We start from the raw sequence: 56936 nt of genomic DNA, 5'->3' as shown, positions 1-56936 counted from the left end.
GTCTTTATACTGCATAGCGCGGTGAATCTGCCCAGAGAGATCGTTCGCCGTCGCACGATGTTTCAGATTGCATGGCACCTCTTGCACGGTAAAACCAGCAGTCAAAAGGTCAATCGTCATGCCAACTTCCACACCCCAGCCGGTTGCTAGTGGCTGAACGGCATCAAACGCGACACGAGTGATGCAGCGCTGGCCAGATAGCGGCTGTTGTGGCGACCATCCAGTAAGTTTTTCAATCGCCTTGCGCCCAAGACTCGTCACAAATCCATGGCCTCCCGCGCCTGCCTGCGGTGGCAAATATGCAATTGTACAATCCACGTTTCCAGCAAGAATAGGATCAATCAACGGCGCACACTCAGCGGCGGAGTCACCCAAATCGGCATCTAAAAACAGTAGCGCGCGCGGAGGAGCACCTTTAGCATCGCGCATTCCTGCCACCGATGCGCCAGTTCCCATTGCCGAAGCCTTACCGCGGTTGTGAGAATGACGAACCACCGTGGCACCGGCAGCACGCGCAACCTTTTGCGTATCGTCCTCGGAACCGTCGTCGACGACGATCACCAAATCAACTCGTGGAAGCGCCCAAGCAGCGCGAATAGTTGCACCTATTCTTTCGGACTCGTCTTTTGCAGGGATGACGACGGCGATGCGCTGGTTTTCTTGTACGTTCACAGAATAAATTATACGGATTTTGTAAAGAGTTTCCCCAAAATGTGCAAGGTTTCGCAATTGGAGAATGGAAACTCACATATTATCGCTACGAGCAATTGCCCAATAACAATGGCAGGCGACGCGACTAACGTGTACCTGCCATTGTTATTGTTTATCTATGTGATCGATTAACGAAGAGTTACTTGACGAGAAACGATACCGGCCTTAGCCCGGCGCTCTTCCGGCGTCAACGCTGCACTCGACTCAATCTCAGCAGTCAAGACCTTGTCAAACTCAGCCATTGGCTGTGAGAGTTCGCTTGCTTCAGTACCTGGCTCAAGCTCAAACACTGGAATCAACAATCCTTGCGCACGGAACGCCCCAACAAAACGTGCGCCGTCAAAAGTGAGTTCACGTCGAGTTTGTAGACGTGCCAGAGCATTCAGGATCGAATCTTCATCCTCTTTACGCACCCAACGCACAAATTCGCGCTGCATACGAGTCCAGTATGCGCCGTCTACGCCATCTACCAGCACTGTTGGAATGATCTGTTCCTTAGTTTGGCTGATCGCCTCGGCCACATCTGGCTTTGAGGCCTCATCTTCACCAATCCAGAAACCAAAATCTTCCTCGAGCTGAAGCTTGGATTCGAAGCTCAGATCCAAAATATCTTGCAGACGCGAACCCGGCTCAGGCTGCTCGGTCTGGTTGAAAGTCTCGCCGTTCTCCAGCTCAAGACCCCACAAAATCCGATCAGCGATATCGGTCGATGCGTCACCAGAGCTCATAACCGTCTGCGCCGCAACCAACAGTTTTCCGTCCGAGCGGCGAATAGCTCCAACCATCTGTGGAAGCATGGTCACCAGCAAAATTTCTTCTGCACCATGCTCTTCGGTCGTGCGCACAGGCAATGTAGCTGCCGGAATAATCTCACTCATTGCAACAAGCTCAGCTTCGAACGGCAGCCCCTCAAACGGCCGATCAACAAACTGCACGCGAGCGCGCTTTGGCTTGTTTTCCTTAATACGACGGCTCTTCTTACCCATATCTACTCCATAAATAGTTAAATTAAAAACGATTAGTCCATTGCGCACCTAGTCGGCGACGCTGCTGATCCACAGTGCTGCGAGTGCGCGCCCTGCCAAACTTCCGTTACCAGTCCGCTATCAGTCCACCACGCCGTAAAGACGATCGCCGGCGTCTCCCAATCCTGGCACAATGAAGCCCTTTTCGTTGAGATGATCATCTACTGCAGCAACGATGATCTTCACATCTCCCCGATCCCCGATATGCTCTTCGAGCGTCTTAAGACCCTCAGGAGCAGCAAGAATACAGATTGCCGTCACGTCTTTCGCGCCACGTTCAATGAGATAATCGATAGCTGCAATGAGCGTATGACCAGTGGCAAGCATCGGATCGAGCACGAAACACTGACGATCGGTGAGGTCATCAGGCAAACGGTTGGCATATGTGATCGCTTCGAGAGTCTCTTCGTCACGCTTTAATCCGAGGAAGCCGACTTCCGCCGTCGGCATCAGACGCGTCATACCCTCAAGCATGCCGAGACCTGCGCGCAGAATCGGAACCACGATCGGGCGTGGTTTCGAGAGCTTAGCGGCCGTCATCGGCGCTACCGGGGTGTTGATAGCTTTGGGCGTGATCGATACGTTGCGCGTGGATTCGTATGCGAGCAGCATAATCAGCTCTTCAACGAGCTGGCGAAACACTGGCGACGGCGTATTTTCGTCACGAAGCACAGTCAGTTTATGGGTTACGAGAGGATGGTCAATCACCTGAAGTTTCATACCTTAAATGTACCGTGTTCTAGGCCGCTAAGGGTAATACCATAGAGATATGTTTGAAAATGAATCCAAGCTCATGGCATACGCTATGACACTCGCCGAACGCGCCGCGCAGCTTGGCGACGTGCCGGTGGGCGCCGTCGTCGTCGATACCAATGGAACGATCGTCGGTGAGGGATTCAATACGCGTGAGGCCGACGCCGATCCGGTAGGTCACGCTGAAGTCAATGCGTTACGAGCTGCGGCGACGTCGCTCGGAACGTGGAATTTGAGTGGCTGTACGCTTGTGGTCACCTTGGAGCCGTGTACGATGTGTGCCGGTGCGATCGTCAATTCGCGCATTTCACGTGTGGTTTTTGGCGCTTGGGACGCGAAGGCTGGCGCGGCAGGTAGCGTGCGTGATGTGTTGCGGGATGCCCGCTTGCCACACAGGGCTGAAGTGATTGGTGGAGTATGTGAGACGCAGACCAGCGACCAGCTAAAAGAATGGTTCAAACAGGAGTTGCGTGTGAAGTCAATAGCATCTGAGGCGCCAGAGTTGTAGATTATGGGAAATTACCGATAGGATTACAAGCCGAGGTGACGTGTCCGAGCGGCCGAAGGTGCAGCACTCGAAATGCTGTGTAGTTAATAGCTACCGTGGGTTCAAATCCCACCGTCACCGCCATTTTCCCTCAGAATACTTAGGTGTTCTGAGGGAATTTTTGTATTTCTGTAAGCCCTACACTCATGGACTAGGGGCAGGCTGTCGAGTAAGGACTCGGGGTTAGATGCAGAAAGTTCTGACTCGAGCGAGTTCGGCATTATTCTCTTTAATGGTTACTCAGCTTGTGCTGCCAAGATTCTGTATTTCATTGACGCACACTATTGCGGTTATCGATGTGGGCGACCATACTTAGTGAGCCTGACATGTAAATGAAGTACCGATAGGCATTAGCCCTTATGTGGAGCTGGCCACCCCTCATCAATGCAGCATCTAGCTCGCCATAAAACATGAGTATACGAACAAGTTCATTATAACAGTTTCTTGACATCTACGATGAGTTCTAATAACTCTATGTATAGGCGTTTTCAGACGAAAGGTTCATTATGGATAAGATTTCATCACGACCGTATGTTGTAGTGCTCGCCCTTTACGCACTTTTCGAAATCTCAGTATTGGCATATGCAAAATATGGCGTAGGTGCGACTTATGGAAGCAAAGAGTTTATTCATGCAATCTTTGTACCACATGCAATCATGGCAGTTGTTTTAATAGCTTACTGCTACTTCAGCCGTGACAGTTACCAGCTTCCTAATCCATCGCAGCCACTCGGATGGAAACTTATTTTGCTTTCTTTAGTTCCTACAGTGGTTGTTGGCGGATACGTGATTACATCTCAGGCGTCTGCTACCAAGGCGTTCATCGTTCCTTTTATGGCGATGCTTGCCGTGGGCATTTCAGAAGAACTGACTTTTCGTAAGATCGTGATGACGTCGTTACTGAAAGACATTTCGCCTGCTCGCACAATCCTTGTAAGTGCTGTAATATTTTCAGCACTTCACGCGTTTAACCTCATCGCGGGCCAGACACTAAAAAGCACTTTCACCCAACTATTGATGACGTTCCTTGCCGGACTCGTATACGGCGTATTCTATATGTACACGAAGAATATTACGGTGATGATTTTTCTACACTGGTGGTGGGATTACATCCTCATTTCTGGCGCAATCAAACCTGAATCTCCGTGGTCAATGCTGGTATTAGCAATGCCACTCATTGAGCTGATCGCCATGGGCATCATTCTGTACAAATACAAAGAACTTCGAACAACAGGATACTTGGCAAAGTAATCGACATCATAGACCAAAAATTGGGGCAGTTTCGCGCACATCTCACCATATATCGAGATGTGCGCGAAACCGCCCCAAAAATCAACACTGATCAGTGCACAACAATCACCAATCGGCGTGGAAAACCCCGTCTTTATCTACCCGCTTGAAGCCATGTGATCCAAAACAGTCCCGCTGAGCTTGGATAAGAGCCGTCGGCAGCCTATCACTTCGCAAGGCATGCGCACAGGGTACGGGTGAGCTTACTCGCGTTTTTGCTCAGCACATTTGGTTGCAGCATCACATAGTTTTTTGCTGCTGATGCCGATAAGTCCGTCCCCATAAATAGGAAACAAAAATAATCAGAACTGCGATGCGCGTCCACGACGAGTTTTGAATTATCACCAGCACGCTAGTAGACAGAAGATACAAAGCAGCGTAGAGAGTGGAGCGTATCGATTCTTTCCACCGCTTTCTCAATGCCCACAGCCCTATGACGCTGAGCAGGGTTATCTCCGCCAGAACAATCGGATCATGCCATGATTGTCGGTTGATATTATCGGCAATGACGACGATCCACACGACCCAACACGCTTCGGGAATTAACTCTTTAAGCAATCTCATCGGTAGACCCTATCAACAAACCACATATCCAATTCACAACGAATGTTTTATTCTATGTTAAGTGCTAAAATTATCACGTAAAATTGCAGATCGACGAAGAGGTATGACGGCAATTATGGGTTTTATGGATAAAGTAAAACAGGAAATGCAACAAACAGCACAGGGAATGAAGCGTGGTGCTGAACAATCTTGGAATGACGCTAAAGCAACTGCTAAGCATGCCATGACTAGCATCAATGAAGAACGTAAAGAAGTAGCATTTGAAGATACCGAAACAGATATCCCCTTGCGTGTATTCGAATCTCATATTGAAGGTGCGAAAAACGCCAAAGTCCGCGTATTTGAAGACCGTATTGAATGGCGTCGTAATCGCGGAATATCAATGGTAAAACTTGCGGCAGGCTTAACCACTGGAGTTAGCCTTCTCGTCACCGGAATTCGCGGTGGCGATGACGGATATGAAATTGTATGGATGCGCGACATAACCGCCATATCTAGCCATAAAGACGGATTGGTGTATAGGGCAGTCAAAGTGTCGACCTCGGGTGGTGACGTAACGTTCCGGATCTCCCGTTCAGAAGCCGAGGAAGTTCGGGAAATGTTACTGTCCTTGGTGCAGAAAGCTCGTCAACAGCCAGCACCTCAAATTGTTTCTCCGCAGGTTCCACCCACAAATAGCGGCGACGACACACTCGAGAAACTACGAAAGTTAGCTGAACTAAAGGACCTGGGCATACTCACCGACGAAGAGTTTAATGCGAAAAAGGCGACCTTGCTTTCACAAATTTAACTATGCATTAACAGTTATCCCGCAATGCACGCACTAGCGTGTTTTGCAAACTAAGAATTGGGGCGGTTTCGCGCACATCTCACCATATGTGGAGATGTGCGCGAAACCGCCCCAAAATTCAGCACTGATCAGTGCACAACAATCACCAATCGGCGTGGAAAACCCCGTCTTTATCTACCCGCTTGAAGCCATGTGATCCAAAACAGTCCCGCTGAGCTTGGATAAGAGCCGTCGGCAGCCTATCACTTCGCAAGGAGTCGATGTAACTTAGCGTCGCATACAGCGCAGGCGTCGGAACACCAGCCGATGCCGCCAATCCCACAACGATCCGCAAAGAAGCAAGATATTCATCAAGCACCTCACTAAATAGCGGCGAGGCCAACACCAGATCGAGTTCAGGCTCTCGCGAAAACGCATCGCTAATAGTTTCAAGAAGTTCAGCTCGAATAATGCAGCCAGCACGCCAATTGAGCGCCACCTGAGCCTTGTCAATTTCCCAGCTGTACTCCAGCGAACCAGCGTCAATGATCGAGAATCCTTGCGAATAGGAGGCAAGCTTTCCAAGGTAGAGCGCCCTACGCACGTGTTCCGTCATTTCGTCGAGGTCAGCGACGACGCCCTCACCACAGCTCTCATGCCAAGCAGGCATCACATCGGCATCTGTCCCCTGACCGAAAACTCCGCGCCCACGGTACGGAGCGCCCGAGAGAACACGCGCCTGCACGGCCTCAATGAGAATACTTGCCGGAACGCCCAACTCCAGCGCAATCTGCGCAGTCCACAGCCCGGTACCCTTTTGACCAGCAGCATCATCAATCACGTCGATAAGCGGCACACCAGGAGAATCTTCGCGTTTAAGAATATCAGCAGTAATTTCCGTCAAATAGGAACTCAGCTCGCCCTCATTCCACCGCGTAAAAACCTCAGCGATCTGCGCAGGCGAAAGCTGCATTCCCGAACGCATCAGCGCATATGCTTCAGAAATAAGCTGCATATCGGCGTATTCAATACCGTTATGAAGGGTCTTGACGAAATGTCCTGCCCCATTTTCTCCAATATGCGCACAGCAAGGGGCACCGTCTTGGGCTTTTGCAGCAATACTTTCAAACATGCCACCGAGCCGCTCATAAGCCTGCACCGATCCACCCACCATGAGAGCCGGGCCATGCAATGCACCCTGCTGCCCGCCCGACGTACCACAACCGACGAAGTTGATACCACTATGAGCGAAATGTTCTTCTCTCCGGCACGTGTCGCCAAAGTGAGAATTGCCCATATCGACGATAATATCGCCGGAATTGAACTGCCTTGCCAGATTTTCTGACACCGAATCGACCGCCTGACCAGCAGTAACCATCAGCATAGCCACACGCGGAGTCTTCAGCGCTGCGGCAAATTCTTCCACCGCAGCAGTTTCGATAAACTCGCCTTCATCTCCATAATCGGCCAGAAACTGCTTTGTGACCGCAGGGTCGATATTGGTCACCGCAACCACATATCCCCTGCGTGCGAGGTTACGAGCCAGCGCCGCGCCCATCACGCCTAATCCATAGACGCCGATGTCCGCACGCGCCGAAGATGCCACATCAGCTGCCACAGACGACGGCTGCGCAAGTTTTTCTGTAGCCGCGGTCAGTACCGATGGAACTTTCCACAAAAACTCCTCAACCTCGGAGGCAATGGCCTGTGGAGTTGCGGAAATATCACACACTTTCCCCACTTCATCTGCCTCAAGCGGCTCTAAGGTGGCGAACTGAGAAGCGAGCAGACCAACGGGCATAAAGTGATCGGTACGCGCCGCAAGACGCCGTGCCAACAGTTCGCGATCGCCGTCGAGATGCATGAACACAACTCGCGAACCACCGCGTCGAAGCACATCACGATAGGTTTTCTTCAACGCAGAGCAGGTTACGATAGTGCTTTCACCACGTAATTCCTTCTCTTGCATCCACGTGCGCAGAGATTCGAGCCACGGCCAGCGATCTTCATCAGTAAGGGGAATACCTGATGCCATCTTTTTGATATTAGCCTGTGGATGAAAATCGTCCGCTTCGGCAACAGCCCAGCCCAGGCGATCACCGAGAATGCCAGCAACGGTAGTTTTGCCGCATCCACTAACACCCATAATTACCACGTGGATTGGTTCGCGAGTTGTATTCATGTTCATTCTTCAATCATTAGATAGTGTTCATAACGTTGAGGCATATGCGTCAGGCGAATATGTACAGTACGCACACAAGCGCGAATCCAACAATAGATTCGAGCGTCTGCTGAACCGTCCACGTGCGCAGCGTCGTCTTTACGTCCATTCCAAGCAAACGACCCACGAGCCAGAAACCCGAGTCGTTGACGTGCGACGCAAAGACAGAACCTGCCGAAGCAGCGAGCACGATACATGCCACTCCAAGATCGGATAGTCCCGCAGCGGAAACAGCTGGTGCCATGAGCGAAATCGAGGTGATCAGAGCAACCGTCGCTGAACCTTGTGCCAGGCGCAACGCCACTGAAACGAGGTAGGTAGCCAGCAGAAGTGGAATTCCGAGGTTGTTCATCGTATCCGATAATGCACTACCGATGCCAGACGTGCGCAGCACGCCACCAAACATTCCACCTGCGCCGGTCACGAGAATAACCGAACATACCGGACCGAGTGCCGAGTCCATAACCTTTTCCAGACCCGCGCGGTCGGCACCAACATAACGGCCAAGCAGAATGATCGCTACAAAAGTGGAGATCAGCAAGGCGATAGGAGTTTGCCCGATTTGCAGAAGAACTTCAACAAAAGCCGAGGTAGGAGCCTTGGTATTTGTTTCCGCTTTGGTCACAACACCGTCGATCACTCCTGACTGCACCAAAGCATTAACTCCTGTGTTGAGTGAAATAAGTAGTGCAGGAAGCACGAGCGTGAAGATCACAGTTCCCACTGATGGAAGTTTCTTTGGAAGATCAGCTTCATCGATAGTTCCAAACAAGTTCGGGAACTTAAAATTGGTGTGTTTGGCGCAGTAACGACCCCATAGCACACCGGAAACGTAGAACGAAGGAATCGCAATCACAATTCCAAGAACCATAACGAGTCCCATATTGGCCTGGACGATCGTTCCAGCACCAACCGGGCCTGGGTGAGGCGGAAGGAATACGTGCATCACGGAGAATGCTGCTGCAGATGGAATTGCGTACAGCAGGATATTTCCTCCGAGACGGTGCGCCACGGCGAAAATCACCGGCAACATCACGATGAATCCGGCGTCGAAGAAAATCGGGAAGCCCAAGATGAGCGAAGCTACCCCAAGTGCGAGCGGGGCACGGTCTTCACCAAAAATACGAACCATCGAATCGGCCAGCACTTTCGCGCCACCTGATGCTTCAACTAATTTTCCGAGCATCGCGCCTATACCAACGAGAAGCGCCACAGATCCCAAGGTGGACGAAAAACCATCGGTGAGTGTTTTAAGAAGTTGCGAGGCTGGGATGCCTGCCGCAACCGCAGTGAGCAGGCTTACCACGATAAGCGTGAGGAATGCGTGAAGGCGTAGAACAATCACAGAGAGCAAGATCAGTGCAATTGCTGCGACGGCGATTAGTAGCAGCGGTCCTGCGCTCATCGTTTGTTTCCAAGGCTCAGCCGCAAGAAGAATCGGGTTCATACGTATCTCCATAAGTGAGTCGATTTTTAGGCGCCTGTGAATCTTCCTGTCCGTTCAGGAAAGCTTGCCAAACGTAGTAATTGCGTTAAATACCCACACAATAACCTCGCTAAGCAAAGGTACCTAACTAACCACAGCTTTGTGATTAGATAGGACGAATCTACCTGAAAGGTATTACCTTTGGCAAGCAATTAGAATATTTAATTCCGTCTTCTATTCAAAATCCCCACATTTATCGTCAAAAGTACTAGTCAGAGCGTAGCGATGATGTGCTAGTGTTTATGCATTATGGATACATCTCGCTCACGGCACAGAGGCATACTGGAAATTGTTGGCCCCCGTATCGCCAATGGGATTCTCCCAGCCGGATCGGTTATGACTTTAGCTGACTTAGAAGCCGAATTTGAGTGCTCACGCACCGTGGCACGAGATGTACAGCGATCCCTAGAAGAGTGCGGACTCACCGTTGCTCAGCGACGTCGCGGCCTTATCGTCCAGCCGATGCAGTACTGGAACGTTTTCCACCCCGACGTAATTCGATGGCGACTCTCCGGCGAAGGGCGCGAACGCCAGATGGAATCCCTCACCGATTTACGTATGGCAATCGAAACTCGCGCAGTTGCACTCGCCGCAAAGTACGCTTCGCGTGATGAACGCACCGAAATCCTCAAAGCCGGCATGAAAGTGGTGGAACTCGGAGCGCAGAGCTCAGGTCCTGAATTCATGGAATGGGATATTCGTTTTCACCGCTTGATCCTCCAAGCCTGCGGAAATGAAATGTTTGCCGCGCTCTCCACGGTTATCGAATCGGTGCTCACCTGGCGCACTCAGCTCAATCTCATGCCCCCGGTGCCTGAACCACGCGCGCTTCGCAATCATGAGCAAATTGCGCACGCCATCTATAAAGGCGACGCCGAGGCTGCTGTCGAAGCCATGCGCGATTTGGTCGACGAAGTTCAAGAAGCTTTTGCCTCCCATATGCCCAATGTGCTGCGCTCGAGCGATACTCCACAAGGCTCTTAAAATAATTTCCAATCACAGCAGCTAGCCGGTATTCTTAACTACCGATTATTCTTCCTGTGAGGAACTTATGAACATTAATATTAGGTATTTTGCTTCTGCCGCCGCCGCGGCTGGTTTAACTGAAGATTCGTACACTTTGGCTGAAAACTCCACAATCGCTACCCTGATTGACGAAATCACCACCAAGCACGCTTCGTCACCCAACGGCGGCGATCTCGCACGAATCCTCAGTTTTAGTTCTTTTCTTCTCAATGGGCGCCACGCCGATCACAATACGCCTATTCCCGCCGGTGACGTCTCTATCGACGTCCTACCACCTTTCGCCGGAGGCTGATCGTGAAACCTCTGGTTGACATTGGTCCAGAACTAACACCTGCCCAAAAAGAGCGGTTCGCTCGCCATCTCGTACTCACTGAACTGGGCGACGAGGGGCAGCGTCGTCTGAGTAATGCGCGGGTACTGATGGTCGGAGCTGGCGGTTTGGGTTCGCCCGCCCTACTCTACCTGGCCGCAGCAGGTATCGGGACGATCGGTATTGTGGACGACGACGTCGTCTCGCTGTCCAATCTGCAGCGTCAAGTTATCCATTCCAACGCAGCGATCGGCGAGCCGAAAGTGGAAAGTGCCAAGCGGCGCCTGCTCGAACTCGATCCAGACCTCACAATCAACACCTACCAGCTGCGTCTTGATGAATCCAACGTGGACGAAATCTTGGCTGATTACGACATCGTCGTTGAGGGAACCGACAATCAAAAAGTGCGGTTCGTTATTTCAGATGCCGCCGCACGCGCCCAAAAACCAATGGTCTGGGCGTCCGTACAGCGGTGGCAGGCTCAAGTTTCGGTGTTTTGGAGTGGAAAGCGCGCCGTCGAACACGGAATGCCAGGCAGCAACGGCATCACCTTGCGCGACGTATTTCCCCACGAAGCGCCAGCCAATGCCATCCCCAGCGGAGTAGAAATCGGTCTACTTGGCGCACTACCAGGTCAAACAGGTGTGATCGAGGCTGTCGAAGCGATCAAAATCATCACTGGCATTGGCACGCCACTCGTGGGCCGAATCAAATTTATCGACCTCCTCCATGCCACCGACGTCGAAATCCCGATCAGTCCCGCCCAGTAATGCGCACCTGCGTGGCCTTGACCTCCGCAGTCACGCGTTTGCCTTCGTGCAGATCTAGTTCCACAATGGCCGACGCTGTAACCAACGATTTTATGGTGTGCGTGCCGTTGAGGAGCACCGACACAAGCGCCGTCGTGTGTTGCATTTGAATTTGCGAGACGACGCCGTTCCACGAGTTGCGTGGTGAACCTCCTGTTTCGTGCGCATGAAGTGCCACTGCGGCGGGATCAAAAATCGCCGCTGCTAAGCAACCTTGGGTCACCGTCTCATCATGGCGCGAAGCGTGCACCGCAAGCTGGGACGTCACATGCACGGCGTCGTCGGAATACTCTCCTACCAGCATATTTACACCCAAAAAAGAAGCAACAAAATCATTGGGCGGATTATTGATGATGGCATCGATGTTTCCGCAGGCACGGAGCCTACCATCCTCAAGCACTGCAATATCATCAGCAAGCGAAACGACGTCGAGCAATTCATGGGTGATCAAAACCGCGCCAAGGCCTTGGCGCGTGCGCTGGTGGATAACTTTTCTCAAAATTGATTGCGCTTGAAAATCGATTCCGGCAAACGGCTCGTCAAGCACGAGAAAATCAGGTCGAACTGCCAAGGCACGAGCGAGCGCAACCCGCTGTGCTTGACCACCAGAGAGTTCATGCGGCGCAAAATCAGCGAAATTCTCCATTCCCACTGCGACCAACTCGGCACGTGCTAGAGCTTCTGCCTGCTCTCGCGGCACTCCTTGGCAGCGCGGCCCAAAAGCCACATTGCTCAAAACCGACATATGCGGGAAAAGTGCCGGCTTTTGTTGAAGAAAAGCAATTTTTGATGGAACTTGCGAATAGGCCTTGCTACCAAGCTTTTCAGCTGGTAAATCATTCGCTAAAAAGCGAGCCGTGGTCGATTTTCCTGCACCGTTGGAGCCGATCAGCGCTAACACTTTCCGCGTATTCGATGCGAGCTCAATATCAATATTCCAGCCGGGTACGTCGACGCGAATTTTCCAGGGCTGTGCGGGCACTACCTGGTGTTCGGCATTTCTTTGGTGCGCAGATGGTGCGTCGCCAGAGGCTTGTCGTTGCGGCGGCGCAGCATACTCGGTTGACGCAGCAGGTTCAGTTGGCTCAGTACGCGCGGTGGGCGCAGCGGCGTCGTCGTCCAAAACTCGCGCAACTCCACCTGCAGACTTGCGGAAACGGCGCGAACTATAGGATTCAAGAGCATTCGTTGCCAGAGTGAGCAGCAGAGCAATACTGATGAGAACCATCGATAATGCAAGCGCAGTATCGGTATTCACTTCGCGCTGAAGGTAAACTTCCAGCGGCAATGTGCGGGTGATTCCTTGCATCGAACCAGCGAATGTGATCGTTGCGCCAAATTCTCCGAGGCTTCTCGCCGCCGATAAGGCCGCGCCTGCCAGCAAAGATGGCAAGAGCAACGGAAGAGTGATGCGCGAAAATTGCCGCCACCGGCTCGCCCCAAGGTGATGCGCACTGCGCTCATACGTCGATCCCAAAGTTTTAACGGCCGTCTCTACTGTGACGATCAAAAAGGGCATCGAAACAAACGTCTGAGCCAAAACTACTGCACAAGTGGTGTAGGGAATCGAAACACCAAAAGCGGAGAGCGAACCGCCAAGCAATCCGTTACGACCAAAAGCCATAAGGAGGGCAATTCCTGCCACTACCGGCGGCATCACTAAAGGAACGGTCACGAGGGCACGCAAAGCAGCTAGCCACCACGGAAATTTTCCACGTTCGCCGATTCTTCCAAAAATGAGCGCGAGCGGAAACCCGAAACAAACACTCGCTAATGTGGAGGCACCACAGGTGGCAAGCGAGAGGATAATTGCGTCGTGAGCAGCAGCGCTATTGAGCACAGTGAAGAAATTGCTCCACGGAATTCGCACGGCTATTGCGAAGAGTGGCAGGCTGAGGAAGACGACGGCGACGAGCGCCGGCGCCAGTAGCCATCGGGGGATAAAGCGCATTTTACCTCGTAACTAACGTGCCAGATCAAAGCCGTGTTTGCGAAGAATTTCTTGACCTGCTGGGGATTTTACCGCATTGATGAAAGCTTGCGCAGCCGCAGAATCCGAGCCGTTCTTCAAGCTGGCAATCACGTAGGTGGTCGAAACTTCTGCAGCTTGAGGCACGTCCACAATCTTGACTTTATCACCCGCAAGCTGGGCGTCCGTACGATAGACGAACCCGGCGTCGGCCTCTGCGGATTCAACTTTCGTGCGCACGCTCGTCACGTTCTGTTCTTGCGAAACTGGTTCTAACGTGATGCCGAGCCGTTTTTCGAGCTGCTTAGTGGCTTTTCCACACGGCACTTGCTCCGCACATACCACGAGTTTCGTGTTGTGAAGATCGGCTACCGAATCCACTCGCGCCGGATTGCTGGCAGGCACGATCAGGCTCAACGTATTGCTCGCAAATTTCTCGGGAGAATTCACGAAATCGGATACTTTCTTCATATTTCCTTCATCGGCCGAGGCAAATACGTCTACCGGAGCGCCATTTTTGATCTGTTCGGCTAGCGAAGAAGAACCCTCAAAAGAAAAGGTCACTTTCGTATGCGCAGACTCGTTGGCAAGCACTTTCTCAGCAATTTCTGGAAAAGCCGCGCTGAGCGATGCGGCAGCAAAGACCGTGATTTCCGCGCCGTCCCCATTGGCTTCCTCAGCTTTGCCGTTGGTGTGCTGCGTTGAGCAAGCTCCAAATACCACGCTCGCTACCAGGGAGAATCCGATCACAAATGTGCGCGTTCGCTTCGAATGTGGGCGGGAGTGTTGAGTCATGACGTGCATATCTTTCAGTGAGGCTAATCTTTCAGCGCGGTGAGCGGAATTCGCATGTAGCTTCGCCTTGCAAACTCCGGCTATCCTCCAGCTATCTTCCAGCTTATGAGCATAATCGTGAAATGCCAATTAGATTTTTTCGCCACAAAGCAAGATGTGAGTTAGGATATTATCAGCAAATCATATTGAAATAGTAAAGAGGAAGTAATGAGCGCCAAGAATATTACCGCCGCAGTAATCACAATTTCTGACCGTTCTGCTGCTGGCTTGCGTGAAGACGTTTCTGGCCCACTTGCAGTAAAACTCCTGAAAGACGCCGGTGTGGACGTTCTCTACACCGGAGTGACTCGCGACGATGTGCGCTCCATTGCCGAAGAAGTACAAACGGCCGCAATCCACGAGGTCGACCTAGTATTTACAACTGGCGGAACAGGCATTGCGCCGCAAGACTTCACAGCGCGCGCCATGGACACCCTCCTACGCTTCGATATTCCTGGAATTGCCGAAGCTATCCGCTACGAAGGCTGGAAACGTGGCGTATACGGCGCAGCTCTTTCCCGTGGACGAGCAGGAGTGCTGGTCACAGGCCTGCATCGCGTATTAGTAGTGAATGCTCCTGGCTCACCAAATGGCGTTAAAGACGCCCTTAACGTGCTTCTACCAATGCTTGAGCACACCGTTTCTCAGATGCACGGTGACGATCACTGAGCCGGATCACTGCAGACATCGAGCCTGGTCACGGAAACAATCCCTCGCCTGATCGTTGTAACTTTCAAGTCCGTTGACGGATCCGATTATCGCGCCTGCACGAAGGCAATTGCCGATGCCGCTACCAGCGCTTCACACCCATGAGCTGTAGGTTCACCCTGTCCCCTTGCGCCACATGGCTAATATCCGCCTCCACGACCGCGAGCGCATCCGCTTGCGCCAAGGACGCCACCAAATGCGATCCCGATCCGAGCGCGTGGATCGGCGTTATCTCTAGCTCGCCACGAGAAAACGTCAGTTTACCTGGCAGATATTGGCGTCTTCCTGCTGGGGATTTCCACGAGGCACCTGCCAGAGCCGAGATACACCCAGGCTGTGCGGCCATGTCTTTACCCAACAGCACAGCGATCACCGGCGCCACAAAGAGCGTGAACGAAACTGCCACTGACACCGGGTTTCCGGGCAAACACAGCACTCCGACGTCGTGCCCCGAATCGCGCCGATACGTCCCGTGACCTTGTGGCTTACCAGGCTGCATGGCGACTTTTTCGAAACTAAATCCGTGCGCTAAACCAAATTCCTTGACCGGATCAAATGCTCCCATCGAAACGCCGCCAGACGTAACTATCAGATCGGCGTCTTGAGCAGCTACATCGAGCGTCTTTGCAAAGGTATCAGCAGTATCTCCCGAACGATATACGCCCACGACCTGCGCGCCGGCGGCTTGCGCCAAATGTGCGATCAGAGACGCGTTAGAATCCGGAATCTGCCCAAATTCTGGAGTCACCCCCGGATCAACAAGCTCAGAACCAGTGGAAATAACGGCAACTCGCGGCCGGCGCGCCACCTGCACCTGCGTCTGCCCGATCGACACGAGAGTAGAAATCGCCAACGCACTCGGCGTGGTACCGGCCTGCATAACGACGTCGCCAATGCGCACATCTTCGCCAGCACAGCGAATATTTTGCCCGGCAGTAGGCTTAACACTGATCGTCACTTGCACTGGCGCTTTCGAGGCTCCGCGCGGCGCGTCCGTATCTTCAATTTTTACGACGGCGTCCGCCCAGCTAGGCACAGGCGCACCGGTCATAATCCGGGCAGCCACAGAACCGCTACAATCGCTGCTAATATCGTGCGTACCTGCGGCAATATCGCACACAACCGGCAATACATACGGCGGCTCGCCGGAAAAATCAGCTGTGCGCACTGCAAAGCCGTCCATCGCCGAATTATTAAATGGCGGCACGTTGAGCTGAGCCGTAACGTCTTGAGCCAAAGTGCGGTCAAGAGCCTGATCGAAATCGACTACCTCGCAGCTCAGCCTATGTGGCTGGAGATTCTCGATCACGAGCTGGAGATATTCTTCAGGACTGAGCATAGGCGATATACTTCCTAGAATCTGTGGGATACTGCGACTTTGTGGGGCGCGGCGAATCTAATCTTCGTAACCAGGGCGAACCCAATCGCCTGAACGCCCACCTGATTTATGGGTGATCACGCATTCACTGATCACCGCAGAGCGATCCACGCCTTTGACCATATCAATGACCGCGAGCGCAGCAACGGTGGCAGCTGTGAGTGCTTCCATTTCTACACCAGTTCGATCAGCTGTACGCACGCAGGTAGTGATGAGTACGTAATCGTTATGCAAGGTCACATCAACCTCAGCGCCGTGCACTCCAATAGTGTGCGCGAGAGGTAGGAGTTCGGGCACCTTTTTAGCAGCTGAAATACCAGCAATACGGGCGACGGCGAGCACGTCACCTTTCGGCACAGTCCCGTTGCGCAGTGCTTCAAGCACAGTTTCAGAGCACCGCACTTTGGCTTGTGCGCGTGCTGTGCGTACCGTGGGTTGCTTCTCAGTCACATCAACCATCCAGACTTGACCTGCTGAATCGAGGTGCGTGAGTTTAATATCGTTCATAGTTCCTCCTTGATCCATGCTAGTGTGTCTTGAAGATTTTGAAGAACTCTCAACACGGTAGGAGATCATGGTAAGCGCCACTTCGCAGGTTCGCGGCACTGGAATTTCAGAAGTTGCTCTCGACACCGCCGCTATTGCGGCTCTGGTAGATAGCGACGCGGCGGGGGCGTGCGTCGTCTTTGAAGGCAAAGTTCGTAATCACGACGACGGTCGTGGCGTCACCGGCATTGAGTACAGTTGCCATCCAACAGCCGAGCAGGTGATTGCGCAGGTGGCGCACGAGATCGTGGAGCGTCATCCGCAAGTGCATATAGCGCTCTATCATCGCGTAGGCGTGCTCGATATTGGCGATTTGGCAATGGTTGCGGCGGTTTCAAGTGCTCATCGGCAGGAATCTTTCGCAGCAATCGTCGATATTGTAGACACCATCAAAGAAAAGTTGCCCGTGTGGAAGCGCCAAGTCTTCACCGACGGCACCGATGAGTGGGTTGGTTCGGCCTGATTTTTGGTTCGGCTATCTCCTTTGCCACCCTGGCGTTCCTTGGTCTTTCTTGACCGCTGGCCACCTTTGGCTGTCCTTGACTATCCACCGATTTCAGACATATAGCGATCTGGTTGCACAAATGAGGGATCGTCAATACCGTGACCAGGTTTTTTGAGCGCCATTGCGTCGCGCCAAAGCCGGGCGATTTCGTCGTCGGTGGCGCCTGTGCGCAGCGGCGTGCGCAGATCCGTTTCCACGTTCCCAAAGAGACACGTGCGCATCTGACCATCAGCGGTGAGCCGGGTACGATCACACGTGCCACAGAAAGGGTGCGTCACAGACGCAATAATTCCCACCTGGCCTGAGGGGTGATCCGCTCCCGCTGCGACATTCCAAAGTCTGGCAGGTGAATGAGTATCATAATCTGCAGGGCTTAGCGTGAAATTGCGCGAAAATATCTCGAGAATTTCTTCTTCTGGCACCATATTGCTGCGTGACCATGTCTCACGTGGACCGAGCGGCATTTGTTCAATAATGCGCAGTTGCAGTCCTCGGCGCAGGGCAAAGAGAAGGAGGTCGTTAAGACCATCTTCATTCGCTCCACGCAATGCCACTGCATTGAGTTTGACCGGAGTTAGACCAGCTTCAAGAGCTGCATCAATACCGCGAAAAACGTCGGCAAGGCGATCCCTATGAGCAATATGCGCATAGGTTTGCGGCTCCACAGAATCGAGCGAAATATTGACGCGATTTAGTCCCGCAGCAGCTAGGGAGTGTGCGTATTTATCCAAGCTGAGCGCATTCGTCGTTAGTGCTAAATCTGGCGAGGTGCCGCGGTATGTTTCTAGCCTGTGCGCGAACGCAATGATGCTGGTCAAACCTTTGCGCAATAATGGTTCGCCACCAGTAAAGCGTATTTTGGTGATTCCAAGCAGCTCAACGGCGATTTTCAGGAGTCGTTTTACTTCGTCGTCGGTAAGCGTTTCTTCGGTGGGCAGCCACGCTAAACCCTCGGGCGGCATGCAGTATGAGCAGCGCAGATTACAGCGATCCGTGAGAGAAACTCGCAGATCATGTGCAGTTCTCTCCCATGAATCACGCAATTCATAAACGGGCGACGACGCAAATCCGCACACAAGCTTCCTTTCGGTGACGGGTGAAAACCGTGAGTGTCTGGACGTAAGAGTTCCGCGACCATGCATTTGATTCCATAGTAGCGCTCAAGTCAAGCGCTCTTTAGCCTAGCGAGGAAATTAATTGAAACATAATCGATATTTACGGCTTTGATCACGTTTTGATGAAAAAGTATATAAGGAAGATTTGCAGCATATTGTGTATACCCAACATAATTATAACTCATTATCAATTATTAGGTGGCTCTTTTATTAGAAAAGGAAATTGTTTCGTATATAAGTAAATGAGGTTATTTTTGGCAATATACAAGAAATTCCAGAAAATAGATCGGCATAAAAACGGCAAATCTGGACATTAAACCACTCTCTGTGCGCTTGCATACTTATGCAGAGACACATAGTGTTCGATCGTAAGTGTGCATTGTAAATATCGTAATAAATTCTGGGCTTATAACTGAATATGAATTCTTGGTAAATAGTTTGGTATGTTCAATTTGTAAGGTTTGTCGGTTTATACAGAAATGGCATAAATGATGAGAGTGTCTCCACCAAAGGGATCGGGCGTCCTTTACAACGCCATTGCGAATCTATCACCCGCACACCAAGCCATGTTGAAGTATCTTTCAACGTTTCTTGAACCATTATCAATTGCAGAAATAGCCGAACTCCAAGGCCTGCATCAAAACTCTGTACGTGAGAGCATCGACGCCCTCACCGCTGCTGGTCTAGTTGAACGCAGCAAGATCGAAACAAGTGGACGCGGACGTCCAGCCTGGGCTTACTATTCGACCGCACCCGAAAACGAAGTCATCACCGACGCTTATCTCACGAAATTCATCCGTGGAATGTGTGAGATGCTCAAGAATTACGCCGATGACCCTGAGAAAAAAGCTTATGAGATGGGCATCAATTGGGCAGATGAACTGCGCCCACACACCGAAAATTTCTTAGAAGATGTGGGTATCGACTTCGACGAGCTCAAGACTTTCAACGAAGAAAAGCTGCTCAGCATCATTCGCCTCCTCGTCTCTGCAGCTGGGCATGACGCCGTCGTGAAGCAGCATTCATCCTCAACTATTCAGATGCGAGCATGCCCGTTCGTCGATATTGACGGCAGCATTGATCCAATCATGTGCGAGATGCACCGCGGTCAACTTGAGAAACTTGCGCACGTCATTTCAGGTGGACGCAAGCAACTGCAGCTCGCACCGCTAACGCGTCCTGGAATTTGTGAGTTTGAACTAGAAACAAGTACAAATTCTTAATGATTATCAACTTCTAGTTTTATGATGTATCTGGACTGATATTCTTTGAATATACAATGCTAGCGCAGCTAGAAAGGGAACAGATACATCATGACTAGCCCTGTTCAAGCAGTGCATGACCCACATTATGCACAAAATGGCCTAAGTACTAAAGAAGTTAAATCCCGCTTTGCGAACGGGCAGGTAAATAAGCTCCCTCCCCGCAGCGGAAAAACTGTTAAAGACATCGTCCGCGACAACGTCTGCACGCGCATCAACGCGATCCTAAGCGTGCTTTTCGTCATGGTCATTGTCACCGGATCTTGGATTAACAGCGCATTTGGCATGCTCATCGTCGTGAACTCGCTCATTGGAATAGTGCAAGAACTGCGCGCTAAGTCCACGCTAGAGTCACTGAGCTTAATCGGCGAAGAGCACCCAACCGTTGTGCGCGACGGCGAAGAACGCCAAGTGACGCAAGAAGAGCTGGTGCTTGACGACGTCGTCGTAATCAAAGCCGGCAACCAAATCGTGGTTGACGGCGAAGTTTTGGCGGCAGACTACCTCGCCGTGGATGAATCGATGCTCACCGGCGAATCTGACCCGGTGGTCAAAGAGCCGGGCGATCCTATCGTCTCAGGCTCGTTTGTGGTGGTAGGAACTGGAAAGTTCCGAGTATCGAAGGTTGGAGCGCAGTCGTATGCTGCGCAGATTGCCGCGCAGGCGTCGAAGTTCACACTTCACAAATCTCAGCTGCAAGCAGGCATTGACTCGATCCTGAAATACATCACGATGATCCTCGTGCCGGTTGGAATCTTGACGATTATTGCGCAAGTGCGCCAAGATGGCTCAGCTGATTGGCGCGAAGTGATTCTTGCGATTACCGGAGCGCTCGTGCCGATGGTGCCTGAGGGACTGATCCTTATCACGTCCACCGCCTTTGCTTTGGGCGTGATTCGACTGGGTAAACGCAAATGCTTGGTGCAAGAACTGCCGGCCATTGAAGGGCTTGCTCGTGTTGACGTGGTATGCGCCGATAAAACTGGAACTCTTACCGAAAACACACTCGAATTTTCGCAGCTTGTGGCTCTGAACGGTAGCGACACCGAGACTTATCGCGAGGCATTAGCGCAGCTAGTCTGGGCTGATCCAGACCCTAATGCGACCACACAAGCTCTGTGTGACGCTTTCGAAAAACCCGCTAACAGCTGGGAAGTTCGCGAGCGCAAGCCGTTTAGCTCGACCGATAAATGGGCCGGTATTTCTTTCCAGCACGACGACGCCGTGCACGGTTTCGTTTTCGGCGCACCGGACGTGCTCGATCCGGACGCACAAGCGGGAAATCAGGCCGAAGAATACGGAAATCAAGGTTTGCGTGTATTGCTATTTGGCAAGGTAAACAAGCCTTTTGCGGATGTTGACATCGCTCGAGACGTCACCCCACTAGCTTTGGTGCTCTTCGACCAGAAATTGCGCGACGACGTACCTGACACTTTGGCATATTTTGCTGAGCAGGAAGTCAATCTCAAAATCATCTCTGGCGATAATGCCAAATCGGTAGCAGCGGTAACGCGCCGACTTGGAGTTGACGTAGGCGAAACAGTTGATGCGCGCACTCTGACCGATCCGGCGTCGTTTGGGCAAACGATTGAAGACGCGCAGGTATTTGGACGCGTAACTCCCGCACAAAAGAAAGAAATGGTGCACGCACTCCAGGAGCGTGGACACACTGTAGCGATGACGGGCGACGGCGTTAACGACGTCTTGGCCTTGAAAGACGCCGATATTGGCGTCGCCATGGGCACAGGTTCCTCCGCGGCTCGCTCGGTGGCAAAAATCGTACTGCTCGACAATAAGTTTGCTACCTTGCCTTATGTGGTCGGCGAGGGTAGGCGCGTGATCGGAAATATCGAGCGAGTTGCCAACCTTTTCTTAACTAAGACGATCTACTCCGTGTTGATTGCCACCCTGGTGCTGCTGTCGAATATTCCGTTCCCATTCCAGCCGATCCACGTATCGATCACTGGCTGGTTCACAATTGGTATTCCGGCATTCTTCTTGGCACTGCCGCCGAATAACCAGCGAGCGCGTGATGGCTTTGTACGGCGTGTATTAAGTTTCGCTGCTCCGGCGGGCGTGATTGTGGGTCTGTGTGCTTTCACGGCGTATATGGTGGTCTCCGGCGGGCATGTTCCTGCCCGACACGTGCAGGAATCCACAGCTGCCTTAGCTGCCCTTATCGTGCCAGCAACGTGGGTGGTGGCGCTCATTGCTCGCCCGTGGAACTGGTGGAAGATTCTCCTTCTCACCTTGCCACTCGTTGCCTATTCGATCATTTTCACCTGCGAATTTACACAGCGCTTGTTCGTTCTTGACTCTTCTAATGAAACTATGATGCTCACAGGCTTGGGCATCGGATTCATTGGCGCTATCTGCGTGGAAGTGCTGTGGCATCTTGTGGGTAAGAAGAATTACGTACAAGAATAAACATCACCAAACAAATGTGGCGCACGTAACATACACCCTGATTTTGTTGGACTAGAGCCAAAAAATCAGGATGTATGACCAAGAAAAACGGATTCCCAGCATTTTTACAGAAAGACTTGTGGGTAATCCTAGACTAGGTACTCATACTAGATATTGACAGCGAGAGAGTTACGAATCTTGCTCCGAGGGTTTTCTCTCGCTGTTGCGTGTATGAGTGCAAAAGTGAGCACCGGCGATTAGTCCAGCTTTTGGAAGTAGTGCCCCAAACAGTCTGGCAATCGCCGCTCCCGCTAAAGAGGGGCAGCCGATTGCGTGGGTGGCTGCCCCTCTTTCTCATTTGTATTAATTTTTGGCTCGATAGCCGCCCCTTGCGAGAAAATCGAAACTATCGAACAGATGATTTACTAGATTTTTCTAGATTATCGCTTTGAACCCGAACGTACCCCAAGGTAAATCGAGATCGCAATGATTGCGAAGATCGTGGAAACAATCCAGCGAATCCAGTCGATTCCTGGCGTATTGGCCGAGTAATGGAAAAGCTGAAGCACAAGATTAGCCACAGCTACACCTGCTGCACCGAGAAGCATGGTGGCCAGAATTGAAATATTCTGATTGCCCTTCATGAATAGGCGGGCCAAGGCGCCAATAACGAGTCCAAAGATGAGAGTACCAATGATGTTACCTAGCATATTTTCTTCCTTCGTTTTCCGCACATCCCGAAGGGTGTTTGGGGCCAGAGGACTTCTCTGGCACGCTCTCCACACGAACTACCACGTATTTTGCAGCGTCACTGCATGGAGCGCTTTACTAACACCCTAAATCCATCTGGTACTAAAGACCTAAACATTCAGCTGTGAGTGAGAAATGGGAGGTTTGGGCGAATAGCCCAAACCTCCCAGCTAGAGTCCCATATTCAGAGCATCCTTGCTACCCAATTAAGGGCTAAGCAAGTAGATAAGTTTCCAATATTCGACTACAGTGCAGCTTTCAAAGCGGGAATAACCTCATACAAATCACCAATAATGCCGTAGTCCGCTTCTTGGAAAATAGGTGCTTGCGGATCCTCATTTATCGCCACAATAATCTTCGAATCACGGATTCCACCCGCATGATGAATCTGCCCCGAGACGCCAATCGCGAGATAAAGCTCCGGCGCAATAGTTTGACCAGTCAAACCAATATATGAGTCAAACCAACCATGACCCTCCGCAAGCGGACGAGTAGCACCCACCTGCGCACCGACCATTTCCGCAAGCTCATTGACCATCGCCAAGTCTTTTTCCTCAGCGACGCCACGCCCCACACCTATCACACGTTCTGCGCGCGAAAGATCTGCCGACGACGCCACGATCGGTTGCGTTTCCAACACCGAAACTCCCCCACCCGCAACGAGCTCAAGCACCTCGCATGGTGCGCTGCCGCCGTCAGGAATCTCACCAGCCGGAAGAGTCAAAGCCACTGGCCCTCGCACCGAAAGCGTCTCATGAGCCAAACCGGCCACTAACACAGTGGCACAGCGAGAAGCATTATCCCACGCGATTGCCGAAGAAATCCACGTGCCATTCAAAGCCACCGTAGCAGCTGCCGCCAAAGCCCGCTCTGGAGCAAAATCAGGAGCCAAAACAGTCTGCGCCCCCTGCTCAGCGAGCCAAGCACCCACCGCAGGAGCATACATCTCCGCCACCGTATTGGTGGGAACGTGAACGATTTTCGCAACTGGAGCTTGTGCGAGCGCTGCAGCGAGCGCGTCGTCGCCCACAACCAAGAGATTTACATCTGACCCCGCCGCTTCCAGCACTGAAGAAATACTTGCCGAACTACTAGCAATAACCCAAACACTCATGTTTACAACACCCCTTCGCCGCGCAGCGCAGCCACCAACTCGCTGGCAGCATCAGCAGAGTCAAAAATAACGTGCTTACGCTCACGAGTAGCCGGTTTCTCAGTGCCCGTTAGTTCAGCAACACCAGCAGATGCCTCAATTCCAAGCTCTGCCAACTCCAGTTTCTCAACAGGCTTCTTACGAGCAGCCATAATATCTTTCATACCAATCAACGGGATAGACGAAGCATCGGTCGTCACCGAAAGAACTGCTGGACCCTCAAGCTTCAACACTTGGTGTGCACCTTGGAAATGGCGTGTAACTTTCACACCGCCGTCAAGCGCAGAAATCTCACTCACATCAGCAAAAGCGGGAATTCCAAGGTGAGCCGCGAGAAGTGCCGGAACGGCTCGACCGCCCACATCCGCCGAAGAATCACCAGCGATAATCAAATCAACACCACCAATACGGCGCACAACACCAGCCAAAACGCGGGCGTAAGTATCTGCCGACGCCGCCGCCAAAGTCTCGTCCGCAACCACAACGAGCTTATCCAGACCGCGAGCAGCTGCAGCTTGTGTGGCTTTCGGCGTCGCTGCACTCACATCACCTGCGGTAATACCAATAAGCTCAGCGCCAGTAGCATCAGCCAAAATGCGACCAACCCGCATCGCCACCGGATCATATTCCGAAATAGCACGCTTATTTCCCCAGTTCACAACGCCTTCATCGGAGACGGAAGCGTCTTGTGGGTTCGATGCCCATTTATAAGCAACCACAATTTTCATCTATTTGCCCTCTCATTCGCGCTATATCATTGTCTAATACAGTGGCAATAAATGGAATGTACATAAGAAAATGGAGACGAATCACAAACTGCGAAACGTCTCCACCAACCACCTAAAAACTTCTATCAAAGAAATCTTAGCCAGTCCGAGTCGGGGTGGCGGGATTTGAACCCACGGCCTCTTCGTCCCGAACGAAGCGCGCTACCAAGCTGCGCCACACCCCGAAATGAATTACATGCCAAGCCATGCAACTTCTCTATAATATCCGAAAACATCCAGATAGTGGAAATTAGAGACTAATAACATCCATCTGGATAACTTCCGGCGCACAGAAAGTGCGAAACGGCGTGAACGGAGACGTCCCAAGTCCGGCAGAAACCTGCACCAAAGAGCTTTGCGGCTCCTCATCAGAATTCCAACCAATAATTGCACCATCACCCTTTATCGGCGCCGAATCGCCCAATGGCCAACGGAAAAGCCCAGAGGCATAGCGCTTCGGAAGATCACAATTAGTCACCAATGCGTGATGACCCGGCAAACATACCTGCCCACCATGTGTGTGACCTGCAAAAATAAGGTGGCACCCGGCGTCGTGCATCGTATTCAAAATGCGAGTATAGGGCGCGTGCGTCACACCGATACGAATTGAACGCTTGCCACTGCTCACAACAGACGACGACGCTGGGAACGAATCGCGCCCAATATGCGGATCATCCACACCAACCAGGTCAATATCCCAAGACCCAATGCGCATATGAGTGCGCGCATTGTTGAGATCGACCCATCCCAAGTCTTCTAAACGCGCAGTTAATTTGGCAGTAGGCAGCGGAACTGGCCCATTCTTCGACGCCGCATCCTGCGCAGAATCACGCCATAAATATCGCAGCGGATTCTTCAACTGCGGAGCATAATAATCGTTTGAACCGAAAACAAAAACGCCAGGCACACCCTTGAAAATCGACAGCGCCTCAACGAGCGGCTCAATCGCACTACCTTGCGCAATAAGATCGCCAGTAATCACGATAAGATCCGGCGCTTGCACATCCAAGTCACGCAAAAAAGCAACTCGTTTCGCCTGGCGAACCATCAAATGCACATCAGAAATGTGAAGAATACGCAATGTATGAGAAGCCGTGCGCACATCGGAGACGTCAATACCGGCGTCGTCACTGTGATCGAACTGCGCCGAACCGTCCGGAAGTAGCACGCTACGACGTCGCAACCGATAAGCGTGGGCGTTAAGGATCGAACCCACACACACTCCCGCGCCCACAACAAAAGGCGCAGCCCATATGAACGGTTTTAATTTCACGGTTTAGGACCTTGCGAGACGACGATATCAATCGATCCACCTGGGGAAATAGCAGTTCCTGGCGCAGGAGTCATAGCCACGACCGTGTTCTTCGGTTTATCTGACCACGCACCAGAAGCCGTCACATGGAAGCCAGCGCCACGCAAAACTTTGGCAGCCTGGTTCATCTCCTGGCCGACCACATTAGGAACGGCCCCCGGTTGAGTCTGATTCTGCTGATCAGGAGCCTTTTCTTCCGCTTTCTTTTGCGGATCTTCTTCAACACTCGTGGTCACCGGAGCTGATGGAGACTTGAAGGATTCGAAAGGTTTTCCTGCTAAGAACGCATTGTTGAAATCAGCAAATGTGGAAGCAGCAATCGTTCCACCATACAGCACGCTATAGCGGCGGCCATTAACGACGACGTTCAGCATCGGCTCATTTCCAGACATATGCCCGGTCCATACCGCGGTAGCAAGCTGAGGAGTGTAACCGACGAACCAGGCATGGTAAGCGTTATTTGCCGTACCCGTCTTACCTGCTACTTGACGTCCGCCAGCCAAACGAGCACTGGTACCACTTCCATAACGAGCAGAAATAACTTGTTGGAGCACAGCAGTGGTGCGTCGAGCCACTTCAGCCTCGATAGTTTGGCGGCAACTCGGATCCTGTTTAGCGATCGTCTTACCCGAACGATCCTTGATCTCGGTGAAAGAAATCGGCGTGCACATCTTGCCGTCAGCAGCGAGCGTCGCCACTGCATTTGCCATCGAAAGTGGCGTGACCGGATTCGTACCAAGAATCATACTCGGATTAGGTACGAGTGGGAGAGGTTGCCCCTCTTTAGCGCCGAGTTGCGCCAGCTCAGTAGCGTCTTTCGCAGTGGCAAGCGAACCGCGCTCAACGCCCATATCCTTAGCGATCTTCGTGATATCGCACAGGTCAAGCTGGGTGGCCATCGAGGCGAAACCAGCGTTAAGTGAACGAGCGGTAGTTTCAGCAACGCTGCGCATGCCGCCACCCTCACCCTCGTTGTTCTTAGGGCCATACGAGCCAGTCGCACTTGGCATACAGGAAATCTTCCATGCCGACGCCGGATACGTAGTTTCGCTCGTATTCACTTGATCCGATGCGCTCTTTCCAGCATTAAACCACTGAGCAAGAGTGAAAATCTTGAACGTTGACCCAGCCTGGAAGCCGCCACCGCCGCCGCGTAGACGCCCAACATTCAGATTGAGCTTAGTGGCATGTGGCTCTTCTTTAGAAGCATCGCCATAATTGGTGTTTTGTACCATTGCGAGAATTTTTCCCGTACCAGGTTCGATAGCGCTCAAAGAGCCTTGGATCGAGGACGGGTCATTCACCGGCAAGTTCGCTGTGAGCGACTGATAGGCGTTGGCCTGCGCCTTTGGATCAAGCGTAGTTGTAATTTCCAAACCGCCGCGGTACAGCAAGCGCACACGTTCGTCGCGCGACTCGCCAAAGCTTGAAGAATTGAGGACGTCGTTCACCACCGTCTCACAGAAATACGCGGCATTACCTGCAGCAGCACAACCATTCGGCGTCGGCGTTACGTGGAGCATTTTGTCGATCGGGACGGCGATAGCGGCGTCACGCTGCTCTTTCGTAATATAACCCAAACGCGTCATTTGGCTGAGCACAATATCGCGCCGACGCTTGGCTTCCTCGGGGTTTTTGATAGGATTCCAGCGGTTTGGAGCCTGCGTGATACCAGCCAACATTGCAGCCTGCTCCAAGGTCACCTGGCTTGCCGGCACGGAGAAGAAGTAACGAGAAGCGGCCTCAACACCCCACTGTGAAGGGCCAAATTGAGCAATATTGAGGTAGCCAGTGAGGATTTCGTCTTTAGTGCGCAGACGCTCAATGGCAATCGCATAGCGTGCCTCGTTGAGCTTGCGAGTAATCGTGGTGGCCGTGGCCTGGTTGATCTGTTCGGGATCATTAGCGATACGTCCCTCTTCAATCAGCGCGTTCTTCACATACTGCTGAGTGATAGACGATCCGCCGGCAAGGTTTCCACCAGTGAAGTTGTTGAGAGCAGCACCAATAATACCCTGTGCGTCGATACCGTTATGCTGCATGAAACGCTCGTCCTCAATGGAAATGACGGCGTTTTTGATGAGTGGCGAGATGTTCTCCGAGTTCACAACAATACGGTTTTCTGCGTAGAAACGCGCGATTTCGGTGCCGTCTGCAGCACGAATAACCGACTGCTCTGATGGGCGCGTGAAGTCGATCTTGGTGGGGAGATCGTCAAAGAGCGCCAGCCCGGCGTTGGTCGCGGTTCCTGCCGATGCAACCATCGGAATTGCTGTGGCTGCTACGAGCAAACCGCCGGTAATACACAATGCGATAAACGAGCCCACTACAACGAGTAGCTGCACCGCATTCATGCTTTGATCACGAGAACTTCTTGCCATGTATTTCAGAATACTGCCTTTGTGAAGCTTTTTCGCGTGTCCTAGCTCATTATTAGTGAAATGTTCCCAATCTGGCAGAAAAGCTCATACTTCAGGATGACTCTCCGGCAGAGTTTAAGGGTGTGTAATGCAGTTATGTACAAAAACAGAAAAATGCGAATGTGCGTTTTAAAAAATATCTTAGTACACTTAACAGTGACGCCAATCACGCAATCCACGCTAAAGGTTGGTTCGAAAGGAAGAGATCAACAATGACGTTGGTAGATCAAGACCAAACATGGGCAGCTCAAGGGGCTTGCGCTAAAACTGATCCAGACGCTCTTTTCGTGCGCGGATCAGCTCAGCGCCAAGTGCGCCAACTCTGCTTTGACTGCCCAGTTAGAATCGAGTGCCTCGCTGATGCACTCAACTCAAATATGCTTTTTGGCGTATGGGGAGGACTCACCGAACGCGAGCGCCGTGCTATTTTGCGCCACTGCCCTGACGAGCAAAATTGGCTACACCGGATCACAACGTCAAACGATAAGTTAGCCGTCGAATTGCGCACCGGGCATATTCCACGCTTTGCAAACAGCTGAGTTGATAAAACCAAAGCGGTATAAGAGAAGTCACCCAGTTGCCCGATATGCAGTTGCCTAAAATACGCCAAACGCCATAGCCTTAAATTATGACTACTTGGGAATATGTAACTGTGCCACTATTGGTTCACAATACGAAAGCAATCCTTGACAATTGGGGCATGGACGGGTGGGAACTCGTCAGCGTTTTGCCTGGTCCAGACGGAGCAAATCCGGTCGCATATATGAAGAGACCAAAAAATGATTAGCGATAAACTTCAACGCCTGGGAATCACTCTGCCGGAAGTTGTTGCACCTTTAGCTGCTTATACTCCTGCGCAGAAAATTGGAAATACCGTGCGAACCTCGGGCCAACTGCCGATGGTTGCGGGGAAATTGCCTCTGACAGGAAAGGTTGGGGCAGAAGTTTCACCCGAGCAGGCAAAAGACTTAGCGCGAACCGCGATTCTCAATGCTTTAGCAGCAGCGGCCTCGGTAGCTGGCGGGATAGACGGCATCGAGAAAATCGTTCACGTGACCGGTTTCGTGGCATCGGCGCCAGATTTTACCGGGCAACCCGGCGTCGTCAACGGCGCTTCCGAATTGCTCGGCGAGCTTTTTGGTGACGACGGCGTCCACACCCGTTCCGCAGTAGGCGTGAGTGTATTACCACTGGATGCACCAGTGGAGATCGAGCTCACCGTGCTCGTCAAAAACTAAGTAAACACAGTGGTGGGTGGGAACATTCGTTCCCACCCACCACAAAGAAAGTCAGGCTCGAACAGAGTCGAGTTATTGATCAGTGTGCGCGACGCTGAAGTCGGGCAACTTGAATCAGCAAAACTGCACGTCCCTCAAGGCGAATCCAGCCACGTGAGGTGAAGTCAGCAAGCGACTTATTAACAGTTTCGCGCGAAGCGCCCACGAGATGTGCAAGTTCTTCCTGAGTGAGGTCGTGTGCCACGTAGATTCCCTCTGGAGTGCGCTCACCAAAGCGCTCTGCAAGATCGAGGAGCGCCTTAGCAACACGGCCAGGAACATCGGAAAATACCAAGTCTGCCATCTGCTGGTTCGTATTGCGCAGACGCAAAGCGAGCTGGCGCAACATGGAGATTGCAAGCTTTGGATGCTCCTCGATGTACTGACGCATATCTGCATGTGAAAGCACAAGCAAGCGGGTTGGAGCAATAGCGGTAACAGTTGATGAACGTGGTTCGAGATCAAAAAGCGAGAGTTCGCCGATGATTTCGCCTGGCCCGAGCACCGCGATGAGGTTCTCGCGACCGTCATCAGCTGTGTGGGAAAGCTTTACTTTTCCGTCTGCGACCAAGTAAAGCCGGTCTCCGGAGTCGCCTTCTTGGAAAAGCGATTCTCCACGCTTCAGGGAGGTCTCTGACATGAGGGCGGCTAAGGCCTGGCGGTCTTCGTCGGTGAGGCCTTTGAAGAGCTCGACGTTACTAAGAACGTTGGAATCCATCCGAATTCCTTCCTTTACTTTGCGGTTATTGAAAATCTGTACACTAACAGTGTGCACTTGTGGGAGATGTCATATCAAATTAAATTCTGCCACGTATTCGATGTTTTAGCATACGTTCTGTGAAAATTAAGCAATTTTGAGTGGATTAGTATTGCTTGGTGAAGCTAATACCACGCGCAAAGCAATTTCCGAAAAGGGGAGCATAATGGCGAAAAAGTCAGCAAAAGAGATATTTCCACCACGCCCCAGAGCACTCGCAGCACGTCAAGAAGCTGCAAAAGAAATTACCCAATGCTTGGCTGAGCTTTATCCTAACTCACAGTGCGCACTCATCCACCGCAACGCATTCGAACTGCTCTGCGCCACAGTTCTATCAGCACAGACCACAGACGCACGCGTCAACAGCGTAACTCCCGAATTATTCGAAACGTACCCCAACGCCGTCGCCATGGCCGGCGCCTCGCTAGAAGATCTCGAACGCATCTTGCACCCGCTTGGATTCTTCCGAGCGAAAGCGAAATCTTTACGCGAACTTTCAATTTCCCTGGTAGAGACGTACGACGGCGAGGTGCCGGCAGACCTAGACAGTCTCGTTACCTTGCGTGGAGTGGGCCGGAAAACCGCCAATGTGGTGCTCGGAAATGCCTTTGGCATACCGGGAATTACGGTTGACACGCACGTGGGCAGGCTCGCACGCCGCTGGGGATGGACGCGTGAAAAAGATCCGGTAGCTGCAGAAATGGATATTGCTAAGGTGTTGCCGGGCGAAAATTGGACGCTCATCTGCCATCGCATTATCGACCACGGCCGGCAAGTGTGCCACTCCCGCAAGCCCGCCTGCTACAGCTGCGAACTTGCGCAAATCTGCCCGTCGTTCTCACTCCTCAATGGCGGGCAATGAGTTAAGAAAATCCAAAAGACGACGGGTAAATGCTTCCGGCTGCTCTTCGGGAACGAAGTGCCCGGCGTCGGGAATCGTAGCGCGCTCATAGCGACCGTGCGCAAACTCGCCATCCTTATTCCAGGCACGCTTAGGAAGAAGCGGGTCGAGATCCCCACGCACTGCAAGAATCGGCACGTGCACAGGATTCGCTGATTCACGCAGATACCGGCGGCCTGTGAGGGACTGTTGCGCGAGCATAGTCCAGCGCAGTTGTGCCAAAGCCACGCTCGCAGCCCTAGGCAGACGCATCGCTTGGGCGTAAAGCTCAGCTTGCCCTGATGCGCCCCGATTTTTCGGCGCAGACCACTCTTGAAGCAGCCGCTCGATAGCAACAACGCTCGTCAAACCTCGCTGCGATAGCGGAGTAATAAACGAGGTCAGCGCATGGCGCCAGGCCTTGAGCGTGATGTGTGCGCCAAAGCGGTGCAAAGTGCGCGGATGCGGAGACGATACCGTAACTAGGCCGCTGAACAGCTGCGGCGCCATACTCACCGCCGACCAAGCGAGGCCGCCGCCACGTCCGTGCCCAACTAATACTGCTCGTGAGGCACCCATCGATCGCACAATCGCAATAAGATCCTGGCTCAAAAGGAGCGAATCTTCCGAATGCGGAGTTTTATCCGATCCACCGAAGCCACGCCGGTCAATCGCAATTACCTCAAAACCGGCGGCAGCAATCGCTGCGATTTGATTGCGCCACGCCCACCAGTACTGCGGAAATCCATGCACCAAAATCACAAGGGGTTTTTCACTGGTGTGTTCACCAGCGTGAACGATGTGAAACTGTGCCCCGTTGGCTTGAATGAGCCGATGCTCCCACGGACCAGGAATCGTGACGCAGGAATTATCTGCTGGCGAGGTCACTGCATTGGTTCCTTGAGCAACAATTCACGGCGCGCAATCGCAGCAGCGCGAACTGCACCCCGGCGTCGCGCTCCATGCGCCACAACACCAAGAAACAGCAGCACAAACCCAAGAATGGCGATACGTCCCGTAGCTAAATCCAAATTGAGATGGTGCGCAACGTTACCAGTGAAAGCGTTATACGAACCGATAGAATCCTCAACACGGGCGGCAAAATGTGCACCCTGAGCTGGCAAAAGAATCGCAATACTACCCGCAACGGCGATCAAGGTGCCCAGCACTTGCGCACCGAGCGAGGAAGCGCGTGCGAAGAGGAAGATCACAAGCATAACCACGACCCCGCCAAGGAGCTCACCCAATGCCAAGAAATTCAAGGAACCGGTATCCCAAGGATTTCCTTTCACCATGCCAAGACGCACGCCGGCATCGGAAATCAAATACCAAGCTAGTGGGATGAGCAGGAGCGTTGCAAAAAATATGCCGATATGTGCACCCGTTCGCGACTGCGGCTCATCAGGAATCTCGAGGTAAGCATCGTCGCCTGGATCGGCAGACCAGCGCGCGCGACGCTCGTCATCTTGTGCTGGACTTGCTGCCTGCACAAAGCCCTCACGAGCTTCGTCACTGCGGCCAGTCTCAGGATCAACAAGGTTCGATTGCGCACCCTCAGCTGCATTAGCGCTTCCCGCTGCGGCTGCAATAGCCATGCCACCAGCGGCAAATTCAGTACCTACCGAATACACGCTCGCTTCAGCATCATCTACAGCCAAGCCACTAGTGAACGTCTCGTCCTGAGACAGTGCTCGCGTGCGGCTCGGACGCGCGGTGTCGTCGGCGTCGTCGGCAGAATGTGCGGAGACGACGTCCACCAACGTAGCGTTCTTGCGTTCCTCATCTGGAAGAGCGTTGTAGCCTTCACGTCCTTGCTCTGCGCTTAACGCAGGCTCTCCATGCGCGAAGTCTTGTGCAGAATCCTGCGGCGCACTGTGTGCTCCACCCTGTGCTCCACCCTGTGCGGAATCGAAAGAAGCACCAAGATCGTTGAGAGAATCAGCAGGTTGCGCATGATCTGCTGGCAGTTGAACAGATTCATTATCGCTGCCAGGCTCTTCGGAAATATCCTCGGCTACCGCGGCGCTCTGCGCTGAAAATGCCTGATCCCAAGCGAATAGATCCGAATCACCATAGGAAAGTCCGGACTTCTCGGCCGCTTGAACATCGTCATGATCGAGCGGGGCAAGCACTTCGTCGTCGTCAAAAGGGCGGCGCGATGCGGAGTTGTATGGATCGGTAGGTGTTGTCACGGTCATCTCCTTGTGAATACTTCTTATTCGAACGCTACTTGTTTTCGGCCGCTTGCAGGAGAAAATGGCACGGCGTGCCGCAAATTTGTGGATAACTTCGGACTTTCCACAGAAAAAATTTTTTAGCCGCGCCGTTTCGACATTCGCGTAACACTTGGCACATGACTGATAATTCTTCTAACTCTTCACAAACACATATTGACCTCTTTTCTGTTGTGTACATTGGAAATGACACACAAACGTACGAAGAACTGCGAAAACTTGCCGATCTTGTGGGCGTGGACGTTGTACACGTGTCACGATCCGATTTTGGGCAAGGTGTGCTGCGGTTTTCCTCATTGGGTTGCGACGACGGTTACGTCGAAGCGAGCTTCCACGAGCTATTTGCGCCCTATTTCGCAAAAGGTACCGTTCGACTCAATTGCCGCGACGACGCCGCTGACCTGCTCGAGCTTATGGTGGCCGTGGGTTCCACCGTGCGTGGGCGCGTCGTAGGCGTGATCGGCATGCAAGGTGGAAGCGGCGCTTCGACTCTCAGTGCGCTGATTGCTCGCACACTCGCCCGGCGCGAAAACGACATCGCGCTCGTGGACATGGACTGCGCTTCTGTTGGTATCGATATGCTCCTTTCACAAGTTGGTTCACCAGGCAAACGCTGGGCGGATATTCGTGGCCGGGGCGCAGTGCTCGCGGGGAGACTGCGCGACTGCCTCATTCCCTGGCATGGAGTGAGCGTGCTCTCGGCAGACCATCGCGGCGGAGTGCCCTTAGATAGCGACCAAGGAATTAAAGTCATTTCGGCGCTCGCTCAAGTGCACTCCTGGACTGTTCTCGACCTGCCAAGCTCTGTTATCGCTCCTACCAGCCCAGAAGCGACGTGGCTTGAATGGTGCGATTACATTGTGCTGGTCACGAAATCCTCAGACCTCGCAGTTGAACAGACGCGAATCAAGCTCGAACAAGTGGGTAAAGGTTGCCCGGTAGCCGTAGTGGTGAGCGAAGCGCGCTCTAAGAATCACCTCGCTCATATCGCACAGACAATCGGCTCAGCTCGAGTCTATAACCTGCGCAAACAACGCAATTTTGCAGGAGATTTAGAGCACGGCCTAGCCCCTGGAGACAGGTCTCGTTCTGGCATGGTTGAGGACGTGAAAATGCTGTGTGACAGATTCCTCCTAGAATCGGACGCGGCATGAAATACACGAGTCGGCAAATTCAAGAAGTTCGCAAGCGCCTGGCAGCAGGCAGATCTATGGCGAATGCGCTCGAACACGTGCCAGTGATGTTCACTGAAGAACTAGCACAGTTACACACCCAAGTGCGTCACGAGCTGATCGGTGCTGGCCAGACATTAGCGCCCCTACTTGAAAATCCCGCCACAACAGATGTGCTCGTGAACGGTTCACACAGTGTTTGGGCAGATCAAGGCAATGGAATGGTTCCAATCGAGGTGTCAGACCCACAGCTGAAAACCGAAGCGGGCGTGCGCGCGTTAGCGGTTCGGCTGGCGGCGAGCTGTGGGCAGCGGCTAGACGACGCCAGCCCAATTGTGGATGGAACTTTCCCTAGTGGTATCAGGTTACATGCTGTGCTACCTCCTCTCTCGGCACAAGGAACGTTGATTTCTTTGCGTACCCACAGATCAAAAGTTCTCACAATTGACGAACTCGTTGCATCGGGTTCGATCCACTTGCGATTAGAGTCAACGATTCGCGCGATGGTGGACAAGCGTGCGAATGTGATTATCTCTGGGGCCACTGGAGCAGGAAAAACCACATTTCTCAATGCAGCCCTCTCGTTAGTTCCAACCAACCAACGGATTTTGATTATCGAGGAGTCTGCCGAATTAGCCCCAGTGCACCCGCACGTGGTTCACCTGCAAGTTCGACACGCAAATGTGCAAGGCGTAGGCGAAGTTTCGATGAGTGAGCTGGTAAGAGCTGCTATGCGAATGCGTCCTGATCGAATTGTGCTGGGCGAATGTCGAGGAGCAGAAGTGCTTGACGTGCTCAGCGCATTAAATACCGGCCATGAGGGCGGATGGGCCACCATTCATGCGAATTCTGCAGCGGACGTACCTGCACGATTAGTTGCGTTGGGTGCGCTCGCGGGAATGAGCGAGACGACGGTAGCCGCCCAAGCCTCGTCGGCACTCGATGCAGTTGTGCACGTTAAAAGAGAGGGACGACGCCGCTACATTGCGCAAATTTCGGTGTTAGAGCGAGTTGGCGGAGAGCTGAAGTGTTATGAAGCATTGAGTTTGGCCAGCCCAGACGCGCAAGTCCAAAGATTTCCTGCCGCTCAAAAATTGGAAGAACGGCTTGGGGTGGACGCTCAGAGCCAGATAACTGCAAGTGCGAGCTGACGGTGAAGATTATGGTTGCGTTTTTGGTGTGTTTCGTCCTTTATATACTCGTCATGCAAGTACCTTTTGCTGGAAAAATCAGCAAAATATTCCCGAAACTACGCAAACGGGACGCGCGAAAGAAAGCGCGCCGATCGGCGTCGGTGGATATGGGACTGCTAGTAACGGAAGTCGCTACCCGACTACGCTGCGGATCCACTGTGGAATACGCATGGCGTCGCACATTAAATCACCACGATCTTTCCCCAACTTTGAGTGGCCGGGATGCACCTGCGCTCGATTCTGTGCTCGACGCCGAAGGTATTCCTGTTGCTTTACGCGAACTCACACTTCTGAGCTGGTGGAAAAGACGTCGACGGCGGATTTCACCGACCACAATTAACTCCTTAGCCGGAACTTTCGCCGTGTGCCGCATGGGGCAAGCAACGGGCGCGCCCATGGCCGATATTTTGGATGCCTGCGCAGCAGGAATAACAGAAGCGAGCGAAGCAATGTCGGCCCGCAAAATCGCAATGGCCGGCCCGCTCACCTCAGCGCGAATGTTGGCGGCCCTACCAGCATTCGGAGTGCTCATCGGCTATGCGTTAGGAGTTGATCCGATCGATTTTCTACTGCACAGCACGCTCGGAAATATTGCGCTTGTGCTCGGGATTTGCGCCGAGATAGCGGGAATTGTGTTGGTGCGCCGCATGGTAAAAATTGCGATTTCTTTCGGAGGTGAACGGTGATCGTTCTTGCGGCTGTGGCCTTTGCTTTTGCTGTGTGGGCGCCGAGGTACGAGATCAAACGACGCCGCTTGCACAGGCGGGCGCTTATCTTGCACGTGGATCAAGCGATCATTTTGGATCTGGCAGCAGCTGCGCTGAACGCCGGCATCTCGATTCCGCGCACACTAGAAGCACTGCATATCGCTTTGGGTGACGACGACGAACAGTTGCGTCGCAGCAAAAACTCACTAAAGTTTCACCATCCTTTGACGTTTCGAAAAACGAAAATTTTTTCACAGCGCAGCTTACAAGAAGTGGCAAATTCCCTGCTCATGGGCGCTGATTGGGCGGAGTCTTGGCAAGATACGGATCCTCGATTTCGATTGCTTGCGGAAGCGATGGAGCCAGCGTGGAGTGATGGTGCAGCTCCTGTGCCACTTTTGGAAAGGAGTGCGCTCACACTTCGGCTCACTCGGCAGCGGCAAGCCAAAGAAGCAGCTGCTCGGCTCGGCTCTCGCTTAGTGGTGCCGCTCGCGTTGTGCTTCTTACCCGCTTTCATGCTGATCGGAGTATTTCCAATTATTGTGTTGGCGGCTCAAAACGTGTTTTAGAGATGATTACGTGTTTTAGAGATGATTGGCACGAGTTGGCGGGGAATGTTTGCGCAGCTCAGGCAAGTGAAGATTTCTCCACAGGTTACTTAAACGCGAGGGAAATCCACAGATTTTTTCTAGCCGCTTCATCAGATTTACAAATTCGGCATGCTTAAAACGTCTAGACGAAAACAATCAAAACCGGCTTTCCCTCACATCGAGAAGCCCCAACCTAAAGGAAAAACAATGACGATCAAAATGTTCAAAAACAAAGCAAATAAGATGCTCACTCGCGCCGAAGCAGGAATGGTCACGGCTGAATACGCTATCGGTACCGTGGCATCTGCAGGAATGGCAGGAATTCTACTTTGGCTGATCAAGCAAGATTGGTTCCGCGAACTCATCGCAACCTTGTTCCGCAATGTACTTGGCATGAGCTAATTGAGCGGACTGTGGTGGCGGGCAGCAGCAGGACCTGCCCGCCACCACAGTCAGTCCACACTTGGGCGGTGAACAATAGCCATGAAAGAGGACGATCTATGAAGTCAAAAAATGAAGCTGGCATGGTCAGCGTGGAATGGGCGCTAACGGTTCCCACATTTTTGGCTTTGGCAGTCTTTTGCGTGAGCGGGATTTTTCAACTCACTACGTTGCCAAAGGTCAATAATGCAGCTCATGAAGCAGCGCGTTCCTATTCGCTCGGAATGAGTGAAAGCGATGTTCGCGAACTCGTACATTCCAATGCCGGCGATGATGCGCAACTGCGAATTGAACGTGATGGAGAAATTGCCTCAATTGAAGTTACTAAGCCAGGTGAAGGCGTATTCAAGCTAATAAACATCAATTTTTCCACAAAAACGAAAATTGTGATCGAACCGCGATTAGTTCACGGAGAGCCGTAATGAGCAGCTATTTTAACAATCAGACTGTTAAACGACTGCGCAGTGAATCAGGCATGGCAACCACCTTTGTGGCCATCACAATACTTGCGGTGGTTATTGTAACGATATTGATATTCGAATTTTCTGTAGCAACTAGCAAGGTGATCGAAGTTCGTAATCGAACTGATCTCGCAGCCATTTCTGGAGCTCAACTGCTTCTCAACGGACACTCCGAAAGCGCCGCTTGCGCACAAGTTCAAGAACTGTTGCGCGACTACACCGTGGATTGCACCGTACAAGGGCAAAATGTGACACTCGCCGTTGAGGCGAAGAATCCTTTTTCCTGGTTAAGCCATACAATCAACGCTCGTGCCACTGCGGGGCCAGTGCGGCGATCAATCAACAACTAAACGCTCACCTCTCAACCAAAAGAATGCGCATAGCGATCTACCAGTATCTTCACAATCGCCGTTCCTGTTTAAGAGCATGAAAGAGCGCATTCATCAAGATTTTTGCCCCATCTTTAGAGAGAGGAGAATTGTTATTTCCACACTTCGGCGACTGCACACAGCTCGGGCAGCCGCTCAAGCACGAACAGTTCTCTAGCGCATCAAGAGTGGCGAGCGCCCAATCACCCCGCTTGTCAAAACCACGGTGAGCTGCTCCTGAACCTCCCGCAACGGCGTCGTGAATAATCACTGTAGGACACCCCGTTTGAGGGTGCACTGCGGTAGACAGCCCTCCGATATCCCAGCGGTCGCACGTGGCAAACAGCGGCAGCAAAGCGATCATCGTATGCTCTGCACCATGCAAAGCACCTGGCAGATCGGCAGTCCCAACTCCCGCCTCGCGCAGTGCAGATTCGTTGAGTGTAAACCACGTACCAGCCGTTATCAGTTCGTGAGTGGGCATCGAGAGATCGACTAAGCCAAGGTACATTCCGTCCTTTGTGCGGCGCACGTCGTAGCCAATCACGCGTGATCGCACCACAACTTGCCCCTTGCACCACGTGCCAATACCAAGAGAAATCTCCTCGTACGTATCCACGATTTCAACGCTGGTTTCCTCACGTGGATATGTGCGGATATCTTCTTCGCGGTGACGATGCACCAGCGCAACATCACCGTCACGCCCCTCAACTTTGAAAGGAACACCCTGATGTAAATATATTGCCCCTGGATACACGGTTGTATCTGCACGTGCGTTATCCACTGTGCCAAGCAGAGCTCCGCTTTCTGAATCGATGATCGACACCGTTGTGCCTTCTCCGCGCAAATCAACCAAAGTATGTGCGCTAACGCGAAGAGACGTATTCCAATACCATCCGTTCGGACGGCGCTTGAGTAGCTCTTGATCCACAAGCGAAGCAAACGCTTGGGTATCTGGCAGCGAAAACACCTCTAAATCAGCTTCTGTGAGCGGAGATTCCGCAGCAGCAGAGCAAAGATGACCAGGAAGAATCCACGGATTGGTGGGGTCGAATACATTCATCTCGGCAGGTGTATCAGTGAGCATGGTTGGGTGGTCAAGAATGAATTGATCGAGAGGGTTATCTCGGCCGATGAACACCGCCAAGCCATTTTCGCCCGCACGTCCAGCACGCCCAATCTGCTGCTGAAATGAAGCATGAGTGCCAGGCCAGCCTGTGACCACCACAGCGTCTAAGCCCGAGATATCAATGCCAAGTTCCAGTGCTGATGTGCTCGCGAGCGCCCGAATATCTCCGTTGCGAAGTCCCTGCTCAAGCTCGCGCCGTTCTTCGGGAAGATAGCCACCTCGATAGGCAAATACACTCCCGCTCAAGTGTGGAGAGTGTTCGTCAAGGTAGTCATTGGCTAGTTCTGCCACTCGTTCCGTGCCGGGACGAGAGCGCACGAAAGTCAGTGTTTGAGCCGAATGGGATACGAGCAGTGCCGTGAGGTCCGCCGCTTCGGTATTGGCTGAGCGACGCTTTCTCGGCGTTGCGTCATGCGCTGTGCTTGATGTTTCGTTAGTCGCCGCGTCATGGGCGGTGTTAGATATTCCGCTACGCACCGCGCTATGCGCCACGCTGGGTACCGCGTCAAACTCAACCGCAAGTACGTCCTCAGACTCAGTCTCAAGCGCATCCTCAGGCATCAGACGGAACTCGGGTGCGTCGTCGTCTTCCACCGGAATTTCTTTGCAACGCACCGTAAATATATGACGTTCACCGCTGGGAGAGCCGTCCTCCGTAACTGGGTAAACGCTTCCAAAGGCAGTGCCAATGAAACGTTGCGCCGTTTCTTCTGGATGCGGCGAGGTAGCAGAGAGGAAGACGACGGTCGGCGAGCTGCCGTATTTGCGCGCAAGCCGCAAAACGCGACGCAGCACCAAAGCTACATTTGAACCAAAGGAGCCACGATAAGAATGAAATTCGTCTACCACGATAGTGGATAGTCCGCGCCACATTCGCGCCCATAGCTCTTGGCGTTGCAATATGGCGTGGTGAACAAAGTCGGGATTAGTGAAGATGATATCGGCGTAATCGCGTGCCCAAGTGCGCGTCTGCGCATCAGAATCTCCATCTAAACTTGTGAGTGCAAGGCGTGGGTCAATGCGGTTGGCCAGCGTGGTCAAACTGTGTTCTTGATCTACTGCGAGCGCTTTCGTGGGTGAAAGATAAAGAGTGCAGGGTCGGCGTTGGATATTGCGCAGTGACGTGAGCCGTGACGTGCCGGTTTTCTCAAATCCACTCAGTTCGGATAGCACGGGAATCCATGCAGCGAGCGACTTTCCAGAACCAGTGCCAGTTGCTACAACAGTATGTTTACCTGCATGAATGAGTTCTGCGGCAGCTATTTGATGAACCCAAGGGCGTGAAACACCCATTTCAGATAAAGCCGTAATAACCGATTGATCCACCCATTCAGGCCAAGCGGACATTCTTGGAAGACGCGCGGGCACGGTGAGTGAACCTGTAATTTGTGAGTCGAGGTTACGAGCAATTACCTCAGGTAAATTAGGCATTTGTATGTACCTCCAACTCGATAAACTAACGTCTACTATTCTTGCTTTTGTGAACACCTTTTTCATTTCGTGGCAAAATGCGGGTATCTTAGCAATCGTTAGAACGTTCTTATTTATAAACGGCAACCTAACTTAAGGAAGTCATTGTGACCAAACTGGTAATCGTCGAGTCTCCGGCAAAAGCACGCACCATAGGCAACTATTTAGGTGCGGACTATGAAGTTGAGGCTAGTATTGGGCATATTCGCGATCTGCCAAAGCCGTCAGACTTGCCAGCAGACATGAAGAAAGGGCCATACGGCAAATTCGCCGTCAACGTTGACGGTAATTTTGAGCCATATTATGTGGTCACACCCGATAAGAAGAAAAAAGTCACCGAGCTTCGCTCTCTGCTGAAACAAGCTGACGAACTCTATCTCGCAACTGATGAGGACCGCGAGGGAGAAGCTATCGCCTGGCATTTATTGGAGGCTCTCAAGCCTAAAGTGCCCGTAAAACGCATGGTCTTTCATGAAATCACCAAAGAAGCAATTGGGCGTGCACTAGAGAATACGCGCGAACTCGACACTAAACTCGTCGATGCCCAAGAATCGCGCCGAATCCTCGACCGCCTTGTAGGCTATGAAGTCTCACCACTGCTGTGGCGAAAAGTTGCCCCCAGCCTCTCAGCTGGCCGAGTACAGTCGGTAACCACAAGAATTATCGTCGAACGCGAACGCGAGCGCATGGCTTTCAAGCCAGCAAATTACTGGGACGTCACCGTTGCACTCGTCAAAGACGGTGAAGAGTTCGAAGCCAAGCTCACCTCTATCGATGGCGCCCGAATCGCCACCGGAAAAGATTTTGACGATCACGGCGAACTCACCAAAAAAGCAGCTACAGCAGGCGTTCGCACACTTGACGAAAAGTTTGCACAGGCGCTTGCCAACGCTCTAAGCACTGGTGAAGCAACCGTTGCGTCGGTGGAAACGAAACCATACCGACGTCGTCCGGCAGCTCCTTTCACCACGTCAACGCTACAACAGGAAGCGTCCCGTAAACTTCGATTGAGCTCGCGTGACACCATGCGTTTGGCGCAGTCTCTGTACGAAAATGGTTATATCACTTATATGCGTACAGATTCTGTAAACCTCTCTGAGCAGGCTATTTCCGCGGCCCGTGCACAGATCAAAGAACTCTATGGCGCCGATTCCTTGCCAAATTCTCCACGCCACTATGCGACGAAGTCGAAAGGCGCACAGGAAGCTCACGAAGCAATCCGCCCCGCCGGCGATCATTTCCGCACGCCACAAGAGGTGCAAGGGCAGTTACAGTCGCGCGAATACGCACTTTATGAACTCATCTGGAAACGCACCGTAGCCTCACAGATGGCTGATGCAACCGGTCTGACGGCTTCGGTCAAAATTGTGGCCGATCTTGGCAGCAAAACTGCTGGTGGCGAAGAAGCGCTTCCTGCTGAAGCGACGATGTCCACCGCTGGAACGATCATCACTTTCCGCGGATTTATGGCCGCCTATGAGGAGAGTCAGGACACAAAACGCTACGAAGAAAAGGCAGAATCTCGACTCCCGGACCTCATCGAAGGTGAACAAGTTGCGAGCGCCGGAGCACAAGCAGAGGGTCACGACACCGCTCCACCTCCACGATACACAGAAGCTTCGCTGGTCAAGACACTCGAAGAAAAAGGTATCGGGCGTCCGTCTACCTACGCTTCCACAATTTCAACGATTACTGATCGCGGATACGTCGAGCGCAAAGGGCAGGCACTTGTGCCAACGTGGCTCGCTTTTTCAGTGGTGCGTTTACTCGAAGACAACCTACCTGAACTGGTTGATTATGATTTCACCGCAGATATGGAACACGATCTTGACCGGATCGCAGCAGGCGAGCAAGACCATATCCAGTACCTGGCAAAATTCTATCGGGGCACGAAAGATTCTTCGGGACTGCGTGACCAAGTAGGAAGCCTGGGCGATATTGATGCTCGCGCCGTCAACACAATCGAAATTGGTGAGGGAATCGCAGTTCGAGTGGGGCGTTTCGGTCCTTATTTGGAAGAGACGAACGACGACGGCACCGAGGGTCGCCGCGCATCTGTGCCACCCGGCGTCGCCCCTGATGAGCTAACGGTTGATCGCGCCAAAGATATTTTGGAGCAATCCTTGCAGGGCGATCGTGTGCTCGGTAAGCATCCTGATACCGGTTATGAGCTCGTTGTTAAAGACGGACGGTTCGGGCCATACGTGTCCGAAGTGCTTCCCGACGACGCCGTGCAGCTCACGCCGACCGGAAAAGTTTCGAAAACGAAGCCGAAGCCAAAGACGGCGTCCCTGTTCCGTTCGATGCAACCCGATACCGTTACGCTTGAGCAGGCAGTTCAATTACTTGCACTTCCACGTGAAATCGGGGAATCAGAGGGTGATGTCATTACTGCGCAAAACGGACGTTATGGCCCATATCTTAAGCGCGGAAGTGACTCCCGCTCTCTCGAATCAGAAGAGCAGATATTTTCCATCACGCTAGAAGAAGCAGAAGAGGTGTTCAAGCAGCCTAAGGTGCGTGGACGCGCTGCTGCTAAACCGCCTTTGGCAGAATTTGGTAAAGATCCCGTTTCGGGAGGCACGATTGTGCTCAAAGACGGGCGATTCGGACCGTACGTAACTGATGGTGAGACCAATGCTTCAGTACCACGTTCAAACGACATCAACCAGCTCACAGCCGAACGCGCCCAAGAGCTACTCGTGGCTCGACGTCTGAAAATCGCTGAAAATGGTGGCCCAAAGAAACGCAACGCCACCAAGCGCACCGTGAAAGCAGGAACGCGCAAGACCGCCAAAAAGACGACGACAAAAAAGACCGCAGCGAAAACCACGAGCAAGAAAACAACCACCAAGGCGGCAGAAAAATCTGCCGCTAAGAAAGGGAAATAGATAGCATGAGCGGGCTGTTTATTTCTTTTGAAGGTGGCGACGGGGCAGGAAAGTCCACCCAAGTGAATCGTTTGGTGTCTTGGCTCGAAGAACGAGGTCGCGAAGTGGTTTCCACGCGCGAACCCGGAGGCACTGAGCTTGGCGCCAAGATTCGAGAGCTGCTTTTACACGGCGATCATGTGGCACCGCGCGCCGAGGCCTTGCTGTTTGCTGCCGATCGAGCTCACCACGTCGAATCGAAGATTCGCCCCGCTTTGAATCGGGGTGCCGTGGTGATTACCGACCGGTATTTCGACTCATCAGTCGCCTATCAAGGTGCCGCACGGGCATTGAACGCGCAGCAAGTGCGAGACTTGTCGATCTGGGCTGTAGAGGGCTTGCTACCACATGTGACGATTTTGCTTGACGTGCCAGCTCAGCGAGGTGCTGCGCGGATTGAGGGCGAACTCGACCGCATGGAACAGGCAGGCGCAGAGTTCCACGAGCGAGTTCGGGATGAGTTTTTGCAGCTCGCAAAGCAAGAACCGCAGCGCTTCGTGGTTATTGACGGCACGCAATCTATCGATGCAATTGCCCTGCAAATTCAGGCGGTAGTGGAGCCTTTATTATGACCGTGTTTGACGAACTCGTTGGGCAAAATGAGGCGATTGCAGAGATTAAACGCGCTGCGGCTGCTGCACGTTCGGTTATTGCCCACGACGACGCTGTAGCTGGCGCTACAGACTCGGCGCTCGTACATTCCTCAGCCATGAGTCACGCCTGGCTTTTCACTGGCCCACCGGGGTCTGGGCGCTCTTATGCTGCTCGAACTTTTGCAGCGGCGTTGTTGTGTAGCGCGCCAGAACCTGGATGCGGCGTTTGCGCTGGGTGCCGGGCCGTTCTTGCGAACAATCACCCCGATGTCGAAATCGTCAGTACCGATTTAGTGACGATTAGCGCCGATGAAGTACGAGGTTATGTAACGAATTCCTACTTGGCACCGTCGTCGGGAAAATGGCGGATTTTTATTATTGAAGACGCCGATCGGATGATTTCTCGCACGACGAACGTCTTGCTTAAAGCGATCGAAGAGCCGGCGCCGCGCACAGTATGGATGTTGTGCACTGCGGCAGTGGCGGATGTGCTGCCAACAATTCGATCCAGGTGCCGGAACGTCAATCTCGTGACTCCGGACGCTCATGACGTCGCCCGTTTGCTGAGCAGCCGTGATGGGATCGATCCTGATGCGGCTTTGGTGGCAGCCAAGGCGGCACAGTCGCATATTGGGGTGGCGCGGGCTTTAGCGACTGATCCAGAAGCTGGAATGTTGCGAAAGAATACGCTTGATGCGCTGCTGTCGGTGCGCGGCGTCGGCGATGCTGTTGTTGCGGCGGGACGCTTGCTGGATGTCGATGCGATGCACGGGCGAGACTCGGCGAATGGGAAGAAAAAGGCTGGCAAAACGGCGTCGGCGGAACAGGAAAGTGCGGAAAGAGAAAAGCTCATGGACGCACTTGGTTTGGATTCTGGCGGGCGGATACCGGCCTCCGTGCGAAGCCAATTGGCTGCCGATAAGGACAACGCCAAGCGTCGGCAGACTAGACGCGAAAGGGATATGCTCGATCGCGAATTGATCTACATGCAGTCGTTTTTCCGCGATGTGCTCGTTGTTCAGTTGGGATCAGAGATAGATCTGGTCAATTCGGACTATGAAAAGCAGGTTCGGCAACGCGCTGCCGATAGCGACGTCAACCAAACTATCGCGAAAATTGACACATTGAACTTGGCACGCGAACGGCTAAAAGGCAATGTAGCTGCTCTTCTCACAATGGAAGCAGCCCTTATTTCGGTTCGCTGAGCAGCGTAAAGATTCGCGCAAGGCTGAACTTTGCCACAGTGCCAAAAAGTGCGAAAGTTTTCCACAATTTTGATTTCTTTGCTGCGGTCATTGGCATAAATAGCATACGGTAGTTATGTGAATAAGAAACGTGTAACTGCCGCATTATTAGCACTCGGGCTTGGCCTTTCGGCATGTAGCTCGGGTAATTCTGACGATTCTAAGAAAGCGTCCGCCGACGCCGTCGCCCCGATTGAAGCAAAAATGCCTGCGATCCCCGCTGGTTTAGAAGATTTCTACAACCAAAAGGTCTCGTGGAATAACTGCGAAACTGGGTTCGAATGCACTACCTTTAAGGTGCCTTTGAACTACGAAGATCCTGGAGCGAAAACGATCACCATCGCTGCTAAAAAGCGTAAAGCAGAGGGTAAAGCTATCGGCTCTCTCTTTGTGAATCCGGGCGGTCCGGGCGGTGGCGGCCAAGAAATGGCCGAATCGGCACCTCAATATTTTTCTGAGGACATCTTGAAGAATTTTGATGTGATTGGTTTTGATCCGCGTGGCGTTGGAGAATCCACTCCGGTCGATTGCCTTGACGACGCACAGCTAGGGGCGCAGCTAGAGGCATCCTTTGATAAGACCCCAGAGGGGCAAGCCCAGTACAAGCAGGCAATGAGTAATGTTGCTGCTGCATGTGGGCAGAAATCTGGAGATTTGCTCAAATTCGTGGGTACCGAGAGCGCAGCGCGTGATATCGATGTGATGAGACACGTATTGGGCGATCCGAAACTCTACTACGTGGGTTATTCCTACGGCACGTCTCTCGGTGGGATGTATGCGGATTTGTTCCCGAATAACGTAGGGCGACTCGTACTTGACGGAGCAGTGTCAAGTAATGCCACGAATTTCGACCAGACAGCAGCTCAAGTAAAAGGTTTCGACGACGCTCTCACGGCTTATCTTAAGAACTGCTTAGCAGGCGAAAAGTGTCCGTTTAAAGGTTCGGTTGATGAGGCTCGCAAGCAAATTACAGATCTGCTCGCGGCTTCACTCAAAACTCCGATTTCTACCAAGAATCCAGAGCGACCACTCACACAAGCTGCATTTATGCTTGGCCTGATTACGCCGCTCTACGATGATTCAGCGTGGCCGATGCTCTCCCAAGCATTCGATCAACTGTTAACCAAGAATGATGGCACCCTGTTCCAGATTTTCTTTGATTCCTACAGCGGGCGCAAAGGTGATAAGTTCACCAATAACTCTGTTGAGTCTAACTGGGCAATTAACTGTGCAGACCAGCCTGCGATGGGTAACGAAGCTGAGTGGCAGGAAGATGCGAAGAAGATAGCTCAGATGGCGCCTGTTTTTGGCCCAACATATGGCTATGACGAGTACATGTGTGCTGCGTGGCCTTTCCAGCCAAAAGAGAAGCATAAGGCTTATAAGGCTGAGGGATCAGCACCTATTGTGGTGGTTGGTACCAAGGGCGATCCTGCTACGCCGTACCAGTGGGCCGTAGATTTTTCGAAAGCGCTCGACAACAGCGTATTGGTGACTTATGAGGGTGAGGGGCATACTGCATATGGCCGCTCAACAACCTGTGTGAGTGAACCAATCGACAAATACCTTCTCAATGGCACAGTGCCAAAAGATGGGCTTTCTTGCCCTGCTAAGTAAGATCATGTGACTTATATAGGGCTTGGTTGGGGCGCTTCGCGGCTGAACGCGAAGCGCCCCAACCAAGTCGAAACAAGCCGAACCGAGCCAAACCAAGCTAAGCAAGCCAAACTAAGCCGAACCAAGCTAATTACCAGCTCAAAAGCACACACGAATAGCTTTTCAGCAAGCGTCATCGCTGTTCTTCACTTGTTTTATCAGAGAGACTAAGCTGCTCCTCAAATGTGATATCTCTATCCTAGGAGCAGCTGCATTTGAAATTGGTCGAAGAAATTAGGTAAATTTAGGACGCTGCCTACAGCACGCCACCTTAGCTCAGTCGGCAGAGCGATTCACTCGTAATGAATAGGTCGTGGGTTCGATTCCCACAGGTGGCTCTGAAACCGAAGCCTGCGTCGTCTGGATCTCCTGTTGAGACTCTTCCATTGTTTGATACAGGTGAGTAGAAATGGTTCGTCAGTTGTCATATGCAACATATCCCCAGACTTCACCTGTTGATGGGTCTTGGTTGAAGACGATGAACCCCGTTGTTTCCACGATTCCCAATAATACAAATTTCAATACGTGGGCAAATGATTCATCGGTGTCGAACTTGGGATCATCGAGAAATATGTGGAACTCTTCTTCATTGATTAAGTTCCATGTTTGGATGAACTCATCAAAGTTGGTAAGCAGGTTTCACCTAAGAAGAGCTTTCTCGTAGCGAAACGTGAAATAATCTAGGCGCTTAAGCACTTACGTTAAATCTGCGATCATACCACTTGCGACCCATCCGGAACCCACGGAATAAAGACACTGGAAATGCTGTATTCTAACGCAAAAGTCTTGGTCATAATGGGTGCTGTGTAGACTTAAAACAAATTTGAGGAGGACATATGGACACTCACAAACGCACCCCAGAGAAGCTCGTAGCTGAAGTGGTGAGCGCTGAACGTCTTGCCTCATGTTGTCATCCGTCACCCCGTGTTCGCTCACAATTGCTGAAGCTCGCAAAGTACGAGATCACTATCGATCAATACATTAAGAGCGTGAAAGAACATATTTGTGGCAAGATTTATGCCTAATAACGAAGTTTTTGAAGCAAGGGGGCATACATATGGATGTAAGGACGAGAGAGCAGCGTTATAACAGCGCTGCTGAAGGTATTTTCTCGATAGAACTCGAAGGATATCAATTCACTGACGAAGAACTGAACATCATCTCACGATACGTTGAGGGTGAAATCGATATAGACGAGGTACAGCAACTGTTCTTCGGAGAAAAACGTGCCGTCCTTCGTTGACCCATCTCTGTATCCTGGTACAGATATTCTCATCAACAACTTCAACATTCATAATGCTAAGATCTAGCACAAGCTGAACGTCGCTATACGTGGGTGCAACGTGAACTGCTAGAGTCGCATCCTGTAAAACAAACTTTCGATATGGATCATTTACGTGCTTTGCATCGACGTTTGTTTGGTGAGGTCTACCCATGGGCGGGCGAACACAACGAGCTTTTATCGACGATATTGCACGAGTCTCACATCGCTCAATATCGTGGCGAAACGTTTCTACACATGACTATATGCTCGCTTCAATACGATCATTTAATGACGCTAACGGTACAGCGTTTGAACCGCTATTCAAGTACATGCTCCAACCGCCCATCGATGGACTATCCCACCTAGACAACCGCATATATGACGTTTCACCAATGCATACTGAAGAAGCACTCGATCACTCACCCAGTAGAGTGATCGAAAGGATCGCGCGGAAAATCAACGATAAAACCTGAATCGAATCTGGACGTCCGCAAACACTAGAAGATGTTCACGAGCAGATCGTTTATCGTCTCACCAACCACACCAATGATAGCGAAATACCTTTCGACCAAAACCGAAAAGCGATTACGCTAAACCTCGCTAGATCATTCTTCTACTCGTGCAATACCCATTCTGGTATTTAAGCTACAATCAGTGCGTAGCCTGCCATTCGCGACAAATCGGATTAGCATCACGGATCAGAATATCGAGACGATCATTCACAATCTCCACAACTTCCAAAAGCGCCACAATCCGCTCATGTTCTACAGAATTAGACAACCTGCGCACACCATTATCAATAATGCTCGCCACAGTGTCTTCACGCTCCAAACGCGCCACATATGGCACGCCAAATTTTGCTAGATAACGCTCCGACACATCCCTCAACTGCGCCAAATCAGTCTCTGTAGCAGAGGCGAGCGCAAACGAACCGGTATCTTTCGAAATGCGAGCGGCCTCGGCGTCGTCGGCAGAAACAAGCTGGTACATGCCGGGTAGTCTGCGATTAAACGCTGCTGATCTGCACTTTCGGCTCGGAGCACAGCCGCCTGAATAGCGTTGCGCAGATCGTTCACATCAGCAAAAGGTCGTTGCTGCCAAGCCTGGCGCAACGGCCACAACTCATTGTTGAAAAGCACGCGGAACGCTTCCACAAACGCAGCTTCGTCCATATTGTTCACCTCGTCGAGACTCACTGCTCTACCATCGTGGCGTCCGTCTTCGCGGGTGACGGCGGTCTGTTCCGTATCGTTCTTGCCAACGTGGAAGAAGAGCAAGTTGAGCAAGATCGCGGTGATCGCGCCGATCGACATGCCCGAAGAGAAGAACACTTGCGCCCAATCTGGGAACACCTGTGCCATCGTAGGGCGGAACGTCACAAGCATAGCCAGGCCCAACGCCGTCGTGACGATCACGGCATTGCGGTTATCGCGCATATTCGCTTTGGAAATCGTCTGCATGCCCACCCATGCGACGTTCGCAAACTAGGCGAGTGATGCGCCACCGAGCACAGGCGACGATATCGAGTTCACCACCGCTCCTGCCTTGGGAATCAGGCCAATCACGATCATGAGCGCGCCTGAACCAGCAGCAACCCACCGCGAGCGAATCCCGGTAATACGCACGAGTCCAACATTTTGCGCCCAATGCCAACCGACTGGATTAACGTAGCAAGACCGCAGGTGAAGAGGTCTGCATTGATGAGGTGAATAGTGGTTGCCGCATCGAGCTTCAGCGACGAAGCGATGAGCAACGGGACGATCACTGCACCGGATAGAACGCGAGTACGTGTTGAATTGAGAGCAGAGCGAGCTTAGGAGCTGCGGGAACTGCGTTAATTGGGTCGGCGACGGTGGGAGATTGCTCCGGGGAATTATTTTTGATCACCTGCAAAATGGTAGATCGGCACACGGTTTAGGCTGTTCTTTGAGCAATAAATGAGACGTTTTTGTTCAAGATGTGGAAATATTGACGGATTGCGATCGGCGCCGCACGTGAGCAGCATAATCACAATCCGTCAATAGGTTTTACCACACGTAGGTTTTACTGCAGGTAGGTTTTACCGTCGGGAAGTGTTACCGCCTGGAAGTCTTAACGTCGATAAGTTTCACGGTCGGTAGTTTTACAAATCCTGGCATGAATTTTACCGTCGGGGAGTTTCGCGCATCCCGTTAGGAAATATCATGCCTCCTGCTAGGAAATATCGCGAATCGCTCCAACAACCAAATCCCAAAATGCGTCAAAGTCCAGCTCAAGCGCAACTTTAGTATGGCAGCTTTCCGGTGCTGGCTCACGGAAATCTACCACCGTTCTACCTGCAGTCATGCTGCCGTGAAGCTCAATTTGCACCGGAGCCTGAACCGTTTTCACAATTCGCGGATCGATACAATAAGCCACCGCGCACGGATCATGTACAGGCGGTTCATCCATTCCAAACGTACCTTGATGCGACTGCTTGAAGAAAGTGAAAAGATCGAGCACAAACTGACTCGTTTGCGAGCCAATAGCTGCGATTTTATCGAGCACTGCGTCGTTCACTACCGCCTGATGCGTCAGATCCAAGCCAACCATCACAACTGGCCACTTTTCGTTAAACACAACATGAGCAGCTTCAGGATCAGCCCAAATATTAAATTCAGCAGCAGCCGACCAGTTGCCAGTCCCGGCACTGCCGCCCATCAGCACAACTTCACGCACTCGCTCAACGATCCGTGGTTCCTTTCGGGCAGCCATCGCAATATTAGTCAGCGGCCCGGTAGGCACCAAGGTGACCTCACCGGCGTCGTGACCCATGATCGTATCGATAATTAAATCCACGCCATGACGCGAATCGAGTTCAATCGGTTCTGGCAGCACGACACCGTCAAGACCTGTCTCTCCGTGAATACTCGGCGCATTCTCAGGTTCACGAACTAGTGGACGCGAGCAACCCGCAGCAAACGGCACACCCTCAATTCCATAGACCTTGGCAAGCGATGCCGCATTACGGGTTACTTTTTCAAGAGTCTGATTTCCTCCTACCGTAGTAACCGCAAGCAGCTCAATCATCGGCGAACCGTGGGCGAGGAGCAGCGCGATTGCGTCGTCATGCCCCGGATCGCAGTCAAGAATTATTTTTCGAGGCGACGACGCCGCAGCCACACTTGCGTCGGCCTGCGCTACGATGCGTGGGTCACGAGTAAAATCTCTATATTGATTCGTCATACATATACCGTATCATCGTGGTTTACCTCTCGTTGAAACGAAATTTCTAAATTGGTGAGTGTGGCACCTATCCGCTATCATTGCTATTTGTAATGGAGACGTGGCTGAGTGGCCGAAAGCGCTCCCCTGCTAAGGGAGTAGTCGCCGAAAAGCGGCTCGCGGGTTCAAATCCCGCCGTCTCCGCAAGTGCCCCGCCAAATCGTTGATTTGGCGGGGTTTTCTTTTGTTTTAGTGGGGCACTTTTGAGGCTTAGTCCACTTTTTGATTTGGCGGAGCGCTTTTTGACGCTTAGCCCCCCCTTTTTTTTCTTAGAAGTCCCAATTCCAGAGACGCATTCTGGTCTTTAAGACCTCTTTAAGCCTTGAATCCCACCGCGCCTTTAACCCGAGGCTTCTCGAGCAAAACCCTAGACTTCTCGAGCATATGGCGCACCTCTGGTTTACTGTGCACTATAAGCACAGCTAGCATCTCTAAGATTCGGATGCGGGAAATTTATTTATTGAGGTTATCGATGGCAAATTGCGCTTCCTGCGCAGTGAATTTTTCGCCATATTGCGACGTCAATTGGTCGTAAATAGCTTTCGGTGACATCGCCATATGCTTTTGATAATTCTGGGCAGCCTTCAGCGCTTGCTGATTCCAGTCAACTTTCACATTTTCAATAGCGTATTGCGCCGCTTCAGGAGTGAATTTTTCGCCATATTGCGAAGTTAACTGATCAAACAGCCCTTGCTTTGACATCGGCATAAATTCAACATAATGCTGAGCTGTGCGCAGAGCATTCCTATGCTCTGCGGGAACTTCCGGTTTTGCTGGTTGTTGTGCCGGCTGAGCGGGTTGTGCTGGTTGGGTGGGTTGTGCCGGCTGTGCAGGTTGTGCTTGGGCTGTATTCTGTTTCTGTTGTGCCGACGCCACACTTTCTTTTTTAGTAGATTCGTTGTCAGCTTTGTTCTGCTTGTCTTTTTCCACCTGTGATTGGGATACCGTTTTATCTGATCGACTCGCGGTTTTCCCTGATTCTTTGCCAAAAGAACCAATTACCCCTAAGACGAGGATCGCGATAACAATTCCGAGCATGATTTTCTTAACCGTGGAGAGATTTTTGATCTTTTCCATGCGTGGTTTTCCTTTTCTTGTAAAGAAACTGTCTTACAAGAAAAGACTAATTTGAGGTTCCTGCCAAAAATCGTTGCCGCCGATATTTTTATTCGCAACGCAGGAAATTACTCCTCAGAAATCGAGCAATCTTCCCAAGCGTAGGTAATCAAATCTTCGAGCACATCCCGGTCTAATTCGCTCAAAGAATCAAAAGCAATAGAAGCTCGCCCTTTGCGAACGTCGCCCATTTGCGCAATCAAATCTTCATAATGATGCGAGTACCTGCGCAAATACAAGAATATTTTTCCACTACGAGGTGCGAATCCAACCTCGAGTCCGTCACACATGCAGTGTGGGTTCTCTTTCCGATCGAGGCGACCAAAACCCACGATTGACGGGCCCCACATCACCGGACTTTGCCCAGTAATACGCATCATGATCTGCGCAAGTTCACAACAATCTCGACGCACTTGAAGATCTGGAATGGAGTGCAGAAAAGTTTGAGGATCCAAAGGCAGTGCAAAGTTAGCCACCACTACACACTCCTTTCACTGCTCTCAAATTCAATTCCCCACAAGTGTATTCATCATTATCGCCACCATATCCAGCAGCTCAAATTCTCATGCAGTCAATTGAACTTATCTGTACTTAATCGTTGCACATCCGATATGTAATAGTCGCGCCGAAAGAATTTCTCTTATTAATTGCAGTGCATACAAAAAAGAGCTGCAAAATCCTATCAACACTTAAATGCACACACTTTGCCCTCCACTCCTTCTCCATATCTCTCCGCAAAGTTTCGTATTCAGCACGGCGCACTTCAGCCCGATATGCTTCGGTACGGTGTTTCAGCACAGCACGATTCAGTACAGTGTGCGCACCACCACGTTGATCAAATTGGTGTTTGCCTGTTGATTCGATGTAGACTAAACGTCGTTCCCAAATGAACATGCGCCGATAGCTCAATGGATAGAGCACCTGACTACGGATCAGGAGGTTGGGGGTTCGAGTCCCTTTCGGCGCGCTCCGGCTCGATGGTTGACTTTAAGCCCTGTCGAGCCGATTTTTTATGCTCAAATTGCTTTGAAAACATGGGGTTAAGTGCCAAAATGCGGGTTAAGCGCCAAAATGCGTTGCTTTTGACGGCGTGTTGTTAGCGTCCGGCCCAGCTTTTTCGGATGTGGAGGCTGTCTTCCCATGGTTGTTCGTGGTTGATGGTGGTGTCGATTTCGACGGGTCCGGGTTGTTCTTCTTGGACTGGTTGCTTTGGGGGTTGCGTGATGTTGTCGATGAAGCTTTCTAAGGGTTTGGGGTCGATACTGTTGGTGTATAGCCAGTAATTGATTGCGGTGAGCATGTGTTCTTCTGACCAGCCTCGGTGAGCGTGAAGGAAAGCTTTCAGGGGCGAGTTGATCCCACCTTCAAGCTTATTAGTCGTCGAGGCAAGGACAGTGGTTGTGTCTAGGTCGTCTCTGAGGTAGGTAAACAAGACCTGGTCTTTGACGTATCGGTCGAGAGATTTTATGATGCGTCTGGTCTGGTAGTGTGTGTACCACCATTTCTTATTATTTCTTGCGAAAGTGGGAATATCACTGATGGACACATCGGTGCGGTATGTTTTCTCTTCCAACCAGTCATCGTAGAGCTGGTGGAACGCTGCTAACGCTTTGACCCAAGTGATAGCGTGCTCTGCTGTGTTTATGCGGGTCAGGTCGCGTCCGAGTTGGTGTAGAGCCTTGTGTTGATCGGTTTTCGGGTTGATGGTTGTCACGCGTCGAATATTGCGTTGGATATGGACAAGGCAGCGTTGAATACGTGCTTCTGGCCAGCATTGTCTAATCGCCCCTAGTGCTCCTTTATCCCCATCAGTGACTACCACGATTGGAGCGGGGATACGTGAAAGTAGAGCCGTATAGGAGGCTTTGTTTTCACGTTGGCATACCTGATAAGTGATCACGCCCTTAGTGGTGGATGCGATCAAGATGCACCAACCATAGGGAATATAGGTCCCGTCAATAAAGACCTGGTCATATACCTCGCCTGTCACCTGCCATGCGGGTCTGGTGTGCCAGCACCAGGCATGCGTACGGTCCCAGGTGCGTAACGAGGATCCTTGGACGCGCCTGGGCGCGGTGTCCGTGACATAGGCAAGGAACTGGCGAAACTGACGCTGACGTTGTTGACGGTAATCGCGCGATGTTGAACTGTAGCGACAATCAGGGCAATACCAGCGTTGAGTACCGGACTTGTTCTTCCCGTTTTTCTTCATCATGCTTTGACATAAAGGACACCGTCGGGCTCGAATACTACGTTTTCTCACCCAAAGTACATAACCCAAGCCATGTCAAGGAACCTACCGTATAGAGCTCCTATACCTCAATAACACCGACTTTCCATTACCATGCCAGTGAAAAGTCGGATCTTAAGCAACGCTTTTTGGCGCTTAGCCCGAAAACATGCCTATAGTCAGATCGTGTTGGTTTTTTGGTGTGGATTTTGCATGATCTCGATATATGTGGAGATGTTGCAAAAATCGCCCCAAAAAGTGAGGGTTAAAGGAGCAAAGGCCGGACATTTCACCCATTGGATAACAATACTCCCTACCCCTAAATTCCTTTATCCTTTCACTAGGCACAACTATGCTGAGCAGGACAATTAAGGAGTACACATGGACGCATTGCTGGAAAAAATCTACCAAGAGTCACTTCGCCGCAACGGCTCTCAACCAGAATTCCAACAAGCAGTTTCCGAAGTCATAACCAGCATTGAACCGCTGCTCACATCAAAACCCGAGTATGGCGATGCCGCGATCCTCGAGCGCATCATCGAACCAGAACGTCAGATCATGTTCCGAGTGGCCTGGCAAGACGACGCCGGAAAAGTGCACGTCAATCGCGGTTACCGCATCGAATTCAACTCCGCACTTGGCTCTTATAAAGGCGGTTTGCGTTTCCACCCAACGGTAAATCTCTCCGTAATCAAATTTCTCGGGTTTGAACAGATTTTCAAGAATGCTCTAACCGGCCAGCAGATTGGCGGCGCCAAGGGCGGGTCTGATTTTGATCCGCACGGAAAATCGGACGGCGAAATTATGCGTTTTTGCCAGGCCTTTATGACCGAGCTTTATCGCCACATCGGCCCACATACCGATGTGCCCGCAGGTGACATCGGCGTCGGCAGTCGCGAAATTGGTTACCTTTACGGCCAATACAAACGGATCACAAACCGTTTCGACGCCGGAGTGCTCACCGGCAAAGGCGCAAACTGGGGAGGTTCACTCGCCCGCACCGAAGCGACCGGCTACGGAACGGTACTTTTCGCCCAGAACATGCTCAACACCCAAAATAAGACTTTCGACGGCAAAACGGTGGCCATTTCTGGCTCCGGCAACGTGGCAATTTACGCAGCTCAGAAAGCGCAAAGTCTCGGAGCTAAGGTCGTGACCGTCTCCGATTCAAGCGGAAGCATCTACGATCCGGAAGGGATCGACGTCGCCCTCTTACAGCAGGTTAAAGAGGTCGAGCGAGCTCGTATCAGCGAATACGCGAGACGACGTCGGAGCGCTGAGTATCGCGAGGGCGTCAAACCGTGGGGTGTTCCGGCGCAGATTGCATTGCCATGCGCGACGCAAAA

Annotated in this window: 58 protein-coding genes and 5 tRNA genes (2 of these 63 running past the window's edge); 32 read left to right on the top strand and 31 right to left on the bottom strand. The window is 52.0% G+C overall.

Translation table 11 applies throughout. From position 1 onward, the window contains the following. From JOD55_RS01945 to upp, 3 genes are all read right to left on the bottom strand, one after another. Positions 1-672, bottom strand: partial view of a glycosyltransferase family 2 protein gene (locus JOD55_RS01945; RefSeq protein ID WP_338022175.1) — the 5' portion only. It extends 114 nt beyond the left edge of the window; 672 of the gene's 786 nt are visible here — the first part of the coding sequence; the start codon lies at positions 670-672; its stop codon lies off the left edge, out of view. Between the two features lie 167 nt (positions 673-839). Further along, complete coding sequence (locus JOD55_RS01940; RefSeq protein WP_204398158.1) at positions 840-1697, bottom strand: DUF5926 family protein; 858 nt, start codon at positions 1695-1697, stop codon at positions 840-842. A gap of 120 nt (positions 1698-1817) precedes the next feature. Beyond that, positions 1818-2456, bottom strand: coding sequence for a uracil phosphoribosyltransferase (gene upp, locus JOD55_RS01935; protein ID WP_131279479.1), 639 nt, complete (start codon positions 2454-2456; stop codon positions 1818-1820). A 49-nt stretch (positions 2457-2505) separates the two neighbouring features. Here upp and tadA point away from each other — a divergent pair, with 49 nt between their 5' ends. The 3 genes from tadA (at position 2506) to JOD55_RS01920 (ending at position 4286) form a co-directional block, all read left to right on the top strand. Next, positions 2506-2997 (top strand): tRNA adenosine(34) deaminase TadA, encoded by a 492-nt coding sequence (tadA, locus tag JOD55_RS01930; protein ID WP_239538937.1) that lies wholly within the window; start codon positions 2506-2508, stop codon positions 2995-2997. A 34-nt stretch (positions 2998-3031) separates the two neighbouring features. After that, positions 3032-3120: transfer RNA gene (locus JOD55_RS01925), tRNA-Ser, on the top strand. A 422-nt stretch (positions 3121-3542) separates the two neighbouring features. Further along, entirely contained in the window at positions 3543-4286 is a 744-nt protein-coding gene (locus JOD55_RS01920; RefSeq protein ID WP_204398156.1) for a CPBP family intramembrane glutamic endopeptidase, read from the top strand. Between the two features lie 105 nt (positions 4287-4391). Here JOD55_RS01920 and JOD55_RS09295 read toward each other — a convergent pair whose 3' ends face one another. After that, positions 4392-4502 carry a hypothetical protein gene (locus JOD55_RS09295; RefSeq protein ID WP_204398154.1) on the bottom strand — a complete coding sequence of 37 codons (111 nt, stop codon included), beginning with the start codon at positions 4500-4502 and terminating at the stop codon, positions 4392-4394. A 63-nt stretch (positions 4503-4565) separates the two neighbouring features. Continuing rightward, the gene (locus JOD55_RS01910) at positions 4566-4889 is read right to left on the bottom strand and encodes a hypothetical protein (RefSeq protein WP_204398152.1); all 324 of its coding nucleotides are present in this window, start codon (positions 4887-4889) and stop codon (positions 4566-4568) included. Between the two features lie 103 nt (positions 4890-4992). Here JOD55_RS01910 and JOD55_RS01905 point away from each other — a divergent pair, with 103 nt between their 5' ends. Continuing rightward, positions 4993-5679, top strand: a complete 687-nt coding sequence (locus JOD55_RS01905; protein ID WP_204398150.1) for an SHOCT domain-containing protein — start codon at positions 4993-4995, stop codon at positions 5677-5679. 142 nt (positions 5680-5821) lie between these two features. Here JOD55_RS01905 and gndA read toward each other — a convergent pair whose 3' ends face one another. Further along, positions 5822-7846, bottom strand: coding sequence for an NADP-dependent phosphogluconate dehydrogenase (gndA, locus tag JOD55_RS01900; RefSeq protein ID WP_420827019.1), 2025 nt, complete (start codon positions 7844-7846; stop codon positions 5822-5824). Between the two features lie 43 nt (positions 7847-7889). Beyond that, the gene (locus JOD55_RS01895) at positions 7890-9326 is read right to left on the bottom strand and encodes a GntP family permease (RefSeq protein WP_204398148.1); all 1437 of its coding nucleotides are present in this window, start codon (positions 9324-9326) and stop codon (positions 7890-7892) included. 375 nt (positions 9327-9701) lie between these two features. Here JOD55_RS01895 and JOD55_RS01890 point away from each other — a divergent pair, with 375 nt between their 5' ends. The 3 genes from JOD55_RS01890 (at position 9702) to JOD55_RS01880 (ending at position 11471) form a co-directional block, all read left to right on the top strand. Then, positions 9702-10349 carry an FCD domain-containing protein gene (locus JOD55_RS01890; RefSeq protein ID WP_204399675.1) on the top strand — a complete coding sequence of 216 codons (648 nt, stop codon included), beginning with the start codon at positions 9702-9704 and terminating at the stop codon, positions 10347-10349. A 67-nt stretch (positions 10350-10416) separates the two neighbouring features. Then, on the top strand, positions 10417-10683 hold the full coding sequence (locus JOD55_RS01885; RefSeq protein ID WP_204398146.1) for a MoaD/ThiS family protein: 267 nt from the start codon (positions 10417-10419) through the stop codon (positions 10681-10683). A gap of 2 nt (positions 10684-10685) precedes the next feature. Next, positions 10686-11471: a ThiF family adenylyltransferase gene (locus JOD55_RS01880; protein ID WP_204398144.1), complete on the top strand. Its 786-nt coding sequence runs from the start codon at positions 10686-10688 to the stop codon at positions 11469-11471. On the opposite strand, the gene JOD55_RS01875 is transcribed toward JOD55_RS01880, so the two are convergent. Next, positions 11455-13461, bottom strand: coding sequence for an ABC transporter permease (locus JOD55_RS01875; RefSeq protein ID WP_204398141.1), 2007 nt, complete (start codon positions 13459-13461; stop codon positions 11455-11457). The genes JOD55_RS01880 and JOD55_RS01875 overlap by 17 nt on opposite strands. 12 nt (positions 13462-13473) lie before the next feature. Further along, positions 13474-14274 carry a molybdate ABC transporter substrate-binding protein gene (modA, locus tag JOD55_RS01870; RefSeq protein WP_204398134.1) on the bottom strand — a complete coding sequence of 267 codons (801 nt, stop codon included), beginning with the start codon at positions 14272-14274 and terminating at the stop codon, positions 13474-13476. A 207-nt stretch (positions 14275-14481) separates the two neighbouring features. Here modA and JOD55_RS01865 point away from each other — a divergent pair, with 207 nt between their 5' ends. After that, on the top strand, positions 14482-14982 hold the full coding sequence (locus tag JOD55_RS01865) for a MogA/MoaB family molybdenum cofactor biosynthesis protein (protein WP_204398132.1): 501 nt from the start codon (positions 14482-14484) through the stop codon (positions 14980-14982). Positions 14983-15103: 121 nt separating this feature from the next. Here the strand turns inward: JOD55_RS01865 and JOD55_RS01860 are convergent, their stop codons facing one another. Both JOD55_RS01860 and moaC read right to left on the bottom strand, forming a co-directional pair. After that, positions 15104-16360: a molybdopterin molybdotransferase MoeA gene (locus tag JOD55_RS01860; RefSeq protein WP_239538936.1), complete on the bottom strand. Its 1257-nt coding sequence runs from the start codon at positions 16358-16360 to the stop codon at positions 15104-15106. Between the two features lie 57 nt (positions 16361-16417). Beyond that, positions 16418-16906 carry a cyclic pyranopterin monophosphate synthase MoaC gene (gene moaC / locus JOD55_RS01855; RefSeq protein WP_239538935.1) on the bottom strand — a complete coding sequence of 163 codons (489 nt, stop codon included), beginning with the start codon at positions 16904-16906 and terminating at the stop codon, positions 16418-16420. A 67-nt stretch (positions 16907-16973) separates the two neighbouring features. On the opposite strand from moaC, the gene JOD55_RS01850 reads away from it, so the two are divergent. After that, on the top strand, positions 16974-17408 hold the full coding sequence (locus JOD55_RS01850) for a molybdenum cofactor biosynthesis protein MoaE (RefSeq protein ID WP_204398130.1): 435 nt from the start codon (positions 16974-16976) through the stop codon (positions 17406-17408). Positions 17409-17488: 80 nt separating this feature from the next. Here JOD55_RS01850 and moaA read toward each other — a convergent pair whose 3' ends face one another. Continuing rightward, positions 17489-18526, bottom strand: a complete 1038-nt coding sequence (gene moaA / locus JOD55_RS01845; protein ID WP_338022174.1) for a GTP 3',8-cyclase MoaA — start codon at positions 18524-18526, stop codon at positions 17489-17491. Between the two features lie 527 nt (positions 18527-19053). Here moaA and JOD55_RS01840 point away from each other — a divergent pair. Next, positions 19054-19788 (top strand): helix-turn-helix transcriptional regulator, encoded by a 735-nt coding sequence (locus JOD55_RS01840; protein WP_204398128.1) that lies wholly within the window; start codon positions 19054-19056, stop codon positions 19786-19788. Positions 19789-19878: 90 nt separating this feature from the next. Beyond that, positions 19879-22254 carry an HAD-IC family P-type ATPase gene (locus tag JOD55_RS01835; protein ID WP_204398127.1) on the top strand — a complete coding sequence of 792 codons (2376 nt, stop codon included), beginning with the start codon at positions 19879-19881 and terminating at the stop codon, positions 22252-22254. Between the two features lie 419 nt (positions 22255-22673). Here the strand turns inward: JOD55_RS01835 and JOD55_RS01830 are convergent, their stop codons facing one another. The 6 genes from JOD55_RS01830 to JOD55_RS01805 form a co-directional block, all read right to left on the bottom strand. Continuing rightward, positions 22674-22943, bottom strand: a complete 270-nt coding sequence (locus JOD55_RS01830) for a GlsB/YeaQ/YmgE family stress response membrane protein (protein ID WP_204398126.1) — start codon at positions 22941-22943, stop codon at positions 22674-22676. Positions 22944-23227: 284 nt separating this feature from the next. Beyond that, positions 23228-24097 (bottom strand): electron transfer flavoprotein subunit alpha/FixB family protein, encoded by an 870-nt coding sequence (locus JOD55_RS01825; RefSeq protein ID WP_204398125.1) that lies wholly within the window; start codon positions 24095-24097, stop codon positions 23228-23230. Between the two features lie 2 nt (positions 24098-24099). After that, positions 24100-24864 carry an electron transfer flavoprotein subunit beta/FixA family protein gene (locus tag JOD55_RS01820; protein WP_204398124.1) on the bottom strand — a complete coding sequence of 255 codons (765 nt, stop codon included), beginning with the start codon at positions 24862-24864 and terminating at the stop codon, positions 24100-24102. A 150-nt stretch (positions 24865-25014) separates the two neighbouring features. Next, a tRNA-Pro gene (locus JOD55_RS01815) sits at positions 25015-25088 on the bottom strand. A 65-nt stretch (positions 25089-25153) separates the two neighbouring features. After that, positions 25154-26176, bottom strand: coding sequence for a metallophosphoesterase (locus JOD55_RS01810; protein WP_204398123.1), 1023 nt, complete (start codon positions 26174-26176; stop codon positions 25154-25156). After that, entirely contained in the window at positions 26173-28596 is a 2424-nt protein-coding gene (locus JOD55_RS01805; RefSeq protein ID WP_204398121.1) for a penicillin-binding protein, read from the bottom strand. Before JOD55_RS01805 ends, JOD55_RS01810 begins: the two co-directional genes overlap by 4 nt. A 251-nt stretch (positions 28597-28847) precedes the next feature. On the opposite strand from JOD55_RS01805, the gene JOD55_RS01800 reads away from it, so the two are divergent. From JOD55_RS01800 to JOD55_RS01790, 3 genes are all read left to right on the top strand, one after another. After that, positions 28848-29174: a WhiB family transcriptional regulator gene (locus tag JOD55_RS01800; protein WP_204398119.1), complete on the top strand. Its 327-nt coding sequence runs from the start codon at positions 28848-28850 to the stop codon at positions 29172-29174. Positions 29175-29263: 89 nt separating this feature from the next. Beyond that, positions 29264-29422, top strand: coding sequence for a Sp36 family protein (locus JOD55_RS01795; protein WP_204398117.1), 159 nt, complete (start codon positions 29264-29266; stop codon positions 29420-29422). Continuing rightward, positions 29415-29873 carry a RidA family protein gene (locus tag JOD55_RS01790; protein WP_204398115.1) on the top strand — a complete coding sequence of 153 codons (459 nt, stop codon included), beginning with the start codon at positions 29415-29417 and terminating at the stop codon, positions 29871-29873. The genes JOD55_RS01795 and JOD55_RS01790 overlap by 8 nt, the downstream gene beginning before the upstream one ends. Before the next feature lie 79 nt (positions 29874-29952). Here the strand turns inward: JOD55_RS01790 and JOD55_RS01785 are convergent, their stop codons facing one another. Beyond that, complete coding sequence (locus JOD55_RS01785; protein ID WP_131279521.1) at positions 29953-30630, bottom strand: Crp/Fnr family transcriptional regulator; 678 nt, start codon at positions 30628-30630, stop codon at positions 29953-29955. Between the two features lie 205 nt (positions 30631-30835). Between JOD55_RS01785 and nth the strand changes: the two genes are divergently transcribed. Beyond that, positions 30836-31531, top strand: a complete 696-nt coding sequence (gene nth / locus JOD55_RS01780; RefSeq protein WP_204398114.1) for an endonuclease III — start codon at positions 30836-30838, stop codon at positions 31529-31531. Here nth and JOD55_RS01775 read toward each other — a convergent pair. Both JOD55_RS01775 and JOD55_RS01770 read right to left on the bottom strand, forming a co-directional pair. Then, a complete protein-coding gene (locus JOD55_RS01775) occupies positions 31508-32437 on the bottom strand; it encodes an alpha/beta fold hydrolase (RefSeq protein ID WP_204398111.1) in 930 nt (309 codons plus the stop codon). The genes nth and JOD55_RS01775 overlap by 24 nt on opposite strands. After that, positions 32434-33741 (bottom strand): hypothetical protein, encoded by a 1308-nt coding sequence (locus JOD55_RS01770; RefSeq protein ID WP_204398109.1) that lies wholly within the window; start codon positions 33739-33741, stop codon positions 32434-32436. Before JOD55_RS01770 ends, JOD55_RS01775 begins: the two co-directional genes overlap by 4 nt. Positions 33742-33902: 161 nt before the next feature. Between JOD55_RS01770 and JOD55_RS01765 the strand changes: the two genes are divergently transcribed. The 7 genes from JOD55_RS01765 (at position 33903) to JOD55_RS01735 (ending at position 38697) form a co-directional block, all read left to right on the top strand. Next, positions 33903-34937, top strand: a complete 1035-nt coding sequence (locus JOD55_RS01765) for a cellulose synthase operon protein YhjQ/BcsQ (RefSeq protein ID WP_204398108.1) — start codon at positions 33903-33905, stop codon at positions 34935-34937. Continuing rightward, on the top strand, positions 34934-36106 hold the full coding sequence (locus tag JOD55_RS01760; RefSeq protein ID WP_204398107.1) for a TadA family conjugal transfer-associated ATPase: 1173 nt from the start codon (positions 34934-34936) through the stop codon (positions 36104-36106). Before JOD55_RS01765 ends, JOD55_RS01760 begins: the two co-directional genes overlap by 4 nt. A gap of 53 nt (positions 36107-36159) precedes the next feature. Then, on the top strand, positions 36160-36834 hold the full coding sequence (locus tag JOD55_RS01755; RefSeq protein WP_204398104.1) for a type II secretion system F family protein: 675 nt from the start codon (positions 36160-36162) through the stop codon (positions 36832-36834). Beyond that, positions 36831-37424 (top strand): type II secretion system F family protein, encoded by a 594-nt coding sequence (locus JOD55_RS09290; RefSeq protein ID WP_204398103.1) that lies wholly within the window; start codon positions 36831-36833, stop codon positions 37422-37424. The genes JOD55_RS01755 and JOD55_RS09290 overlap by 4 nt, the downstream gene beginning before the upstream one ends. 228 nt (positions 37425-37652) lie before the next feature. After that, positions 37653-37847, top strand: a complete 195-nt coding sequence (locus JOD55_RS01745) for a DUF4244 domain-containing protein (RefSeq protein ID WP_239538934.1) — start codon at positions 37653-37655, stop codon at positions 37845-37847. A gap of 98 nt (positions 37848-37945) precedes the next feature. Then, positions 37946-38308 carry a TadE family protein gene (locus tag JOD55_RS01740; RefSeq protein ID WP_204398100.1) on the top strand — a complete coding sequence of 121 codons (363 nt, stop codon included), beginning with the start codon at positions 37946-37948 and terminating at the stop codon, positions 38306-38308. Next, positions 38308-38697, top strand: coding sequence for a flp pilus-assembly TadE/G-like family protein (locus tag JOD55_RS01735; RefSeq protein ID WP_204398099.1), 390 nt, complete (start codon positions 38308-38310; stop codon positions 38695-38697). The genes JOD55_RS01740 and JOD55_RS01735 overlap by 1 nt, the downstream gene beginning before the upstream one ends. A 49-nt stretch (positions 38698-38746) precedes the next feature. On the opposite strand, the gene JOD55_RS01730 is transcribed toward JOD55_RS01735, so the two are convergent. Next, positions 38747-41275 carry a DEAD/DEAH box helicase gene (locus JOD55_RS01730; RefSeq protein WP_204398098.1) on the bottom strand — a complete coding sequence of 843 codons (2529 nt, stop codon included), beginning with the start codon at positions 41273-41275 and terminating at the stop codon, positions 38747-38749. Between the two features lie 146 nt (positions 41276-41421). On the opposite strand from JOD55_RS01730, the gene topA reads away from it, so the two are divergent. The 7 genes from topA (at position 41422) to JOD55_RS01695 (ending at position 48980) form a co-directional block, all read left to right on the top strand. Next, entirely contained in the window at positions 41422-44205 is a 2784-nt protein-coding gene (gene topA / locus JOD55_RS01725) for a type I DNA topoisomerase (RefSeq protein ID WP_204398091.1), read from the top strand. 5 nt (positions 44206-44210) lie between these two features. After that, positions 44211-44816 carry a dTMP kinase gene (gene tmk, locus JOD55_RS01720; RefSeq protein ID WP_204398089.1) on the top strand — a complete coding sequence of 202 codons (606 nt, stop codon included), beginning with the start codon at positions 44211-44213 and terminating at the stop codon, positions 44814-44816. Then, entirely contained in the window at positions 44813-46042 is a 1230-nt protein-coding gene (locus JOD55_RS01715) for a DNA polymerase III subunit delta' (protein ID WP_204398087.1), read from the top strand. The genes tmk and JOD55_RS01715 overlap by 4 nt, the downstream gene beginning before the upstream one ends. Positions 46043-46159: 117 nt before the next feature. Beyond that, a complete protein-coding gene (locus JOD55_RS01710) occupies positions 46160-47698 on the top strand; it encodes an alpha/beta fold hydrolase (protein ID WP_204398085.1) in 1539 nt (512 codons plus the stop codon). 304 nt (positions 47699-48002) lie between these two features. Continuing rightward, a tRNA-Thr gene (locus JOD55_RS01705) sits at positions 48003-48075 on the top strand. A 498-nt stretch (positions 48076-48573) separates the two neighbouring features. Then, positions 48574-48762, top strand: coding sequence for a hypothetical protein (locus tag JOD55_RS01700; RefSeq protein ID WP_131282377.1), 189 nt, complete (start codon positions 48574-48576; stop codon positions 48760-48762). Between the two features lie 32 nt (positions 48763-48794). Continuing rightward, entirely contained in the window at positions 48795-48980 is a 186-nt protein-coding gene (locus JOD55_RS01695; protein ID WP_131282374.1) for an antitoxin VbhA family protein, read from the top strand. A 672-nt stretch (positions 48981-49652) separates the two neighbouring features. Here the strand turns inward: JOD55_RS01695 and JOD55_RS09020 are convergent. The 6 genes from JOD55_RS09020 to uriH all read right to left on the bottom strand — a co-directional run bounded on the left by JOD55_RS09020 (position 49653) and on the right by uriH (position 52205). Then, positions 49653-49991 (bottom strand): 2-oxo-4-hydroxy-4-carboxy-5-ureidoimidazoline decarboxylase, encoded by a 339-nt coding sequence (locus tag JOD55_RS09020; RefSeq protein ID WP_275587008.1) that lies wholly within the window; start codon positions 49989-49991, stop codon positions 49653-49655. Beyond that, positions 49886-50461 (bottom strand): 2-oxo-4-hydroxy-4-carboxy-5-ureidoimidazoline decarboxylase, encoded by a 576-nt coding sequence (locus JOD55_RS09210; protein WP_275587007.1) that lies wholly within the window; start codon positions 50459-50461, stop codon positions 49886-49888. The genes JOD55_RS09020 and JOD55_RS09210 overlap by 106 nt, the downstream gene beginning before the upstream one ends. Before the next feature lie 24 nt (positions 50462-50485). Further along, on the bottom strand, positions 50486-50626 hold the full coding sequence (locus JOD55_RS09015; protein ID WP_338022173.1) for a solute carrier family 23 protein: 141 nt from the start codon (positions 50624-50626) through the stop codon (positions 50486-50488). After that, positions 50569-50766 carry a hypothetical protein gene (locus tag JOD55_RS09285; RefSeq protein WP_338022172.1) on the bottom strand — a complete coding sequence of 66 codons (198 nt, stop codon included), beginning with the start codon at positions 50764-50766 and terminating at the stop codon, positions 50569-50571. Before JOD55_RS09285 ends, JOD55_RS09015 begins: the two co-directional genes overlap by 58 nt. Next, positions 50763-50888 carry a hypothetical protein gene (locus JOD55_RS09205; RefSeq protein ID WP_275587006.1) on the bottom strand — a complete coding sequence of 42 codons (126 nt, stop codon included), beginning with the start codon at positions 50886-50888 and terminating at the stop codon, positions 50763-50765. Before JOD55_RS09205 ends, JOD55_RS09285 begins: the two co-directional genes overlap by 4 nt. 306 nt (positions 50889-51194) lie before the next feature. Beyond that, positions 51195-52205 (bottom strand): uridine-preferring nucleoside hydrolase UriH, encoded by a 1011-nt coding sequence (gene uriH / locus JOD55_RS01685; protein ID WP_204398083.1) that lies wholly within the window; start codon positions 52203-52205, stop codon positions 51195-51197. A 94-nt stretch (positions 52206-52299) separates the two neighbouring features. On the opposite strand from uriH, the gene JOD55_RS01680 reads away from it, so the two are divergent. Next, positions 52300-52388: transfer RNA gene (locus tag JOD55_RS01680), tRNA-Ser, on the top strand. A 309-nt stretch (positions 52389-52697) separates the two neighbouring features. Here JOD55_RS01680 and JOD55_RS01675 read toward each other — a convergent pair. Beyond that, a complete protein-coding gene (locus tag JOD55_RS01675) occupies positions 52698-53321 on the bottom strand; it encodes an Ltp family lipoprotein (protein ID WP_239538933.1) in 624 nt (207 codons plus the stop codon). A 107-nt stretch (positions 53322-53428) separates the two neighbouring features. Next, the gene (locus tag JOD55_RS01670; RefSeq protein ID WP_204398082.1) at positions 53429-53836 is read right to left on the bottom strand and encodes a DUF1801 domain-containing protein; all 408 of its coding nucleotides are present in this window, start codon (positions 53834-53836) and stop codon (positions 53429-53431) included. A gap of 418 nt (positions 53837-54254) precedes the next feature. On the opposite strand from JOD55_RS01670, the gene JOD55_RS01665 reads away from it, so the two are divergent. After that, positions 54255-54327: transfer RNA gene (locus JOD55_RS01665), tRNA-Arg, on the top strand. 129 nt (positions 54328-54456) lie between these two features. Here JOD55_RS01665 and JOD55_RS01660 read toward each other — a convergent pair. Beyond that, positions 54457-55623: an IS1249 family transposase gene (locus JOD55_RS01660; RefSeq protein ID WP_338022164.1), complete on the bottom strand. Its 1167-nt coding sequence runs from the start codon at positions 55621-55623 to the stop codon at positions 54457-54459. 348 nt (positions 55624-55971) lie between these two features. On the opposite strand from JOD55_RS01660, the gene gdhA reads away from it, so the two are divergent. After that, on the top strand, positions 55972-56936 hold the 5' portion of the coding sequence (gdhA, locus tag JOD55_RS01655) for an NADP-specific glutamate dehydrogenase (protein WP_204398080.1). 373 nt of this gene lie beyond the right edge of the window; 965 of the gene's 1338 nt are visible here — the first part of the coding sequence; the start codon lies at positions 55972-55974; its stop codon lies off the right edge, out of view.

Source organism: Arcanobacterium pluranimalium (assembly GCF_016907845.1).
GTDB lineage: Bacteria > Actinomycetota > Actinomycetes > Actinomycetales > Actinomycetaceae > Arcanobacterium_A > Arcanobacterium_A pluranimalium.
Note: the sequence above shows the minus strand (reverse complement) of the source record. Positions and strands in the feature narration are given on the sequence as shown.

What these genes read in the sequence shown, in the direction of transcription:
- JOD55_RS01940 (WP_204398158.1), bottom strand. Translation starts at nt 1,697, where the DNA reads ATGGGTAAGAAGAGCCGTCGTATTAAGGAAAACAAGCCAAAGCGCGCT.
- upp (WP_131279479.1), bottom strand. Translation starts at nt 2,456, where the DNA reads ATGAAACTTCAGGTGATTGACCATCCTCTCGTAACCCATAAACTGACT.
- tadA (WP_239538937.1), top strand. Translation starts at nt 2,506, where the DNA reads ATGTTTGAAAATGAATCCAAGCTCATGGCATACGCTATGACACTCGCC.
- JOD55_RS01920 (WP_204398156.1), top strand. Translation starts at nt 3,543, where the DNA reads ATGGATAAGATTTCATCACGACCGTATGTTGTAGTGCTCGCCCTTTAC.
- JOD55_RS01910 (WP_204398152.1), bottom strand. Translation starts at nt 4,889, where the DNA reads ATGAGATTGCTTAAAGAGTTAATTCCCGAAGCGTGTTGGGTCGTGTGG.
- JOD55_RS01905 (WP_204398150.1), top strand. Translation starts at nt 4,993, where the DNA reads ATGACGGCAATTATGGGTTTTATGGATAAAGTAAAACAGGAAATGCAA.
- gndA (WP_420827019.1), bottom strand. Translation starts at nt 7,846, where the DNA reads ATGAACATGAATACAACTCGCGAACCAATCCACGTGGTAATTATGGGT.
- JOD55_RS01895 (WP_204398148.1), bottom strand. Translation starts at nt 9,326, where the DNA reads ATGAACCCGATTCTTCTTGCGGCTGAGCCTTGGAAACAAACGATGAGC.
- JOD55_RS01890 (WP_204399675.1), top strand. Translation starts at nt 9,702, where the DNA reads ATGACTTTAGCTGACTTAGAAGCCGAATTTGAGTGCTCACGCACCGTG.
- JOD55_RS01885 (WP_204398146.1), top strand. Translation starts at nt 10,417, where the DNA reads ATGAACATTAATATTAGGTATTTTGCTTCTGCCGCCGCCGCGGCTGGT.
- JOD55_RS01875 (WP_204398141.1), bottom strand. Translation starts at nt 13,461, where the DNA reads ATGCGCTTTATCCCCCGATGGCTACTGGCGCCGGCGCTCGTCGCCGTC.
- modA (WP_204398134.1), bottom strand. Translation starts at nt 14,274, where the DNA reads ATGACTCAACACTCCCGCCCACATTCGAAGCGAACGCGCACATTTGTG.
- JOD55_RS01865 (WP_204398132.1), top strand. Translation starts at nt 14,482, where the DNA reads ATGAGCGCCAAGAATATTACCGCCGCAGTAATCACAATTTCTGACCGT.
- JOD55_RS01860 (WP_239538936.1), bottom strand. Translation starts at nt 16,360, where the DNA reads ATGCTCAGTCCTGAAGAATATCTCCAGCTCGTGATCGAGAATCTCCAG.
- moaC (WP_239538935.1), bottom strand. Translation starts at nt 16,906, where the DNA reads ATGAACGATATTAAACTCACGCACCTCGATTCAGCAGGTCAAGTCTGG.
- JOD55_RS01850 (WP_204398130.1), top strand. Translation starts at nt 16,974, where the DNA reads ATGGTAAGCGCCACTTCGCAGGTTCGCGGCACTGGAATTTCAGAAGTT.
- JOD55_RS01840 (WP_204398128.1), top strand. Translation starts at nt 19,054, where the DNA reads ATGATGAGAGTGTCTCCACCAAAGGGATCGGGCGTCCTTTACAACGCC.
- JOD55_RS01835 (WP_204398127.1), top strand. Translation starts at nt 19,879, where the DNA reads ATGACTAGCCCTGTTCAAGCAGTGCATGACCCACATTATGCACAAAAT.
- JOD55_RS01830 (WP_204398126.1), bottom strand. Translation starts at nt 22,943, where the DNA reads ATGCTAGGTAACATCATTGGTACTCTCATCTTTGGACTCGTTATTGGC.
- JOD55_RS01825 (WP_204398125.1), bottom strand. Translation starts at nt 24,097, where the DNA reads ATGAGTGTTTGGGTTATTGCTAGTAGTTCGGCAAGTATTTCTTCAGTG.
- JOD55_RS01820 (WP_204398124.1), bottom strand. Translation starts at nt 24,864, where the DNA reads ATGAAAATTGTGGTTGCTTATAAATGGGCATCGAACCCACAAGACGCT.
- JOD55_RS01805 (WP_204398121.1), bottom strand. Translation starts at nt 28,596, where the DNA reads ATGGCAAGAAGTTCTCGTGATCAAAGCATGAATGCGGTGCAGCTACTC.
- JOD55_RS01800 (WP_204398119.1), top strand. Translation starts at nt 28,848, where the DNA reads ATGACGTTGGTAGATCAAGACCAAACATGGGCAGCTCAAGGGGCTTGC.
- JOD55_RS01795 (WP_204398117.1), top strand. Translation starts at nt 29,264, where the DNA reads ATGACTACTTGGGAATATGTAACTGTGCCACTATTGGTTCACAATACG.
- JOD55_RS01790 (WP_204398115.1), top strand. Translation starts at nt 29,415, where the DNA reads ATGATTAGCGATAAACTTCAACGCCTGGGAATCACTCTGCCGGAAGTT.
- JOD55_RS01785 (WP_131279521.1), bottom strand. Translation starts at nt 30,630, where the DNA reads ATGGATTCCAACGTTCTTAGTAACGTCGAGCTCTTCAAAGGCCTCACC.
- nth (WP_204398114.1), top strand. Translation starts at nt 30,836, where the DNA reads ATGGCGAAAAAGTCAGCAAAAGAGATATTTCCACCACGCCCCAGAGCA.
- JOD55_RS01765 (WP_204398108.1), top strand. Translation starts at nt 33,903, where the DNA reads ATGACTGATAATTCTTCTAACTCTTCACAAACACATATTGACCTCTTT.
- JOD55_RS01760 (WP_204398107.1), top strand. Translation starts at nt 34,934, where the DNA reads ATGAAATACACGAGTCGGCAAATTCAAGAAGTTCGCAAGCGCCTGGCA.
- JOD55_RS01755 (WP_204398104.1), top strand. Translation starts at nt 36,160, where the DNA reads ATGCAAGTACCTTTTGCTGGAAAAATCAGCAAAATATTCCCGAAACTA.
- JOD55_RS01745 (WP_239538934.1), top strand. Translation starts at nt 37,653, where the DNA reads ATGACGATCAAAATGTTCAAAAACAAAGCAAATAAGATGCTCACTCGC.
- JOD55_RS01740 (WP_204398100.1), top strand. Translation starts at nt 37,946, where the DNA reads ATGAAGTCAAAAAATGAAGCTGGCATGGTCAGCGTGGAATGGGCGCTA.
- JOD55_RS01735 (WP_204398099.1), top strand. Translation starts at nt 38,308, where the DNA reads ATGAGCAGCTATTTTAACAATCAGACTGTTAAACGACTGCGCAGTGAA.
- JOD55_RS01730 (WP_204398098.1), bottom strand. Translation starts at nt 41,275, where the DNA reads ATGCCTAATTTACCTGAGGTAATTGCTCGTAACCTCGACTCACAAATT.
- tmk (WP_204398089.1), top strand. Translation starts at nt 44,211, where the DNA reads ATGAGCGGGCTGTTTATTTCTTTTGAAGGTGGCGACGGGGCAGGAAAG.
- JOD55_RS01715 (WP_204398087.1), top strand. Translation starts at nt 44,813, where the DNA reads ATGACCGTGTTTGACGAACTCGTTGGGCAAAATGAGGCGATTGCAGAG.
- JOD55_RS01700 (WP_131282377.1), top strand. Translation starts at nt 48,574, where the DNA reads ATGGACACTCACAAACGCACCCCAGAGAAGCTCGTAGCTGAAGTGGTG.
- JOD55_RS01695 (WP_131282374.1), top strand. Translation starts at nt 48,795, where the DNA reads ATGGATGTAAGGACGAGAGAGCAGCGTTATAACAGCGCTGCTGAAGGT.
- JOD55_RS09020 (WP_275587008.1), bottom strand. Translation starts at nt 49,991, where the DNA reads ATGTACCAGCTTGTTTCTGCCGACGACGCCGAGGCCGCTCGCATTTCG.
- JOD55_RS09210 (WP_275587007.1), bottom strand. Translation starts at nt 50,461, where the DNA reads ATGCAGACGATTTCCAAAGCGAATATGCGCGATAACCGCAATGCCGTG.
- uriH (WP_204398083.1), bottom strand. Translation starts at nt 52,205, where the DNA reads ATGACGAATCAATATAGAGATTTTACTCGTGACCCACGCATCGTAGCG.
- JOD55_RS01675 (WP_239538933.1), bottom strand. Translation starts at nt 53,321, where the DNA reads ATGGAAAAGATCAAAAATCTCTCCACGGTTAAGAAAATCATGCTCGGA.